This window comes from Rhodothermales bacterium (genome assembly GCA_017643395.1).
Lineage (GTDB): Bacteria > Bacteroidota > Rhodothermia > Rhodothermales > UBA10348 > JABDJZ01.
The window spans coordinates 1828286-1884210 of record JAEPNP010000001.1 but is presented as its reverse complement, the minus strand read 5'-3'; the positions used below and the strand labels follow the sequence as shown (position 1 = coordinate 1884210).

General features: G+C 63.0%; 60 protein-coding genes (2 of these 60 running past the window's edge). 28 read left to right on the top strand and 32 right to left on the bottom strand.

The features are described 5' to 3' along the window. The 5 genes from JJ896_07715 to JJ896_07695 all read left to right on the top strand — a co-directional run. A protein-coding gene (locus JJ896_07715) for a citrate synthase (protein MBO6779526.1) crosses the window boundary here: on the top strand, positions 1-153 show its end. The gene continues 975 nt to the left of window position 1, outside the view; only the last 153 of its 1128 coding nucleotides appear in the window; the start codon falls outside the window, past its left edge; its stop codon occupies positions 151-153. A gap of 556 nt (positions 154-709) precedes the next feature. Continuing rightward, a complete protein-coding gene (locus JJ896_07710) occupies positions 710-1408 on the top strand; it encodes a succinate dehydrogenase cytochrome b subunit (GenBank protein MBO6779525.1) in 699 nt (232 codons plus the stop codon). 7 nt (positions 1409-1415) lie between these two features. Further along, the gene (locus tag JJ896_07705) at positions 1416-3335 is read left to right on the top strand and encodes a fumarate reductase/succinate dehydrogenase flavoprotein subunit (protein MBO6779524.1); all 1920 of its coding nucleotides are present in this window, start codon (positions 1416-1418) and stop codon (positions 3333-3335) included. A gap of 19 nt (positions 3336-3354) precedes the next feature. Further along, positions 3355-4098 (top strand): succinate dehydrogenase/fumarate reductase iron-sulfur subunit, encoded by a 744-nt coding sequence (locus tag JJ896_07700; GenBank protein MBO6779523.1) that lies wholly within the window; start codon positions 3355-3357, stop codon positions 4096-4098. A gap of 4 nt (positions 4099-4102) precedes the next feature. Next, complete coding sequence (locus tag JJ896_07695; GenBank protein ID MBO6779522.1) at positions 4103-4525, top strand: hypothetical protein; 423 nt, start codon at positions 4103-4105, stop codon at positions 4523-4525. Between the two features lie 4 nt (positions 4526-4529). On the opposite strand, the gene purQ is transcribed toward JJ896_07695, so the two are convergent. Together purQ and JJ896_07685 are read right to left on the bottom strand one after the other, a co-directional pair. Further along, a complete protein-coding gene (gene purQ / locus JJ896_07690; GenBank protein MBO6779521.1) occupies positions 4530-5234 on the bottom strand; it encodes a phosphoribosylformylglycinamidine synthase subunit PurQ in 705 nt (234 codons plus the stop codon). 233 nt (positions 5235-5467) lie between these two features. Beyond that, the gene (locus tag JJ896_07685) at positions 5468-6043 is read right to left on the bottom strand and encodes a polyisoprenoid-binding protein (protein MBO6779520.1); all 576 of its coding nucleotides are present in this window, start codon (positions 6041-6043) and stop codon (positions 5468-5470) included. 225 nt (positions 6044-6268) lie between these two features. Between JJ896_07685 and JJ896_07680 the strand changes: the two genes are divergently transcribed. Genes JJ896_07680 through JJ896_07645 form a run of 8 tightly spaced genes read left to right on the top strand, consistent with a single transcriptional unit; the run spans position 6269 to position 14137 of the window. After that, positions 6269-7150 carry a DUF58 domain-containing protein gene (locus tag JJ896_07680; protein ID MBO6779519.1) on the top strand — a complete coding sequence of 294 codons (882 nt, stop codon included), beginning with the start codon at positions 6269-6271 and terminating at the stop codon, positions 7148-7150. Further along, a complete protein-coding gene (locus JJ896_07675; GenBank protein ID MBO6779518.1) occupies positions 7147-8103 on the top strand; it encodes a hypothetical protein in 957 nt (318 codons plus the stop codon). Before JJ896_07680 ends, JJ896_07675 begins: the two co-directional genes overlap by 4 nt. Then, on the top strand, positions 8100-9098 hold the full coding sequence (locus JJ896_07670; protein MBO6779517.1) for a VWA domain-containing protein: 999 nt from the start codon (positions 8100-8102) through the stop codon (positions 9096-9098). The genes JJ896_07675 and JJ896_07670 overlap by 4 nt, the downstream gene beginning before the upstream one ends. Continuing rightward, a complete protein-coding gene (locus tag JJ896_07665; GenBank protein MBO6779516.1) occupies positions 9095-10150 on the top strand; it encodes a VWA domain-containing protein in 1056 nt (351 codons plus the stop codon). Before JJ896_07670 ends, JJ896_07665 begins: the two co-directional genes overlap by 4 nt. Then, the gene (locus tag JJ896_07660; protein ID MBO6779515.1) at positions 10150-10878 is read left to right on the top strand and encodes a tetratricopeptide repeat protein; all 729 of its coding nucleotides are present in this window, start codon (positions 10150-10152) and stop codon (positions 10876-10878) included. The genes JJ896_07665 and JJ896_07660 overlap by 1 nt, the downstream gene beginning before the upstream one ends. Beyond that, positions 10859-12706: a protein BatD gene (locus JJ896_07655; GenBank protein ID MBO6779514.1), complete on the top strand. Its 1848-nt coding sequence runs from the start codon at positions 10859-10861 to the stop codon at positions 12704-12706. Before JJ896_07660 ends, JJ896_07655 begins: the two co-directional genes overlap by 20 nt. Then, on the top strand, positions 12703-13455 hold the full coding sequence (locus JJ896_07650) for a tetratricopeptide repeat protein (GenBank protein MBO6779513.1): 753 nt from the start codon (positions 12703-12705) through the stop codon (positions 13453-13455). Before JJ896_07655 ends, JJ896_07650 begins: the two co-directional genes overlap by 4 nt. Before the next feature lie 58 nt (positions 13456-13513). Continuing rightward, positions 13514-14137, top strand: a complete 624-nt coding sequence (locus JJ896_07645) for a thymidine kinase (GenBank protein ID MBO6779512.1) — start codon at positions 13514-13516, stop codon at positions 14135-14137. An 89-nt stretch (positions 14138-14226) separates the two neighbouring features. Here the strand turns inward: JJ896_07645 and JJ896_07640 are convergent, their stop codons facing one another. Genes JJ896_07640 through JJ896_07620 form a run of 5 tightly spaced genes read right to left on the bottom strand, consistent with a single transcriptional unit; the run spans position 14227 to position 18444 of the window. Beyond that, a complete protein-coding gene (locus tag JJ896_07640) occupies positions 14227-15426 on the bottom strand; it encodes a DUF445 family protein (GenBank protein ID MBO6779511.1) in 1200 nt (399 codons plus the stop codon). 1 nt (position 15427) lies between these two features. Further along, entirely contained in the window at positions 15428-15979 is a 552-nt protein-coding gene (locus tag JJ896_07635; GenBank protein ID MBO6779510.1) for an HDIG domain-containing protein, read from the bottom strand. 2 nt (positions 15980-15981) lie between these two features. Continuing rightward, a complete protein-coding gene (locus JJ896_07630) occupies positions 15982-16914 on the bottom strand; it encodes an MCE family protein (protein ID MBO6779509.1) in 933 nt (310 codons plus the stop codon). Positions 16915-16934: 20 nt separating this feature from the next. Further along, the gene (locus JJ896_07625; protein MBO6779508.1) at positions 16935-17681 is read right to left on the bottom strand and encodes an ABC transporter ATP-binding protein; all 747 of its coding nucleotides are present in this window, start codon (positions 17679-17681) and stop codon (positions 16935-16937) included. A gap of 1 nt (position 17682) precedes the next feature. Next, positions 17683-18444: an ABC transporter permease gene (locus JJ896_07620; GenBank protein MBO6779507.1), complete on the bottom strand. Its 762-nt coding sequence runs from the start codon at positions 18442-18444 to the stop codon at positions 17683-17685. A gap of 191 nt (positions 18445-18635) precedes the next feature. Between JJ896_07620 and radA the strand changes: the two genes are divergently transcribed. Continuing rightward, positions 18636-19970 carry a DNA repair protein RadA gene (gene radA / locus JJ896_07615; protein MBO6779506.1) on the top strand — a complete coding sequence of 445 codons (1335 nt, stop codon included), beginning with the start codon at positions 18636-18638 and terminating at the stop codon, positions 19968-19970. Between the two features lie 18 nt (positions 19971-19988). On the opposite strand, the gene JJ896_07610 is transcribed toward radA, so the two are convergent. From JJ896_07610 to JJ896_07595, 4 genes are all read right to left on the bottom strand, one after another. Next, positions 19989-20417, bottom strand: a complete 429-nt coding sequence (locus JJ896_07610) for a hypothetical protein (GenBank protein MBO6779505.1) — start codon at positions 20415-20417, stop codon at positions 19989-19991. A 3-nt stretch (positions 20418-20420) separates the two neighbouring features. Next, the gene (rpiA, locus tag JJ896_07605) at positions 20421-21113 is read right to left on the bottom strand and encodes a ribose-5-phosphate isomerase RpiA (GenBank protein ID MBO6779504.1); all 693 of its coding nucleotides are present in this window, start codon (positions 21111-21113) and stop codon (positions 20421-20423) included. A 65-nt stretch (positions 21114-21178) separates the two neighbouring features. Next, positions 21179-22405 (bottom strand): ABC transporter permease, encoded by a 1227-nt coding sequence (locus tag JJ896_07600; GenBank protein MBO6779503.1) that lies wholly within the window; start codon positions 22403-22405, stop codon positions 21179-21181. Between the two features lie 2 nt (positions 22406-22407). Then, positions 22408-23649: an ABC transporter permease gene (locus JJ896_07595; protein MBO6779502.1), complete on the bottom strand. Its 1242-nt coding sequence runs from the start codon at positions 23647-23649 to the stop codon at positions 22408-22410. Between the two features lie 154 nt (positions 23650-23803). Between JJ896_07595 and JJ896_07590 the strand changes: the two genes are divergently transcribed. Further along, on the top strand, positions 23804-23962 hold the full coding sequence (locus tag JJ896_07590) for a hypothetical protein (GenBank protein ID MBO6779501.1): 159 nt from the start codon (positions 23804-23806) through the stop codon (positions 23960-23962). A 35-nt stretch (positions 23963-23997) separates the two neighbouring features. Here JJ896_07590 and JJ896_07585 read toward each other — a convergent pair whose 3' ends face one another. Together JJ896_07585 and JJ896_07580 are read right to left on the bottom strand one after the other, a co-directional pair. Continuing rightward, positions 23998-24441, bottom strand: a complete 444-nt coding sequence (locus tag JJ896_07585) for a GNAT family N-acetyltransferase (GenBank protein MBO6779500.1) — start codon at positions 24439-24441, stop codon at positions 23998-24000. After that, on the bottom strand, positions 24438-26486 hold the full coding sequence (locus JJ896_07580) for an ATP-dependent helicase (GenBank protein ID MBO6779499.1): 2049 nt from the start codon (positions 26484-26486) through the stop codon (positions 24438-24440). The genes JJ896_07585 and JJ896_07580 overlap by 4 nt, the downstream gene beginning before the upstream one ends. A 128-nt stretch (positions 26487-26614) precedes the next feature. Between JJ896_07580 and JJ896_07575 the strand changes: the two genes are divergently transcribed. The 6 genes from JJ896_07575 (at position 26615) to JJ896_07550 (ending at position 32384) form a co-directional block, all read left to right on the top strand. Continuing rightward, complete coding sequence (locus JJ896_07575; GenBank protein ID MBO6779498.1) at positions 26615-27451, top strand: ParA family protein; 837 nt, start codon at positions 26615-26617, stop codon at positions 27449-27451. Between the two features lies 1 nt (position 27452). After that, positions 27453-28385: a ParB/RepB/Spo0J family partition protein gene (locus JJ896_07570; GenBank protein ID MBO6779497.1), complete on the top strand. Its 933-nt coding sequence runs from the start codon at positions 27453-27455 to the stop codon at positions 28383-28385. 1 nt (position 28386) lies between these two features. Then, positions 28387-28965 carry a hypothetical protein gene (locus JJ896_07565; GenBank protein ID MBO6779496.1) on the top strand — a complete coding sequence of 193 codons (579 nt, stop codon included), beginning with the start codon at positions 28387-28389 and terminating at the stop codon, positions 28963-28965. A gap of 215 nt (positions 28966-29180) precedes the next feature. Beyond that, a complete protein-coding gene (locus tag JJ896_07560; GenBank protein MBO6779495.1) occupies positions 29181-30455 on the top strand; it encodes an aminotransferase class I/II-fold pyridoxal phosphate-dependent enzyme in 1275 nt (424 codons plus the stop codon). Between the two features lie 76 nt (positions 30456-30531). After that, positions 30532-31674 carry a hypothetical protein gene (locus JJ896_07555; protein ID MBO6779494.1) on the top strand — a complete coding sequence of 381 codons (1143 nt, stop codon included), beginning with the start codon at positions 30532-30534 and terminating at the stop codon, positions 31672-31674. Continuing rightward, complete coding sequence (locus JJ896_07550) at positions 31671-32384, top strand: HAD-IA family hydrolase (GenBank protein ID MBO6779493.1); 714 nt, start codon at positions 31671-31673, stop codon at positions 32382-32384. Before JJ896_07555 ends, JJ896_07550 begins: the two co-directional genes overlap by 4 nt. A 16-nt stretch (positions 32385-32400) precedes the next feature. Here the strand turns inward: JJ896_07550 and JJ896_07545 are convergent, their stop codons facing one another. The 9 genes from JJ896_07545 to prfA form a co-directional block, all read right to left on the bottom strand. Next, positions 32401-33045 carry a glycosyltransferase gene (locus JJ896_07545; protein MBO6779492.1) on the bottom strand — a complete coding sequence of 215 codons (645 nt, stop codon included), beginning with the start codon at positions 33043-33045 and terminating at the stop codon, positions 32401-32403. A gap of 1224 nt (positions 33046-34269) precedes the next feature. After that, the gene (locus tag JJ896_07540; protein ID MBO6779491.1) at positions 34270-34881 is read right to left on the bottom strand and encodes a rhomboid family intramembrane serine protease; all 612 of its coding nucleotides are present in this window, start codon (positions 34879-34881) and stop codon (positions 34270-34272) included. 87 nt (positions 34882-34968) lie between these two features. After that, positions 34969-35241 (bottom strand): hypothetical protein, encoded by a 273-nt coding sequence (locus tag JJ896_07535; protein MBO6779490.1) that lies wholly within the window; start codon positions 35239-35241, stop codon positions 34969-34971. After that, positions 35238-35867 carry a hypothetical protein gene (locus JJ896_07530; GenBank protein MBO6779489.1) on the bottom strand — a complete coding sequence of 210 codons (630 nt, stop codon included), beginning with the start codon at positions 35865-35867 and terminating at the stop codon, positions 35238-35240. The genes JJ896_07535 and JJ896_07530 overlap by 4 nt, the downstream gene beginning before the upstream one ends. Before the next feature lie 63 nt (positions 35868-35930). After that, entirely contained in the window at positions 35931-37970 is a 2040-nt protein-coding gene (locus tag JJ896_07525; GenBank protein MBO6779488.1) for a thioredoxin family protein, read from the bottom strand. A 45-nt stretch (positions 37971-38015) separates the two neighbouring features. Next, on the bottom strand, positions 38016-38525 hold the full coding sequence (locus JJ896_07520) for a 50S ribosomal protein L9 (protein ID MBO6779487.1): 510 nt from the start codon (positions 38523-38525) through the stop codon (positions 38016-38018). A gap of 26 nt (positions 38526-38551) precedes the next feature. Next, entirely contained in the window at positions 38552-38809 is a 258-nt protein-coding gene (rpsR, locus tag JJ896_07515) for a 30S ribosomal protein S18 (GenBank protein ID MBO6779486.1), read from the bottom strand. Beyond that, a complete protein-coding gene (rpsF, locus tag JJ896_07510; protein ID MBO6779485.1) occupies positions 38802-39176 on the bottom strand; it encodes a 30S ribosomal protein S6 in 375 nt (124 codons plus the stop codon). Before rpsF ends, rpsR begins: the two co-directional genes overlap by 8 nt. Before the next feature lie 179 nt (positions 39177-39355). Continuing rightward, the gene (gene prfA, locus JJ896_07505; GenBank protein MBO6779484.1) at positions 39356-40435 is read right to left on the bottom strand and encodes a peptide chain release factor 1; all 1080 of its coding nucleotides are present in this window, start codon (positions 40433-40435) and stop codon (positions 39356-39358) included. A 171-nt stretch (positions 40436-40606) separates the two neighbouring features. On the opposite strand from prfA, the gene JJ896_07500 reads away from it, so the two are divergent. Further along, positions 40607-40981: a hypothetical protein gene (locus tag JJ896_07500; protein MBO6779483.1), complete on the top strand. Its 375-nt coding sequence runs from the start codon at positions 40607-40609 to the stop codon at positions 40979-40981. Between the two features lie 10 nt (positions 40982-40991). Here JJ896_07500 and JJ896_07495 read toward each other — a convergent pair whose 3' ends face one another. The 8 genes from JJ896_07495 to JJ896_07460 all read right to left on the bottom strand — a co-directional run bounded on the left by JJ896_07495 (position 40992) and on the right by JJ896_07460 (position 49838). Then, complete coding sequence (locus JJ896_07495; GenBank protein ID MBO6779482.1) at positions 40992-41588, bottom strand: hypothetical protein; 597 nt, start codon at positions 41586-41588, stop codon at positions 40992-40994. A gap of 55 nt (positions 41589-41643) precedes the next feature. After that, a complete protein-coding gene (glmS, locus tag JJ896_07490) occupies positions 41644-43476 on the bottom strand; it encodes a glutamine--fructose-6-phosphate transaminase (isomerizing) (GenBank protein MBO6779481.1) in 1833 nt (610 codons plus the stop codon). A 187-nt stretch (positions 43477-43663) separates the two neighbouring features. Further along, a complete protein-coding gene (gene aroF / locus JJ896_07485) occupies positions 43664-44683 on the bottom strand; it encodes a 3-deoxy-7-phosphoheptulonate synthase (protein ID MBO6779480.1) in 1020 nt (339 codons plus the stop codon). A gap of 2 nt (positions 44684-44685) precedes the next feature. Further along, a complete protein-coding gene (locus JJ896_07480) occupies positions 44686-45969 on the bottom strand; it encodes a tyrosine--tRNA ligase (GenBank protein ID MBO6779479.1) in 1284 nt (427 codons plus the stop codon). A gap of 76 nt (positions 45970-46045) precedes the next feature. Then, on the bottom strand, positions 46046-47284 hold the full coding sequence (gene lptB, locus JJ896_07475) for an LPS export ABC transporter ATP-binding protein (protein ID MBO6779478.1): 1239 nt from the start codon (positions 47282-47284) through the stop codon (positions 46046-46048). Beyond that, complete coding sequence (locus JJ896_07470; GenBank protein ID MBO6779477.1) at positions 47285-48667, bottom strand: hypothetical protein; 1383 nt, start codon at positions 48665-48667, stop codon at positions 47285-47287. Next, on the bottom strand, positions 48664-49236 hold the full coding sequence (gene lptC, locus JJ896_07465) for an LPS export ABC transporter periplasmic protein LptC (protein ID MBO6779476.1): 573 nt from the start codon (positions 49234-49236) through the stop codon (positions 48664-48666). The genes JJ896_07470 and lptC overlap by 4 nt, the downstream gene beginning before the upstream one ends. Further along, complete coding sequence (locus JJ896_07460; protein MBO6779475.1) at positions 49233-49838, bottom strand: hypothetical protein; 606 nt, start codon at positions 49836-49838, stop codon at positions 49233-49235. Before JJ896_07460 ends, lptC begins: the two co-directional genes overlap by 4 nt. Before the next feature lie 305 nt (positions 49839-50143). On the opposite strand from JJ896_07460, the gene JJ896_07455 reads away from it, so the two are divergent. From JJ896_07455 to JJ896_07445, 3 genes are all read left to right on the top strand, one after another. Beyond that, on the top strand, positions 50144-50497 hold the full coding sequence (locus JJ896_07455; GenBank protein MBO6779474.1) for an STAS domain-containing protein: 354 nt from the start codon (positions 50144-50146) through the stop codon (positions 50495-50497). A 158-nt stretch (positions 50498-50655) separates the two neighbouring features. Further along, a complete protein-coding gene (locus tag JJ896_07450; protein ID MBO6779473.1) occupies positions 50656-50982 on the top strand; it encodes an ATP-binding protein in 327 nt (108 codons plus the stop codon). Next, positions 50961-52136, top strand: a complete 1176-nt coding sequence (locus JJ896_07445) for a SpoIIE family protein phosphatase (protein ID MBO6779472.1) — start codon at positions 50961-50963, stop codon at positions 52134-52136. The genes JJ896_07450 and JJ896_07445 overlap by 22 nt, the downstream gene beginning before the upstream one ends. A gap of 42 nt (positions 52137-52178) precedes the next feature. On the opposite strand, the gene JJ896_07440 is transcribed toward JJ896_07445, so the two are convergent. Beyond that, the gene (locus JJ896_07440) at positions 52179-53306 is read right to left on the bottom strand and encodes an aminotransferase class V-fold PLP-dependent enzyme (GenBank protein MBO6779471.1); all 1128 of its coding nucleotides are present in this window, start codon (positions 53304-53306) and stop codon (positions 52179-52181) included. Between the two features lie 154 nt (positions 53307-53460). On the opposite strand from JJ896_07440, the gene JJ896_07435 reads away from it, so the two are divergent. From JJ896_07435 to JJ896_07425, 3 genes are all read left to right on the top strand, one after another. After that, positions 53461-53916, top strand: coding sequence for a hypothetical protein (locus JJ896_07435; GenBank protein ID MBO6779470.1), 456 nt, complete (start codon positions 53461-53463; stop codon positions 53914-53916). A 132-nt stretch (positions 53917-54048) separates the two neighbouring features. Next, a complete protein-coding gene (gene ndk / locus JJ896_07430; GenBank protein MBO6779469.1) occupies positions 54049-54477 on the top strand; it encodes a nucleoside-diphosphate kinase in 429 nt (142 codons plus the stop codon). Then, the gene (locus JJ896_07425; GenBank protein MBO6779468.1) at positions 54477-55724 is read left to right on the top strand and encodes a DUF1343 domain-containing protein; all 1248 of its coding nucleotides are present in this window, start codon (positions 54477-54479) and stop codon (positions 55722-55724) included. Before ndk ends, JJ896_07425 begins: the two co-directional genes overlap by 1 nt. Before the next feature lie 6 nt (positions 55725-55730). On the opposite strand, the gene JJ896_07420 is transcribed toward JJ896_07425, so the two are convergent. Beyond that, on the bottom strand, positions 55731-55925 hold the 3' portion of the coding sequence (locus JJ896_07420) for a DUF3098 domain-containing protein (protein ID MBO6779467.1). The gene runs 84 nt beyond the window's last position; 195 of the gene's 279 nt are visible here — the last part of the coding sequence; its start codon lies off the right edge, out of view; the stop codon is at positions 55731-55733.

Genomic DNA, 55925 nt, shown 5'->3' with positions numbered 1-55925 from the left:
CTCGGCATCCCGGGCGGCCTCTTCACGCCCATTTTCGCCATGAGTCGCATGGCCGGATGGACGGCCCACCTGCTGGAGCAGTGGGACGGCAACCGACTGATCCGGCCGCGGGCCGCTTACGTGGGCCCTTCGGCCCGCAGCGTTCCCAGATAGTCCGTCGGGTCCCGGCAGACGGTGCGGCCCGGTGCGGCGGCGGCCCGGTGCGGTGCGGCCCGGTGTGGCCCGGTGCGAGGGCGGCCCGGTGCGAGGGCGGCCCGGTGCGAGGGCGGCCCGGTGCGAGGGCTGCCCGGCGCGGCGGCGGCCCGGTGCGGCGGCGGCCCGGTGCGGCGGCGGCCCGGTGCAGCGCCCACCAAGGCGCGCGGTTGTGGAATACCAACCCCGCATTACACGTCGCTACGCGCCCCCCGCGGCACCGAGTGGAATACGGCCCCGAATTCCACGTTGGGACCCGCCAGCTGGGCGCCGATGCGGAATCCGGGGCCTCGATTCCACATCGCCACCCCTAAACCGCGCCTAAGTCTCAAAAGAACGGCCAAGTCCCGCTCACCGCGCCTCAGTCCCGGTCAGCCCGACGACCGATGAAATCCCTGTTTGAACCCGTCGGCCCGGGCGTTTGAGCGGACACAGGCGTATTCTCCGGCGTAGGTATTTCGCGCAGAGATAACGCGGCCTCCCCAGCGGGCCTCCGGCCGCAAACCGCACCATCCGCATGCTGAAAAAGCTGTTTCAATCCCCGGTCCTGAAAAAGGTGATCACCGGGGTCACGGGACTTGCGCTGACCGGCTTCGTGCTTGCCCACATGACGGGCAACCTGGCTCTTCTGGCCAGCGATCAGGCATACAACGAGTACGCCGAATTTCTGACCGGACTCGGCGCCCTGTTCTATCTGATTGAGGCCGTACTGCTGGCCTTCTTCCTGTTCCACATCGTTGCAGGCATCAATATCTGGCTCGGCAAGCGCAAGGCCCGCCCTGTCGGATACGATCGGTACCAGAGTGCAGGCAAGCCCAGTTACCAGAGCGCTTCCTCCCGTTCGATGATCGTCACCGGTCTGATTCTGCTCGGCTTCCTGGTCCTGCACCTGGCCAGCTTCAAGTTTGGCCCCGGCGGTCCCGGCAACGCCAGCGAAGCCTACCTGGTAGCCTACGATGGAGCCGAGCCCATCCGGGACCTGGCCAAGCTGGTGCGCGAGCGGTTTGCGTCTCCAGGCTATGCCTTCGGGTACACGGCCGTCATGCTGCTTCTGATGGTGCACCTGCGCCATGGCGTCTGGAGCGCGCTTCAGTCCATCGGCGCCATGCGGCCGTCGATCTCGGCACCGCTCTACGTGGCAGGCGGCGTTCTGGGCGCCGCCATCGGGCTTGGATTTCTGTTCGTGCCCCTGGGCGTCTATTTCAATCTTATCTGACCGGTCCATGGCTACCCTACCCGACTCACAGGTCCCTGCCGGCCGACTCCAGGAGAAGTGGGACAACTACAAGAACAGCATCAAGCTGGTCAACCCGGCCAACAAGCGAAAGCACGATGTGATCGTGGTCGGCACCGGTCTTGCCGGTGGTTCCGCGGCCGCCACTCTGGCCGAACTGGGGTATAACGTCAAGGCGTTCTGTATCCAGGATTCTGCCCGCCGTGCCCACTCCATTGCGGCCCAGGGCGGCATAAACGCCGCGAAGAACTACCCGAACGACGGCGACACGGTGTGGCGGCTCTTCTACGACACGATCAAGGGTGGTGACTATCGCTCACGGGAAGCGAACGTCTACCGTCTGGCGCAGATATCGAACAATATCATTGACCAGGCAGTCGCCCAGGGCGTGCCGTTTGCTCGCGAGTACGGCGGGCTACTGGCGAACCGGTCGTTTGGCGGCGCGCAGGTGTCCAGGACGTTTTATGCCAGGGGGCAGACCGGACAGCAGCTACTGCTTGGAGCCTACCAGGCCCTGGCGCGCCAGATGGAAACCGGCAAAGTCCAGATGCACACGCGCCAGGAGATGCTGGACCTCGTCGTCATCGACGGCCGGGCCCGCGGCATCATCACGCGGAACCTGGTCACAGGAGAACTGGAACGGCACCTGGGCGATGCGGTCCTGCTTTGCACGGGCGGATACGGCAACGTCTACTACCTGTCCACGAACGCCAAGAACTCCAACGTGACCGCGGCCTGGCGCTGTCATCGTCGAGGAGCGTTCTTCGCCAACCCCTGCTACACCCAGATTCACCCGACGTGCATTCCGGTGTCGGGAGACTACCAGTCCAAGCTCACGCTCATGAGCGAGAGTCTGCGCAACGACGGTCGCGTCTGGGTACCCAAAAAGCCTGGTGACCCCAGGCCGCCCAGACAGATTCCCGAGGACGAGCGGGACTATTACCTCGAGCGCCGCTATCCGAGCTTCGGCAACCTGGTACCACGAGACGTGGCATCCCGGAACGCCAAGTATGTCTGCGACGAAGGCCGCGGCGTGGGAGAAACCGGCCTGGCCGTTTATCTGGACTTTGCCGACGCCATCAATCGACTCGGCGAACAGGCCATTCGCGAGCGATATGGCAATCTGTTCGAGATGTACGAGCGCATCACCGGCGAGAATCCGTACAAGGTGCCGATGCGCATCTACCCGGCCGTGCACTACACCATGGGGGGCCTCTGGGTCGACTACGGGCTGCAGACCACGATCCCCGGACTCTTTGCGCTCGGAGAGGCCAACTTCAGTGACCACGGCGCCAACCGTCTGGGAGCCTCGGCGCTCATGCAGGGTCTGGCGGACGGCTACTTCGTGATCCCTTACACGCTGGGAGACTACATCGCCTCCAACCGGCTCGAAGCGGCCACCACCGACCACGACGCGTTCGCCGAAGCGGAGGACGCCGCGCGCACCCGCATCGACAGGTTGCTGAATGTGAACGGCACCAAGACCGTCACCGAGTTCCACCGCGAACTGGGCGCGCTCATCTGGGACTATGTCGGCATGTCGCGCACCGGCGATGCCCTCAAGGAGTCGCTAGGCAAGATTCAGAGTCTGCGTGCTGAGTTCTGGGAAAACGTGCGTGTGCCGGGCGAGCCCAACACGTTCAACAAGAACCTCGAGTTCGCCGGTCGCGTGGCCGACTTCATGGAACTGGGTGAGCAGATGGCCCTCGATGCCCTCAATCGAGAGGAATCGGCCGGTGGTCACTTCCGCGAGGAGTACCAGACCCCCGAAGGCGAAGCGCTGCGTAAGGACGACGAGTATGCCTACGTCGCCGCCTGGGAATTCACCGGCGACCCGTCCCAGCCCAAACTGCACAAGGAGCAGTTGGAATTCGAAAACGTCAAGCTGACCACTCGGAGCTACAAATAGCCTCAGATCCATGAACCCCATGCGAATCAAGCTGAAAGTCTGGCGTCAGGAAGGCCCCAATACCAAGGGTGGATTTGAGGAGTACACCGTGCCGGATGCCAATCCGCACATGTCGTTCCTCGAGCTCCTGGACGTGCTCAACGAGCAGCTCATTGGAGAAGGCAAGCGCCCTGTGGAGTTCGATCATGATTGCCGGGAGGGTATCTGCGGATCCTGCGGCGTCGTGGTGGACGGGGTGGCCCACGGCCCCCAGCAGCGCACGGCCTGCTGCCAGCTGCACATGCGGCACTACAAGGACGGCGACACCATCGTCGTAGAGCCGTGGCGAGCCACAGCGTTCCCCATCATCAAGGACCTGGTGGTGGACCGCAGCTCGTTCGACCGCATCATCGCGGCGGGCGGCTACGTGTCCGTGAGTACGGGATCGGCCCCTGATGCCAACGCCCTGCCCATCGCCAAGGAGGATGTGGATCTGGCGATGGACTACGCGACGTGCATCGGCTGCGGTGCCTGTGTTGCAGCGTGCCCCAACGCCTCCGCCTCACTCTTCACCTCCGCCAAGATTGCGCAGCTCTCCATGCTGCCACAGGGTCAGCCGGAGCGCGACGAGCGGGTGCTCAACATGGTGGACCAGATGGCCGAGGAGGGCTTCGGGGACTGCTCCAACCATGCGGAGTGCGAGGCGGTGTGCCCAAAGGGTATTTCGATCTCGTCGATCGCGCGCATGCGCCGCGACTACCTCAAAGCCAGCCTGAGTCGGTAGTCCCGTGCGCAGGGTTGCGCAGATCCTGCGCTGGGTGCTTGCTGCGGTTGTGGCCTTCTACCTGGTCGTGTTCGCCGGGGACCTTCTGGCATTCGAGACCGAGGTGCCTGCGCTGCGTGCTGCCGCCGTCGAGGCTGCGGGCTTCGACGGCGATCCGGACGTGCAGTACGCGGCGACGCGGGATTCCCTCGGCGTGCGACTGGCCGAGCGAGCCGCAGCCGGCACGACGGATGCCCGCCGTCTGGAACTCGAAGGGGAAATCGCCGACTGGCAACAACGCATGGGGACGGTGATGCGCCACGTGGACGTGCAGCGCGTTGCCTCCCGATATCGGCTTTATGGCTGGACGGCCGTGACGGTACTCGCCGCGCTATTGCTGGTGCTCATGGCCGGGCCGGCCGTAAAGCGGAGACTGAACAGCACCTAGCGGGTCAGACCGCCGCGCCGAGTTCCGACAGCGCGCTTTCGAAGAGTCGAAGTCCGTCTGCCGACCCCAGCAGGCTCTCGACATGACGCTCCGGATGCGGCATCATGCCAAGCACGTTGCCGGCAGCGTTACGGATTCCGGCGATGTTGTTCGCCGAGCCGTTGGGGTTCGCCTCCCGTGTCACCTGACCATCCGTCGTGACGTAGCGGAACACCACCTGCCCATCGTCCTCCAGTTTCTGCAGGACTTCGGCGGATGCGTAGTAGTTGCCTTCTCCATGGGCCACCGGAATTTCCAGCACGTCGCCCGGGGTGAGACCCTGTGTGAAGGGCGTGCCTGTCGATTCGACCCGGATGTGAACCGGCTTGCAGACGAAACGCAGGGATGCGTTGCGCATCAGCGCCCCCGGTAGCAGACCAGCCTCACACAGAATCTGAAAGCCGTTGCAGACCCCGAGCGTCAACCCTCCGGACCGGGCAAAACGCACCACGTCCTGCATGATGGGGCTGAATCGGGCGATGGCACCTGAGCGGAGGTAGTCGCCGTAGGAGAATCCCCCCGGCACAATCACAAGATCGAGTTCGCCGAGAGCAGCCTCCTTGTGCCAGATGAAGCGCACATCCTGCCCCATGACATGCTTGAGGGCGTGATAGGCATCGTGGTCGCAGTTCGATCCGGGAAAAACGATGACGCCGACGCGTGCGGACATGGCAGCAGGATTGGGTTGCGCTGAAAAATAACGCGCAGGCTCGGCGGCAGAGTTTTGTGCGCGTGAATTCGGGGCACCCGGGCCGGGTCGGAGACCGGGCGCGTCGAAACCTCAACATACTGCAGCGGCGTGCGACCAAGGCCGCACGCCGCGTACAGGGCACCTGATCCGCCCTCCCTCCTGGCGGACCCGGTGATGAGAGATTATCTCAGTCCACACACATGGTGCAGTGCCTACTGGGCCGTCGCTTCAAGTTCGAGGATGAGTCGTACATCTTCGGCGACGATCAGTCCGCCCGCCTCGGTGAGCGCATCCCACTTGAGACCATAGTCAAAGCGACTGATTGACCCGCGGGCCTCGAAACCCAGCACCTGATTGCCGCGCATGGTTGCTGAACCGAGATACTCCACGTCCAGCACAATCTCCTTGGTCACGTCGCGGATGGTCAGGTCACCGACCAGCTCGAACTCACCGCCGTCCAGGTTGCGTACTTCCTTTGACGTGAACGTCATGGTCGGAAACGCCTCGGCATTGAAGAAGTCATCGCTGCGCAGGTGATTGTCCCGGCGCTCGATTCCCGTGTCTACGGATCCGGTCTGGATCACGGCTTCTGCCTTCAGCGTGGACAGATCGGCCGGGTCTACGGTTGCCGTCGCCTCGTAGTCGGTGAATGAACCGTTCACATTGGTGATGCCCAGGTGCCGGACCTTGAATCCGATGTTGGAGTGTGCGGCGTCGATCTGGTACGTCTCGACCGCACCGGCGATGGCTACAGTCGCGGCGACCGCCATCAGGAGTGCTTTGCTCATTGCAAAAATTGCGTGTTTTGGTTGTCAGGCATTGGACAGAACGTCATGGAGGTCGGTATCTCCCGGCCGCCAAGCCTGTGTGGCGGATGCCGATTACATGTTACAACAACTAAATTTGTTTCCATCGCAAACGGGACAACAAGTCCTCGGCCATCGGCGTTATAGGTTTCTTCGGCCCGCCCATCCGGAACAGGCCGGGTCCGCGCAAGCGTTCCGCTGCCCCACATGATCCCCAAGGAACTCTTCAAGACCATCCGAAAACTGGAGATCCGCACACGCGGCCTGGTTTCGAACATCTTTGGAGGCGAGTACCACTCGGCTTTCAAGGGGCAGGGCATCGAGTTCGCAGAGGTGCGTCCCTATCAGTTCGGAGACGACATTCGCAGCATCGACTGGAACGTGTCGGCGCGGTATGAGGAGACGTTCGTCAAGGTGTTCGAAGAGGAGCGGGAGCAGACGGTCATGCTGCTCGTGGACGTCTCCGGCTCGGGCGACTACGGCTCCCAGGGCAAGTTCAAGCGCGAAATGGCCGCAGAAATCTGCGCCATCGTTGCATTCAGTGCGATTCAGAACAACGACAAGGTCGGGCTACTGCTCTTCTCCGATGAGGTCGAGCTCTTTGTGCCGCCCAAGAAGGGCCGACGCCATGTCCTTCGGCTTATCCGGGATTTGTTTGCGCACGAAAACCGGTCGCACGGGACAAACCTGTCCGTGGCCTTGAATCACGCGTTGCACGTGTTGCATCGCCGATCCATCGTGCTGCTGGTCAGCGATTATCTGGACGCCGACTATGAGCCCGCACTGCGTGCGGTGGCCCGGCGACACGACACGGTCGCCATCCACCTGATCGATCCTACGGAGGAGGCGCTTCCCAACGTGGGCATGCTCGAGGTGACCGATCCGGAGACTGGCCGCACCCACATCATCGATACAGCCGCACGCTCCCAGCGCAGTGACTACGCGGATGCCGCGGACGAGCGGCGACGCCTCACGGAGGCCATTCTCCGGCGCGTTCGCGTGGATCGTGTGCCCGTGCACACTGATCTCGGCTACCTCGACCCGCTGGTGCAGTACTTCCGCAGGCGAAACCGGCGCATGGCCCGGTGAGACTCGGCGCATTCATAGCGATGCTCTGTCTGGCGGTCCCGACGGCGCATGGTCAAACCGTGCGCACGATCATCGACACGGACTCGCTGTCGGTGGGTGCCCGGCAGCAGCTCACGGTCACGGTGCGACACGACGGCTCCCGCATGGCCGTATTTCCCGACCAGCAACTGGGCCCCGTGCCTCCTGGCGCAATCGGAATGGTGGGGGACCTTGAACTTCTGAGCCGGGTCTCGACCGGCAGCCGCCTGCTGGCCGATGAGAGCCGCGTCGACAGTGTCGTCTATGAAATCACCACGTTTGCGCTGGACACGGCACGCGTCGCGGCGTCTGTCGGGCTTGCGACTGAGCTGGACACAGCACGTTTTGCATCCGTCGAGGGTCTCTTGCCCGTCCGGTCCGTGGTGCCCGAGGATGCCGAGGACATTCGTGATCTGGCCCCGCTCGTGGAGTTCCCGCGCGCCGTCTGGCCGTGGATCCTCCTGTTCCTGGCCGCACTGGTGGTCATCTGGTACTTCTTCCTGCGCAAGCGCCCCGACGAAGCACCCGAGGAGGCCTATGTGCCTCCTGAACCCGAAGAGCCGGCCATCGAAGAAGCACTTCGGCGACTTCAGTCCCTGGCTGCGCATCCTCCGGCCGAGACCGGCGTGAAGCCATACTTCGTGGAACTGTCCGACATCGTGCGTACCTATCTGGCACGGCGAACCCATGTGCCGGCCAGGGAACTGACCACCCGCGAACTGCTCCTCGAACTCGACCAGCGCGCAGCCCTGAAGCGCGACCGCATCCGCGAAGTCAACCAGTTGCTCTCGGTCTCTGACATGGTCAAGTTTGCCGACCAGCGTCCGGGGCCCGAAACGGCTGCCCAAACGCTGGAAGCCGCCCGGGAATCGATCCAGCGCACAGAGTCTGACCTCAGGCCCGCGCCCGCTCCAGAAGAGGAGGTGGCTGCATGATGCTGTTCGGCTATGAGTTCGCGCAGCCCCTATGGCTGGCCGCGCTGCCCATCGTCCCTCTGCTCGTGGCCTTCCGGTACTGGAAATCACGCGCCGAACGTGGCATGCGGTTCTCCACGGCCGGGGTTGCGGACGGCTTCCGACCTACGCTGCGAGTCAGGTTGCGCCATGCGCCGATGGTGTTTCGAACGGCTGCGCTGTGCCTGGGCATCATTGCCATGGCGCGCCCCCAGGAACGCAACGTGTCTCGCGAGCGCTTTGCCGAGGGCGTCGACATCATGATGGTGCTTGACACCTCCACTTCGATGCGTGCCGAGGACTTTCGCCCCAATCGTTTCGAGGCCGCCCGGGAAGTCGGCGCCGAGTTCGTTTCCGGCCGCACCTCGGACCGGGTGGGACTGGTTGTTTTCGCCGCGAAGGCCTACACCCAGGCCCCGTTGACGCTGGACTATGACTTCCTGCGCAGCATGCTTGATGAGGTGGAAGTGGGCGTCATCGAGGACGGCACCGCAATCGGCACCGCACTGGCCATGGCCGTGAACCGGCTCAAGGATACCGAGGCCACGAGCAAGGTGATCATCCTCCTGACCGACGGCCAGAACAATCGGGGCGAGCTCAGCCCGGAGACCGCCGCCGAGGTCGCGCAGACGTTGGGCGTGCGGATCTATGCGATCGGCGTCGGTGCCCGCGGCGAGGCGCCGTTCGTCATCGACCACCCCTTTGCCGGCCGTCAACGGCGCATGGTTGCGGTGGAAATTGACGAAGAGATGCTGACTCAGGTGGCCGAGACCACGGGCGGCCGCTACTTCCGCGCCACCAACAATACAGCGCTGAGGGAGATCTACAGCGAAATCGGCGAACTGGAGAAGACCAAGATCGAGGAGCGGATTTACACCGACTACGAGGAGCGCTATCCGCGTTTTCTCGTCCCGGCCTTCCTCCTGCTGCTTCTGGAGATCCTGTTGTCCACAACCGTGCTGCGACGCTTCCCGTGAACTGGCTGAATCCGATATGGCTGTGGAGTCTGGCGGCGGTGCCCGTCGCGGTCGGGCTGATGCTTTTTGCCGCGATGCGGCGTCGGGCTGCCACGCGGCAGTTCGGGGATCAGAGCCTTGTGGCCCGCCTCACTCGCTCCGTCAGCGTGCGACGCAGACGTTGGAAGGGGGCCTGTATCACGGCGGCGGTGGGCCTGTTGGCACTCTCGCTCGCCGGCCCACGGTTCGGCACGAAGCTTCGCGAAGTCGAGCGGGAAGGCATCGATCTGGTCATCGCCCTTGACGTGTCCCTGTCGATGATGGCCGAGGACGTGGCGCCCAATCGCCTGGAGCGAGCGCGCAACGAAATCAAGAAACTCCTGGAAAGCCTGCGCGGAGACAGGGTGGGTCTTGTGCTGTTTGCCGGAGATGCGTTTATCCAAACGCCCCTGACTACAGACTACGGCGCCGTGCGCCTCTTCCTGGATGTGGCGGACCCGTCGCTGATTCCCACCCCGGGCACCGATTTTGGTGAGGCGCTCAAAATCGCGTTGAGGGCCTTCCAGGCGCCGCATGCCGGCGGTCCGGACGAGCCGCGCACACGCGCCTTGCTCTTTGTATCCGACGGCGAGAACCATGTCGCCGACATCGAACAGATCCTGGGCGAGGCCCGGGCGGAGAACGTGGTCATCTTTGCCGCCGGCGTCGGCGAGACGGACGGCGTTCCAATTCCTTTGTATCGGGGCTCGCGCCGCGTCGATTTCAAGAAGGACGGCGCCGGACGTGTGGTCACCACCCGTCTGGAGGAGGCCGCGCTTCAGGACCTGGCGGCTGACGGTACCTACTTCAGAATCGCGCGCACGTCCAGTTCGCTGTCAAGCCTGACTACAGCCCTGGAACGTCTGGATCGAACCACCTTTGGAGCCGAGGAGTTCGAGGAGTACGAAGAGCAGTATCAGTGGCCGCTGGCCCTTGCGCTGCTGCTCCTGATGGTGGAGTTGGCTGTCTCGGATCGGGTACGCACCCGCGAGGACGCCCTGGCTCTGTACACCGAATCTGCCGAAACGTCGTGATGCGCCTCATCATCATAGCGCTGATCCTGGGCCTGTTTGGTCCGGACGACAAGAAAGAGGGTCGCAAGGGCAACGCGCTCATGCGGCAGGACCTGTTCGAAGAGGCTGCTGCCGCCTACCGGCAGGGACTGGCCGGGTTCAATACGGCCGAGCCTGACGCCGTGCACAGCGGGCTGATCAACAACCTCGGCGCTGCTCTCTTTCGGCAGGGTGACTTCGAGGGCGCGCTGAACGCCTTCGATGGTGCCGTGGCGCTGGCCACGTCATCAGACGCGGCGGCCGCCTCCGTGTACAATTCGGGCGGTGCCGCCTTCCGCGCGGAGGCCCTGGAAGAGAGTCTCGCGCGCTATCGGCAGGCCCTGCTCCAGAATCCCGGTAACGAGGACGCGCGTTTCAACTACGAGTTCGTGAAGCGCCGCCTCGAGGAGCAACAGCAGAACCAGGATCAGCAGCAACAGAACCAGGATCAGAATCAGGACCAGCAGGACGAGAACCAGGACCAGCAGGACCAGAATCAGGATCAGCAGGACGAAAATCAGGACCAGCAGGATCAGCAGCAGGACCAGAATCAGCAGCAGGACCAGCAGCAGCAGCCCCAGAACCCGGAAGAACTGAGTCAGGAAGAAGCCCAGCGCATTCTGGAAGCGCTGGAAAATGAGGAGCAGCAGCTGCTTCGCCAGGTTCAGAAGATGAAGACCCGCCCGCGCCGTGTCGAAAAAGACTGGTAGGATCCTTCTTCTGCTCGCGTTGCTGACCCAGATCGGCAGCGCCCAGGCCCAGATCCGCGTGCTGGCCAGTGTGTCCGAGCCGACCATCGGCACGGAAGAGACCGTCGCATACACGCTGGAGGTGCGCGGCGTGCGCTCCCTGGACACACCCGCGCCTCCCGAAACCGACGGACTGGCACTGGCCCAGAGCTTCCCCAGCCGTCAGACCAGCATGTCCATCGTGAACGGCGCGGTTACCCAGAGCATCAGCTTCTCGTGGATCTACCGACCCATCCGGGAAGGGCAAGCCACGTTTCAGGGGGTGACGATCTCGGTAAACGGCTCGCAGTACACGACCGACCCCATCGCCATCACAGTCATTCCGCAGGCCCAGCGCCCCTCCCGCCGTGCGCCTGCGCGTCAGAATCCGTTCGCGCCGTTCCAGCGTGTGGACCCACAGCCCACACCTGAGCAGGTCGACCCGGATGCGAGAGATCTGTTCATCGATGTAGTGCCGAGCACCCGCAACGCGGTGCACAACGAGCAGATTACCATTGCCTACCAACTGTACTTCCGGGAAGGGATTCAGCTGCGTCAGAGCCGCCTCACGGATTCCTGGGATGCCGAGGGATTCTGGCGCGAGGAGATGGAGGTCGAGCAGCGGCCCATCCCCCAGGTAGTCGTGCGTGATGGCCTGCGCTACAACCGCATCACGCTGATGCGCGCGGCGGTCTTTCCAACGCGCAGCGGCGACCTCACGGTGGATCCTCTTCGCATCGAGTCGGAGGCCGTGTTGCCCTCTCGGTCCAGCGATCCGATGGAGCGCTTTTTCTCGCTGCAACGGCGATTCCAGCCCGTGGAGCTGTCCTCTGCCCCCCTGCGGCTCACCGTGAGCCCGCTCCCGGCCGGTGCGCCCGACGAATTCCAGGGTGCTGTGGGTGACCTCCGCTTCAGTGCCGAGTTTGACCGAACCGAGCTGGAGGTCGGCGAGTCCCTGCAGTTGACCGTGCGGATTTCCGGCGACGGCAACCTGGCCACCCTGGCACCGCCTGCATTTGAGGCGCCGGGTGCGTTCGAACGCTACGACCCGCAGGTAAGCTCGTCGCTCGATCGCACCGGGCAGGAGCTGCGTGGCTCCAAGACGTTTACGTGGGTACTGGTGCCCCGGTCGAACGGTACCTTTGAGATGCCCGCCGTGCGCTACGCCTGGTACGACCCCGGCAGCGGCCGGTATCAACGTGCCGGCACCGAGCCGGTCACGATTACGGTCACCGGCACCGGCACCCCGGCCGCGACCGTGCTGGCACTCTCCGGCGGTCTGCCGGTAGACGACATTGCCGGTCCGCTGACCAGCGCGTCCGAGTGGGTACCCACGAACCGCGCGCCGCTGCACACCCGGATGTGGCCATGGCTGGCGCTGCTGGTTCCGGGCCTCGTCGTTGGGGGTCTTGCGCTGGCAGGAAAACGATCCCGCCATCTGGCGGCCAACCCGGCGCTTGCGCGGCTGCGCCGAGCCGGACCGCTGGCCCGGAAACACCTCAAAGCTGCCGACGCCCGCCTGGATGCTCAGGATCCCCGCGGTTTCTACGAGGCACTGGAGCGGGCCCTGCTCGGGTTTGTCGGCAATCGCCTCAATGTCTCCGAGCATGGCCTCACGCACGAGAGTCTGGAACAGGTGCTGGCCCAGCATGCTGTGTCCGCCACCGTCAGCGCGGAGCTCATCGCCTTCCTGGACCGCTGTGATCAGGCGCGATTCTCCCCGGTTTTGCCGGACGCCGAAAGCCTGCAACAGGAGCGGGCAGCCGCCGCGGATCTGCTTGTCACACTGGACGACGAGCTGAAACGATGAGGTCGGTGCTGCTCCTCCTTCTCACCCTGTCGGCACCCGTCTCCGCGCAGTCACTGCAGGATGCGCTGGTGGCCTTCGACGCGGGCACGGCCTCCGTGCAGCAAGGCAACTATGTCGCAGCCCTCGAGCAACTGGACAGCGCGCTGGCCAACGGATTCGAAAGTGCCGAACTGCACTACAATCGCGGGGTCGCCCTGTACCGGCTGGACGAGCTGGGCCCGGCGATCGCCAGCTTCGAGCGCGCTCGCCGGCTCGCCCCGGAGGATCGCACGATTGCCCACAATCTGTCGTTCGCCCGCGCCAGGATTCGGGATCAGATGTCCCAGTTGCCGCTCACATTCAGCGAGTCCCTGCGAGCCGGACTCGACCGCTGGTTCGGCGCCCTCGGACTGGTGCTGATTGGACTCGCGGGATACCTGGCCTGGTGCATCGTGATGGGCCTGCGATTTACCGGAAGACCCTACACGGACTGGATGCGGCGCGCGGCCTGGGCTGGAGCAGGCGTGGCGGTACTCGGCTTCGGGCTGGGCATGGCCATCTCGTCCGCCCCGGTGGACGCCCCTGCGGCCGTAATCGTGGCAGAACAGGTCCCCGTCTACGCGGATGCCGCCGCGACATCGGAGGCCGAACTCCAGATCCACGAGGGACTCACCGTTTCGGTGCTCGGGCAATCCGGGCAACTCACGGCCGTCCGTCTTCCCAATGGAGTCACAGGATGGGTGCCGTCTGACGCCCTCCTTGATGTGTAGCGGGGCTATCTTCCCCCCCACCTGCCTGTCCGCGCCCGTGTCCATGGAACCCAGCATCCTGCATTCTTCCGGCAAGACCGGCTGGATCGAGGTGATATGTGGCTCCATGTTCAGCGGAAAAACGGAAGAACTGATCCGCCGCATGAAGCGGGCCCGCATCGCCCGCCAGCGGGTGGAGATCTTCAAGCCTGCCGTGGACACGCGGTATGACGAGGAGGCCGTCGTCTCGCATGACGAGTCTGCCATCACCTCCACGCCGGTTTCGTCCGCCACCCAGATTCTGCTGCTGACCAGCGACGCGGACGTGGTCGGCATCGACGAAGGCCAGTTTTTTGACGATGGACTGGTCAGCGTCTGTACCCAGCTCGCGCGCGATGGGCGCCGCGTCATCGTAGCCGGGCTGGACCAGGACTATCTGGGACGGCCGTTTGAGCCGATGCCGCAGCTCATGTCCGTGGCGGAGTACGTGACCAAACTGCATGCCATCTGCGTGGTGTGCGGCGCGCCGGCGAATCACTCACAGCGACTCACGGCAGCCTCAGGCCGCCTGGTGCTGGGCGCAACCGAATCCTACGAGCCGCGGTGTCGACGGTGCTTCCGGCCCCAGGAGGGCGGCGAAACACCACGCACGGAGGTCAAATCGAAGGCGGAGGCAGCGCCCACGCCGGACGCAGACGTCTAGGCTGCCGCGACCTCTCGGCGGCGGCGACGTCCGGGCTGCCGGCACGCTCGAGGCCAACGGCAAGGCTGCCCGCACCACAGCAGCAGCGACTAGGGAAGCGCCGGAGGCTGCGCACCCTCGATCTGCGCCGCTGTCGCCTTGCGCCTGCGGTAGATCGCCTCGTCCAGCCCCCAGAGCGTGAGGCCGATGGTGCCGAGCAGCGCCACCGACAGCAAGGGCTGCCAGATCACCAGGCCACCGATGGTACCCAGCACGCCGCCCAGGTACTTGATGTAGTTGAGCTGCTCATTGGTGGTCTTCTTGAGCAGGTCCTCCAGCTGACGCTCGTCATACCGCGAAATGTTGGTCATGATCATGGAGTACACATCCAGGTTCTCCACGAAGCCGAGCACGATGCGCGTAGCATACATCTCGATGTCCTCGGCGCGAGATTCGATGCGTTGCGGAATCTCGTCCAGCAGCTCATCCATGCCGTCCAGCACCACATCCAGGTTCGACGGAATGGCATGCACCGCCTTGTCCAGGCGCCGCTTGAAGTCGTCCTCGTTCAGGAAGCGGTAGGCTTTCAGAGCCAGGCCGCCGACCCCCTCGCCCAGATATTCTTCCAGCTTCTCGGCCGTGAACTCGACGATGCGCGTGCGGACTTCGTCCGACGTGAGCACCGTCTCCACGTAGTCTGCAGTGATCGACTTGAGGTCACGCCGGAAGTCCGGATCCTCGAGGATGCCCCGGGTGACCGCGAGAGCCATTTCGCGGTACTTCGGGATGATCTGGGCCTCCTCGATCTTCTGCTTGATGATCTCCTCATTGATGAGCTCATCAGAGACGGCCTTGGCCAGCCGGTAGACAACCCGTTCCCGCTGCGAGGGGATCAGACCCTGCCCGAAGATGGGCCGGCGCTCGCGCGGATTGAAGAGCATCGTGATGGCCAGCCAGTTGGTAAAGAACCCGATCAGGCCACTCACCGCGAGCACTCGGAGCAGGTTTTCCATCGGCAGGGCGTAGCCGAACGGCTGCAGCACCACGCCATCGAAGTCCCAGACAAAGGAGAAGCCGAACAGCGCGGCAAGCAGCCACGGGATGGCCCGCATGGCCATCAGGACCCTCCCCAGGTTGCCTTCAGCCCTGGGCGGCGCCTCCACCGCGGATTCCGAGCGCTGCGGCGCGGGCAGATGGCGCTTGATGTACTTCGCCAACAGGTCGCGAAAGTCACGCACGCGCGCAACCGTCAGCGCCTTCGCCTCCTCCACATCGTGGACCGGTTCGGGATGGACCTCGCGTTCTTCCACGTCAGAATCCCAGTCGTTCGGCGTCTGCCTGCATGCCGGCAATCACACGGGCGATGTGCTCGTCCATGTCCACGCCCAGTTCCTCGGCTCCCTGGCGGATGTCGTCCCGACTCACCGCTGCAGCGAACGCCTTGTCCTTCAGCTTCTTCCTGACCGAGCGCGGCTTCAGACCGTCCAGCTTGGCAGGCCGCACGTAGGCACAGGCGGTGATGAAGCCGGCCAGCTCATCGCACGCAAAAAGGGCTTTGGCCATCTGCGTCTCCCGCGGCGTGCCGCTGTACGTGGCGTGGCCGAGGATGGCGTCCGTGACCGCCTTCGGGTAACCCCGCTCCCTGAGAACCTCGACACCGACAAACGGGTGTTCCTCCGGCGTGGGGTGCTTCTCGTAGTCCATGTCGTGAAGCAGCCCAGTGATGCGCCAGAGTTCTTCATCCTCTCCCAGGTGGCGGGCATATTCCGCCATGGCAGCCTCGACCGCATAGGCGTGGCGGCGCAGACTGTCGGACTCCGTCCAGGTGTGGAAGAGCTCGAGGGATTCGGCGTAGGTGGGCATCACTAAAAGACGTCTACGAGGCGGAGCTCCTTCAGATACTTGCCCGGGTTGACCTGGAAATCAGCTACCAGAGCCTCCAGCGTCGTGAGCAGAGAATCCGTGCGCCGGTACATGCTGTCGTCGTTGATCAGCAGGCCCAGCGTGCCCTGACCGCTGTTCAGCTTTGCCAGCAACTCGTCCAGGCCGGCCGTGGTCTGGTCCAGCTGGGCCAGTGAAGCATCCACCTGTGCAAGCGTGCCGCTCAGGCCCGATACGGCCGCGCCGATCGAGTCCGCATTCTGCTCGAGAAAACTGTTCAGCTGACCGGTGGCGCCGTCTACGTTCTGCAGCGTCGAGGCGATGGTCTCGCGCTGTGTGCGCAACAGGTTGTCCAATGTGGTCATGGAGCGGCGCGCGGAAACCAGTGTCTGGCGAAGGTCCGAGTCGGGTTGCGCCAGCAGTTCGTTGGATTCCTGGAGAACCCCGTTGAGATTGGCGAGCACTCCATCGACCGAATCAAGCAGCTCCGGCGCCTTGTCCGAGAGCTCCCCGATCAGGTCGGCAGACTCCTTGCTGGGCACGAATCCGCCCTCCTCGATGCGCGGGTTGGTCGGGTTGCCCAGTTCGATATCCATGCGCACCACACCCAGGGCATCGAGACCGCTCACCAATGTGCGGGATCCCTCGGGAATCGGCAGGCCGGAGTCCACATGGAAGAGCACGCGCACGCCGTTGGTCTCCTGGTTGATGTAGACCTCATCCACCGACCCGACGGTAACCCCGTTCACACGCACCGTATTGCCGGCGATCAGGCCGGAAGCGTTGGTCAGCTCGGTCTCCAGGTCATAGGTGCCCCGGAAAAGCGGCAGGTCCTCGAAGTAGCGCACCCCGAGGATGAAAATGATGGTGGCCAGCACGATGGTCGTGCCCACCTTGAGTTCGTTGGAATACTTCACGTCAGTCGTCTCTTCTTCGGCTACGTACGCACGCCGATCTGGTATTCATTCGCCTTTACGAAATCGCGCAGTGTCTCGTCCTCGGAGGCGTGGAGTTCGTCGATGGTGCCCACCCAGTGCATGCGGCCCTCATGGATGAACGCCGCCCGATCTGCAATCGAAAGCACCGAATGCATGTCATGCGTGATGACGATGGACGTCACGCTCAACTGCTCGGCCAGGCTGCGAATGAGGTCGTCGATGGTATTTGATGTCTCCGGATCCAGGCCGGAGGTCGGCTCATCATACAGGATGTATCTGGGTCTGAGTGCCACAGCGCGGGCAAGCGCTACACGCTTCTGCATGCCGCCGGACAGCTCGGCCGGCATCTTCTCCCCCACGTCGGGCAACTCCACCATGGTCAGGCATCGCAGGACTTCCTCCTCGATCTCGGTATCCGACATGGTGGTGAATGTGCGCAGGGGAAACGCGACGTTCTCGAAACTGCTCATTGAGTCGAACAGTGCGCCGCCCTGGAAGAGCACGCCGAACTGGCGACGGACCTTGCGGAGTTCTGCATACGAGATGTGATCGATGTCGACCCCATCGACCATGACCCGCCCCTCATCCGGAATGAGCAGGCCGATGATGTGCTTCATGAGCACCGACTTGCCGGAGCCCGAACGGCCGATCACGGCGATCGTCTCACCCTCCCGGATCTCGAGGGAGACGTCCTTCAGCACGACCTTGTCGCCGAAGCTCTTCCAGATGTTCTGAACCTGAATCATGTCAGAGCAGGGCTACCGCAAGCAGGAGGTCTGCAACCAGGATGTAGACACAGCTGGTAACCGCGGCTTCCGTGGTTGCGCGCCCTACGCCCTCGGCCCCACCGCCGGTGAAGTACCCCTTGTAGCACGAAATGGATGTAATCACAAAGCCGAACACAACCGACTTGATGAGCCCGAAAATCGGATCGAAGGGCTGAAAGAATTCCCGGGCGCCGGACACGAACTCGCCCAGCGGCACGAACCCTCCAAGGGATCCGATCATCATGCCGCCGGTGACACCCACGAATGAGGCCGTGACGTACAGCACAGGAAACATCACGACGCCGGCCAGCACCCGCGGGACGATCAGATAGCCCACGGAGTTGAGCCCCATGGCCTCCAGCGCATCGATCTGCTCGGTAACGCGCATCGTGCCCAGCTCGGCCGCAATCCGGGCTCCGACCCTGCCGGCCAGAATGAAACCGGTCACGACCGCACCCAGCTCAAGAATCATGCTAGGCACCACAATGGAGCCGATGATTGATCGGGGTATGAACGGAGAGACCAGCTGGTAGGCGGCCTGCACGGTGGTCACCGCTCCGGAGAAGGCTGCGGCAAGCGCCACAATGGGGATGGAGTCGTACCCCACCCGAATCATCTGTAGCGCGATATTCTTCCGGTAGGACCGCAAGTCTCCCAGGGTCGCGAACGCCTTGCCCAGCAGCAGGGTATAGCGCCCTACAGCCGCAGCCGGGCTCAGCACAAGGGAGTTGACAAAGGCCATCTGGGAGGGTCCGGAGGAAGCAGTCCGAACCTACGCGGGCGGGCCAAAGTTGTTGTAGAAAGGCCCGAGAAGTCGATGGGCGGTTTCACGAGCGATGCGGTCCGTGCCGAATCCGAAGACCGCCTCCTGCGGGTGGTGACAAATCACTGTCACCGGGCCTCTATAGATTGCTGCCACACCACCCACATCTGATGCCGAAGATCAAGTCTGTATTCGTCTGCCAGGAATGTGGCAATGAGGCCCCTCGATGGACGGGCCAGTGCAGTTCATGCGGCACCTGGAACAGCATGGTGGAGGAACTCGGCGTACCTCGTACAGCCCGCCCCGTGGTGACAATAAAGGCTGTCCGACTGGGCGAGGTCAACGCAGAGGAAGGAGAGCGGCTGGACACCGGTGTGGCGGAGTTTGATCGCGTGCTTGGAGGCGGCATTGTGCCCGGATCGGTCACGCTTGTCGCGGGTGATCCGGGCATCGGCAAAAGCACGCTGCTGACAGAGGTCGCCGCGTTGCTGGCTGGCCGCGGCGTGCTGTACGTCTGCGGGGAGGAGTCGCCGGGCCAGGTCCGTCTGCGTGCCGACCGACTGAAGGTCTCCGCGGATGCCGTGCATCTGCTGCCGGAAACCAGTGTGGAAGGCGTTCTGCACGCGGCTGGTGAGATCGACCCCGCCGTTCTGATTGTGGACTCCATCCAGACCCTGTTTCTCCCCAGCCTGTCCAGCGCTCCCGGCTCGGTGGCGCAGGTGCGCGAGTGCACCGCGCGGCTGATTCGTTTGGCCAAGGACTCCGGCATGGCGGTGTTTCTTGTCGGGCACGTGACCAAGGAAGGCTCGATTGCAGGGCCTCGCGTACTGGAGCACATGGTCGACACCGTGCTGCACCTCGAGGGAGATCGGCATCACGCTTTCCGCATCCTGCGTGCCGTCAAGAACCGCTTCGGATCGACCAACGAGATCGGCGTGTTCGAAATGCACGGCAACGGCCTGCAGGCCGTGGACAACCCGAGCCGGCTCTTCCTGCCGGAGAACGGGCGGAGCGCGTCAGGCACCGCGGTGGTGAGCACGCTTGAGGGCACGCGGCCCGTGCTGGCCGAGCTGCAGGCTCTGGTGACGCCCACGTCCTACTCCACGCCCCAGCGATCCTCCACTGGATTTGAGGCGAGGAGGCTGCAGATGCTGCTGGCGGTACTGGAAAAGCGGGAGGGCATGAAACTGTCGAGCCATGACGTGTTCGTGAACGTCACAGGCGGCCTGCGCCTTGGCGAACCCTCGGTAGACCTTGGTGTGGCGATGGCCGTGGCCAGTTCGCTGTTTGACCGGCCGCTTCCGGATCGCACGCTGTTCGTTGGTGAAATTGGCCTCGGCGGCGAGATCCGCGGAGTATCCCAGCTGGGCAAGCGGCTCAGCGAGGCCGAGAAGCTGGGGTTTGCCGCTGCGGTGATTCCTGCGGGGAACGCGCCGGACCGGAGCGGATCGCTCGAGCTTATCCCGGTGAAACGGCTGAACGGGGCGATAGACCGGGTGCTGTAGCACTAGGCCTCAAGTCCCTTACTCCTGCGGACACCAGGCGTCGCGGTCCGGTTGAGAGCACCTAAACCGGTCGGGTGGGTAGGACTCGGGGCCACACGAGTGGGAGCCGCTGAGATCCCATCGTCCGTCTTCCAGGAGGCCCACCGAAACGGTTCCGCAGTCCGGGTTCACGAAGTGATACCGTGCTGTATACCCGGGGAATAGCGCGAATGCGCCCGTGTCCGCAGGAAGAACAACCCAGTCCGGATGGAGCAGGCCCGTTCGAAAGTCTTCGACTGTCAGACCGTTCTCCTGCGCCCGGTCCAGTCCGACCAGGGGTTCGACGGGTGGCGGTATTGGCTCAGAGATCGTTCTCTGGATCTGAATCTCCTGCTCAGGGCCACAGCCTGCCGCCACGCCCAGCACAACGAGAGCCAGGAGGCAGCCCCGATAGATCCCCGCCCACATGCCCTATCCCCGGCGCCTGAGGTGACGCACCTCCCCATCGCTTTGGCCGACCAGAACGTCTGTCGCGAGTCCGACGAATATGCCGTGCTCGACCACCCCGGGCATGCCCGATATGTCAGCCGACAGTCCTGCGGCATCGTCAATCCCCGGGAAGTGCGCATCGACGATCCACATGCCCTGGTCGGACACCACCGGGCCGTCCTTGGCCTCTCCCATACGCAGTTCGCAGCGTGCGCCGAGTCGCTCCAGGCGCCGAATGACGGGCGAGGCCGCCATCGGCACGACTTCCACCGGGACCGGCATGCGGGTGCCCAGCTTCTCGACCATCTTGCTGTCGTCTACCAATACGACCAGCCGGACAGCCTCGGCCGCGACCACCTTTTCGCGCGTGTGCGCTGCGCCCCGGCCCTTGATCAGCGTCAGGTTCGGATCTACTTCGTCGGCGCCATCGAACGCGAGGTCAATGTGCTCGACCTCGTCCAGGGTCGCGAGAGGAATGCCGCACTGACGGGCCAGACGCTCGGCGAAGAAGGACGTAGGCACGCCGACCACGTCGAGCATCTCGGACTCGAGGCGACGCCCAAGCGCCTCAATGGCCTTGGCGGCCGTGGATCCGGTACCGAGGCCGAGCACCATGCCCGACTCGACCCAACCGGCCACTTCTTTTCCGACGCGTGCTTTGGCTTCCGCTGACATAGGCCCGTCCTGATTCGGCGGCATGGTAACCCCTGGCGGGCGGCCATGCCACAGAGCCGGACTGGCTACTCGTAGCGCAGCGCATCGATGGGATTCAGGCGGGCGGCCTTCAGGGCCGGGTAGCCGCCAAACACCAGCGAGATGATGGTCACCATCACGACGGCGCCGATGGCCCAGTTGACCGGGAAGGCAGCGCTGATCTCGAAGTAGACCGCGGTCAGGTTGCCGACCAGCGCGCCCAGCAGGATGCCCAACAGGCCTCCGATCTGGCACAGGACGAACGCCTCGGTCAGGAACTGTCTCATCACGTCCTTGCGTCGGGCGCCAATGGATTTGCGAATCCCGATTTCTCGGGTCCTTTCGGTCACAGACACCAGCATGATGTTCATGATGCCGATCCCGGCTGCGAGCAGCGCGATCAAACCGATGCCCGCACCCGCGGTGGTGAGCGTGCCGGTGAACGCATCGAAAATGCGGCCGATGCTGTCGTTCGTGCCGATCTCGAAGTTGTTGTCCTCTCCAGGTCCCACGCCGCGAATCACCCGCATGCGCCCGGTCGCTTCTTCCATCGCCGACTCCATCTGCTGCGAGTTGGTTACGCGCACGCTGATGTTGGCGATGTTGCGATTCGGGTTACCGTAGAGTGTCATTCCGCGGGTGATGGGAATGAAGAGGCGGGTATTCTGGTTGAAGCCCAGGAAACTACCCTGATTCTCCAGAACACCGATCACCTCGAACCGGTGTCCCCGGAAGCGAATCTCTTTCCCGAGTGGCGACTCGTTCGGGAAGAGCACGTCTACCGCATCCTCAAGCAGCACGGCGACCGGACGTCCGAAGCGAACATCCTCTTCGGTGATGTATCGACCGCTCTGCAAATCGTAGGAATAGTTGGCGAGCAGGTTCTCGTCGGCACCGATCAGAACCATGTTGGGCTCGGTCTCCCGGTCCTGATAGCGCACGGCTCCGAAGCTGAAGTCCTCGATGACCCCCAGTGCAACGGGCGTGCGCATGGAGCGCTCCAGACGCTCTACTTGTTCGTAGGTAATCGGGGGGCGGTTTCTGGAACTGCGACCGCCTTCAATCCGGATTACCGGGTACTGGGAAATCGTGAAGGTGGAAGCTCCGAGGAAATCCAGCTTCTCGTTGAAGTAGACGTCGATCACCTTGACCGCGGTCACCGAGACGATGATGGCGAACACGCCGATCACCATGCCGAGCAATGTCAGGGCCGACCGGAGCCTGTTGCCCCTCAGCGCCTCGAGCGCCATGCGGACCGCTTCAAAAAATGCCATGGCTATTCGTAGCGAAGGGCTTCAATGGGTTCGGCCTTGGCAGCCGACCACGCCGGCGCAATGCCGAATACCGTGCCGACCGCCATACAGATGCCGAATGCGAGCATCACCACGCCAGGTCCCAGCTCGGCCGGCAGGATTGTTCGCACTCCAAGGAAAATGGGAACGGACAAAAGGACCCCGACAATTCCGCCCATCAGGCTCACTGCCACGGCCTCGATCAGGAATTGCAGCATGATCGTTCGCCTCTTGGCACCGACAGCCTTTCTGATGCCGATTTCCCGGGTGCGTTCTTTCACCGATACAAACATGATGTTCATGACGCCGATTCCCCCCACCAGGAGCGACAGGCTGGTCAATCCGATGCCGATGGCGAAAATGGCAAACTTCACGGGCTCAACCGCTGCGCGGATGGCCCCGCTCTCGTTGACCTCGAAGTTGTCGTCCTCCCTGGCGTCCAGGCCACGAGCCACGCGGACCACACCGGTCAACTCGTCCATCGCCTCCTCCACTGAGACCTCATCGCGCACCTTCACCTGCACGGACACGTCCCGGTATCGCGTGCCGTATTCCTGTTCGAAGGCACCGAACGGAATGCGCACCTGCCAATCGAATCCGCTGGCCTGATCCGCACCCTGGCCTTCTCGAACACCCACACCGATCACCCGGTAGCGCGTCCCGCCGATGCGAATGTCTTTGCCTACCGGATCTTCTACAGGAAAGAGCTGGAGTGCTATCTCCGATCCGATCACGGCCACCTTGCGCGCTGCGCGGTCATCCATCTCGGTAAAGAACGTGCCGTGTTCGATCAGGACTTCATGTACGTCGGGATAGGTGTGGGAAACCCCGTTAACCACCACCCCGCGAGACATGACCCGTTCCTTGTAGGTCACACCACGGAACGTCTGGGCCACGGTCGTTACGGCTTCCGCAGATCGAGCCCTGCGCTGGACTGCCTCGGCAACCTCGGCCTGCATGCGGGGGCGGTTGATGAACTCCCACCACTTGGTGCCGGGGCCCTGCACCCAGGGCATGCGTTCGATGTACAGCACATCGGTGCCAAGTTCGGCCATGTCCTCCTCGAACTGGCCTTCAATGCCCGACACCACCGTGGCCATTGCCGTCACGCTGACGATGCCGATGATGATGCCGAGAGTGGTCAGAAGGGAGCGCATCTTGTTCACGCGGATGGCGCGGAGAGCAATGCGCAGCCCCTCCAGGAGCTCAAACAGAAATCCGGACACAGGGAGGGTGGACTGGTTCGATGGGCCTTACGCAACCTGAGCCCCGCTGTTGCGCCCGTTCGTGGAACTTGGCCCCATCCGGGGCATGTCAATCCGACCTTCACACAATCTCGCGTTCGCCGGGCCCCTGCCGGCACCCGAAATCTGGTCTGAAATGGGCAAGCTTCGCATCCTGGGCGAGTTCTGGGAGTTTCTGAAAGTCCGCAAGAAGTACTGGCTGGCCCCTATCGTGATCGTGCTGGTCCTGCTGAGTGTGATTATCGTGGCGGCCCAGGGATCTGCCCTCGCGCCGTTCATCTACGCCCTGTTCTAGGGCAGGCCCGTGCCAAGTGAGCAAGGCCGGCAGTCCTACAGCGACGCCTCGAATCGAAGCCGGAAATCCTGATAGGTCCGGTTGAAATCGGCCTCCGTTAGCCGGAATCCGCGCTTCAACGCCATCATCGTCATGCCGGGATGCATGTTCGGGAAGGTGTCGAAGGCAAACTTGCGATAGCCGGCCCCGCGAGCCTCATCCATCAGCGCATCCAGCAGCGCCTCCGCCACACCCTGACGGCGCCAGGACTGACGCACACCGCCTTTTGCAGAGTAGAACGTCATTCGGTTCTGCCGATAGCCCAACTTGAATCCGACCGGCTCCGCATGCACGCGGGCCAGGAGCATGGTCAGGTCTTCCTTGTCGAAGCTGTTGATGATGCGCTTCTCCCCGAAGATCTCCCGGTTGAGGGCATCGATCTCGTCCAGTCGATCGCGACCAATGCCCTCGATTACCAGCCCATCGGGAGCCAAACTCATGATCCCGCCTCCGGCAGCAGCGGCGTCGGTGCCTCTTCAACCAGGCTCCACGGCTCCAGCAGCGCCTCAGGTACGCCCTGCACGAAGCGACTCGGACTGGTCAGGAATTGACCGTGGTAGCGCCGGTACTGAACGGACGGATAGGTCACGAACAGGTGATCCGCAGCCCGGGTGACGGCCACGTAGAACAGACGGAGCTCTTCGTCGATCTCTTCGTCGCTGCTGACCGAATAGCTGGACGGAAGCACCCCTTCCAGCGCGTGGATCACGAACACCGCCTTGAACTCGAGGCCCTTGGCGGAATGAATGGTCGACAGGACCAGAGGAGCCTCGTCTTCCTCCAGCGGCTCGACGTCCAGCGCCGACAGCTCAATCGGGTCGAGCGCGAGCGAACTGAGGAGCGTGGCCCGGTCGGTGTAGCTCTCGACCACGGAGACCAGGTGGTCCAGATCCTGCTCGCGCTTGGGATAGTCTTCGTAGTACACCCGCTTGAGGATCGGCGCATAGTAGTCCAGCACGGCATCCACCTGCCGACCCAGGGTCTGCTTGCCCGAGGTGAGTGAGCGAAGCAGCGCGAACAGCGCGGCCAGCGAATCTGCGTACTTGGGAGACCACGGACGATCGGGCAACTTCAGTGGATCATCGCCGGCCTCCAGAATCCACTGGATGATCTGACCGGCCGTCTTCGGACCGATGCCCTCCAGCAGCTGCAGCACCCGATTCCACGAAATGGCATCCTGCGGATTCTCCAGAATGCGCAGGTGTGCCACAACATCCTTGACGTGCGCCGCCTCGCTAAGCTTCAGCCCGCCGTACTTGACGAATGGAATGTTGCGCCGGTTCAGCTCGACCTCCAGATCGTAGGAGTTGAATCCGCTGCGGAAAAGCACAGCGACGTCCCGCAACGGAATGCCCTGCTCGCGCAGATCCAGAATCATCTGACACACAAACCGGCTCTCGAAACGGTCGTCCGGCGCCGTCACCAGCGCGGGCAGATCTCCGTCTCCGCGCTCTGTGAACAGCTCCTTGTCGAACTTGTGGCGGGCCTGCTTGATGATGTGGTTCGCCAGGTCCAGAATGCGCTGCGTAGAGCGGTAGTTGTGCTCCAGCTTCTGCAACCGGGTGCCGGGAAACTCTTCCGGGAAGGCGAGGATGTTGCGGAAATCCGCGCCACGGAATCGGTAGATGCTCTGGGCGTCGTCGCCGACCGCCATAACGTTGCCGTGCATGCTGGAAAACGCCTTCACCAGCCGCGCCTGCAGACGATTGGTGTCCTGGTACTCATCCACCAGCACGTGCTCACACTTGCCTGCGACGAGTTTCAACACATCCGGCTCTTTCTCGAACAGTTCCAGCGTGCGCCGCAGCAGGTCATCATAGTCCATGAGCCCGTGGCTGCGCTTGTACCCCTCAAAGCGCCGCATTAGCATCTCGAGATCGTGGGCATGGGGTACGAATTGCGGATACTCCTTTTCCAGCAGATCACCCAGAGGCAGGTCACGATTCACGACGGACGAGAACATGCCCTGGATGGTGCGCTTCTTCGGGAATCGATCCTTTTTTCCCAGCTCCATCTGGCCCCGGATCACGTCGATCACATCGGACGAATCCGAAGAATCCAGGATGGTGAAGTTGTTCGGGAAGCCAATGCGGGTTGCGTGCCGTCGCAGCACGCCCAGACAGAACGAATGAAACGTGCCGCCTCGAACCTGCTGGCATCGTCCGTCCAGCAGTCCTGATGCCCGGGCCAGCATTTCCCGGGAGGCCCGTCGGGTAAACGTCAGGAGGGCGATGCGCTCCGGAGCGACCCCGGACTCCACCAGATAGGCCAGCCGGTAGACCAGCGTTCGGGTCTTGCCGGTCCCTGCACCGGCCACGACCAGAATCGGTCCACCGGATGCCGTCGCGGCGGCGTACTGCTGGGGATTGAGCTCACCGGCGTAGTCGATCCGGTAGCTGACTGGAGCCTGGGCCTCCTCTCGTTTGAGTACGAACTGCCGCGCCATCGCCCGAATAACCCGGGTGGCGGGCAAGTGTTCGGACACATGTGTGCGCTAGCGCTCCCGAGGGCTTGTCAGTACCTTCTCAGTTCTTGGGTCGGTGCGGGAGAACCCTACGCTGCGCGGTTCATTGTAGACCCCACACCACGTTCAGGACCGGAAGCAGAGGATAGATGGGAAAGGTCATTGCGGTCGCAAACCAGAAGGGGGGAGTCGGCAAGACGACTACCGCGGTTAACCTGGCCACGTCGCTGGCGGCGGTGGAGCGCTCGACCCTGCTGGTAGATTTCGATCCGCAGGCCAACTGCTCCTCCGGCGTAGGCATCGATCCGCGCACGGTCACGGCCTCGAGCTACGAAATCCTGGTCGGATCCGTCCCGTTTGAGGACGCCATCCGCACCACGGAGATGCCGTTCCTGGATCTCGTTCCGAGCCACATCAATCTGGTCGGCGCCGAGATTGAAATGGTGGACGTGCCCGACCGCGAGCGCATCCTGCGCAATGCGATGCAGCGGGTTCGGGACCGGTACGACTTCATCGTCATTGACTGTCCGCCTTCCCTCGGTCTGCTTACGCTGAACGCGCTGACTGCCGCCAACTCGGTGCTCATCCCCGTGCAGGCGGAGTATTTCGCGCTTGAGGGGCTGGGACAGCTCCTGAACACCATCAAACTGGTTCGCCAGCATCTCAACGAGAACCTCGACATCGAAGGCGTGCTGGTCACCATGTTCGACGTGCGCCTTCGGCTTGCGAACCAGGTCGCCGGGGAGCTGCGCAAGTACTTTGGAGACAAGGTCTTCAACACGCTGATCCAGCGTAACGTGCGCGTCTCTGAGGCGCCCAGTTTCGGTCGCCCGGTCCTGTTGTACGATGCGACCAGCGTCGGCGCGCGGAACTACATCGCGCTGGCCAAGGAGGTGCTGAGCCGTCAGACGAATGACGCGAGTGCCATGGCCGCTGAAATGGGCTCCTACTCGTCGGGTGACGGACACGTGCGCGGCATCGAATAGCATGGCAAAAGGCAAAGCAGCTCTGGGGCGCGGTCTGGGCGCCCTCCTTCCAGACCGGGAAGAACAGGCCGCAGAAACCGCGGCCGCGGTAAGTCACACGCCCCTGTATGACTTCAGGGATCGCCAGCGGGCCGGTGCGATCAGCGATGTGGCGATCGGGCGGATCAAGGCCAATCCCTACCAGCCGCGGACCGAGTTCGACCAGGCGGCCCTGGAAGAGCTGGCCGCCTCCATTGAGCAGCTCGGCATCATCCAGCCCGTCACAGTCAGGGCCACGGATTCAGGCGATTTTGAGCTGATCTCGGGTGAGCGCCGCCTGCGTGCGGCTCGCATGGCCGGTCTCGAGCACATTCCGGCATTCGTTCGCGAAGCAGACACAGAGGCCATGCTGGAGATGGCCATCGTGGAAAACGTGCAGCGTGAGCAGCTGAACCCCATTGAGGTGGCGCTCGGTTATCTGCGCCTGGTTGAGGAATGCACACTGACACAGGAAGAGGTGGCCACGAAGGTGGGCAAGGGCCGCGCGACCGTCACCAACCTGCTACGGCTTCTGAAGCTGCCTCCGGCCGTTCAGGCCATGCTGCGGGACGGCAGACTCTCCACCGGACATGCGCGGGCACTGATTCCCCTTGAGGACCCCGATGTGCAGGCCACGCTGGCAGCACGCATCGTGGATCAGGAGCTCTCTGTGCGGGCAACCGAAAAAATGGTCAAGCAGTGGCTCAACGCCGGCGACGATGAACCCGAGCCTGCAGTTGCCGAGCCACCGTCCCGCGACGACCTGGAGCTGCGCCGGCTGACCGACCGGCTTCGGGGTGGCCTGGGCACCAAGGTGGCCATTCGCCCCAGCGTCTCCGGGGAAGGGGGAAAAATTGAGGTCGAATACTACTCGGCGGACGATCTGGAACGTCTGATCGAGCTGATGGGCCGTTGACGTGAAGCACGCGCTGACGGTTCTGGTCCTTGCAACCGTTCTGGTGCCCGCGGCCTCCGTCACCGCACAATCGACGGAAGCGCGGTCCCCTCAGTCCGCATTGCTGCGCGGGCTGGCGTTCCCCGGGCTCGGCCAGGTGTACAATCGCGACTATGTGAAATTGCCCGTGCTCTACGCAGGCATCGCGGTGTTCGCCTACAACGTCGCGAACAACCACTCCGAGTACGTGCTCTACAAGCGCGCCTTTCAGTACAAGGCCTGGCAAGAGCTGATCGGGGAAGACGATATCAATCCTGCTGCTGCATTTGAGGCGCAGTATGATGAGATAACGGCCCGCTTCGGCAGGGAGCTCAGCTCAGCACCGCTGGAGAATCAGCGCGACAACCTGCGCCGAAACAGGGACCTGTCCATCCTGGGCATCGGTGCCATGTGGGCGCTGGGCGTGCTGGACGCGTACGTAAGTGCGCATTTGAGCTCCTTCGACGTCGGTGAGAACCTCACGCTGAGGGTGCAGCCTGTTCACGAATTGCACGCTTCCGGGCAGTTTCGGACCGGATTCCAGGCGACCCTGCGCTGGTAGGAGAATTTTTTTGCCGGCCGTGTTACTTCTGCCGGTTTGACCGCGGCTAATGGACGATATCGCCGTCCTGTTTTCTCGAGGGAGACGTACGCCCACACGTGATCTTCGAAGAACCGGACAGCTTCCAGTCGATTCTGAAACGTTGACCTGTCTTGGAGCACTCAAGGCTTGGTCAACCGTAACGCGGCCTTCGGCCGGCTTCCCTCCTCTATCACATGGCACAGGGCACAGAGCGAACTGAGCAGCCCGAAACGCTGTCTGCCGAACCGTCGCTGTTCGACAAGACACACCGCTTCTTTGCCCCAAACGGCCTGTATGCCCAGGTAAAGAACGCGGACCTGTATCCGTATTTCCGCGCCATTGAGAAGAACGACGGGGCGAGGGCCATCATTCACGGCCGCGAAATCGTCATGGCCGGATCGAACAACTATCTCGGTCTGATGTCCGACCCGCGTGTGAAGGAAGCCGCGGCCTGGGCCATCGAGAACTACGGTACCGGGTGTACCGGAAGCCGCTTTCTGAACGGCACGCTCGATCTGCATATCGAACTGGAGGCCCGACTCGCTCGTTTTATGGGCAAGGAAGCCTGCGTGCTGTTCAGCACCGGCTACATGACCAACCAGGGCGTGCTCCAGTCGCTTGCCGGCAAAGGGGACATCATCTTCAGCGACAAGGACAACCACGCCTGTATAGTCGCTGGAACGCAGGTCAGCCTGGCCGACACGTGGCGATTTCGGCACAACGACATGGCCCACCTGCGCCGTCTGCTGGAGCGGGCGCGCACGGAGCGGCCTTCGGCAGGGCTCCTCATCGTCACGGATGGGGTGTTTTCGATGAGCGGCGTGCTCGCGAAGGTGCCCGAGCTTGTGGAGCTTTCCCAGGAGTTCGGAGCCGCACTCATGCTGGATGATGCGCATGCCGTCGGTGTGGTCGGGCCTGGTGGCAAGGGCTCCGCGGCACACTTCGGCCTCGGGGAGCATACCCACCTGACTACGGGCACCTTTTCCAAGAGCTTTGCTTCACTCGGCGGATTCTGCGTAGGCGATCACGACATCATCGAATACATCCGCCACACCAGTTCGACCCACATTTTCAGCGCTTCCATGCCGCCTGCCAATGTGGCCACGGCGCTGAAGTGCCTCGACATCCTGGAAGAGGAGCCGGAGCGTGTCGAACGACTGTGGGAAATCTCGGACTACATGCGAGAGGGCTTCCGCTCGCTGGGCTTCAACGTCTGGTCAAGCCAGTCTCCGATTATTCCGGTCGTGGTAGGAGACCTGCACACCTGTTTCCGGTTCTGGAAGGACCTGCTGGAAGAGGGTGTATTCGTGAATGCCGTGGTTCCGCCGGCTGTGCCACAGGGCCAGAGCCTCATGCGTACCTCCTACATGGCCACGCATTCCAATGAGGATCTGGACTTCATCCTGGACACGTTCAAGCGGGTCGGCAAGAAGCACGGAGTGATCCGTACCAACGGCACCGCGCACTGAACGCGGCCGTGTCGGGTCCGCATCACGCCGCTTCCAGAGTGATCTTCGCACGCCGGGCCAGACGACTGTGCACCCCATGAGCCGCGTCACGGTCACAGCCGTATCCGGTCGCCGCGACCTCAAGGCATTCATCGATTTCCCGTACCAGCTGTACCGGGACGATCCCTACTGGGTGGCCCCGCTGCGCATGGACGTGCGCAAACTGCTCAATCCGCGGAAGAACGCGTTCTTTGAGCATGGTGACATCCAGCCTTTTCTCGCGCGGGATGCAGACGGCCGCGTCGTCGGACGCATCGCCGGAATTGTGAACGGCATGTATCTGAAGAAGTATCGGGACGGTGCGGGCTTCTTCGGTTTCTTTGAATCGGTAGATCGTCAAGACGTTTTCGACGCGCTGCTGGCTGCCGTCGATATCTGGCTCACCGCACGTGATCTGACCACCGTCCTGGGCCCCGTGAACCCGTCACTCAACGATACGGCAGGCCTTCTGATGGACGGATTCGAGTCTTCCCCCTTCGTCCTGATGACGCATAACCCGCCCTACTACCCTTCACGCCTGGAGCAGGCCGGCTTTGAGAGGGCGATGACGCTGTGGGCGTACTACATCCATCGGAAATACGCTCGGGTCGAGAAGCTTCGTCGTGGAGTCGAACTTGTGAAACGGCGTAACCCGGGCCTGAAGCTGCGCACGCTCGACATGAAGCGGTTTCGGGAAGAGGCTGCCGTCATCCGGGACATCTACAACGAAGGCTGGTCCGACAACTGGGGTCACGTACCGATGACCGAAGGTGAGTTCGATCACCTTGCCTCCGAGATGAAGCAGGTGGTCGACCCGCGCATGGCCTACATCCTGGAGATGGACGGCCGCCCGGTCGCGTTTTCCATCGCCATCCCGAACATGAACCAGGCGCTGAAGCCGCTGAAGGACGGCAGACTGTTTCCGACGGGCATTCTCAAACTGTTGCCACGGGTGTTCTTCGGCGGCATTCAGGAGGTCCGGCTTCCCCTGATGGGCGTGCGGAAGGAATACCAGGGTCGCGGCTTCGATGCGCTGCTTATTCTGGAGACCGTGGACAAGGTGCCTCCGCTGGGTTTTCCAGCCTGTGAGATGAGCTGGATCCTGGACAACAACATGCCCATGCGGAACGCGCTCGAGTCCCTCGGGGGCACCGCGCACAAGGAGTACGCGATCATGAAGCGCCCCATAGCCACCGGATGAGCGGGCCGGAACCTGTCCTTGACCTTGATGCGGTTCGCTTCGTCTACTTCGATCTGGACGACACACTGCTGGATCATCGTGCAGCCCAGGATGCGGCCCTGGCCGACCTTCGGGACGACCTGCGTGCGCTCGGCGCCTTCTCGTTGGCACACGTGAGGTCGAGCTATGCCGCCGTGAACCGCGTGGTATGGCAGGAATACGCGGCCGGAACCCGCGACAAGGAAGGCACACGATCCGGACGCTTTGCGTTGCTTTTTGAGAACCTGGGGCTGGAAGAAGACCCCGTGTTGGCCGCCGATCGGTACCTCGAGGCGTATGCCGACCACTGGGTCCTCCTGGACGGAGCCTCTGAGGCCGTGTCGCTCATTGCCGGAAAATGGCCGGTGGGTGTGCTTACGAACGGCTTTGCAGAAGCCCAGCGAGCCAAGCTCGCCCGATTCCCCGACTTGACCGCACAGTTCGAGTCCGTCGTGATCTCCGAAGAGGAGGGTGTGCTCAAGCCCCACCCGAAGCTCTTCCGTATCGCGTCGCAGAAGGCCGGCACGGACCCAGGCGCCATACTCTATGTAGGCGACTCCATTTCGTCCGATGTCGAGGGGGGCCTGAATGCCGGGTGGCAGGTGGTCTGGTTCACAGCGGCAGATGCGCAGGGACCGGACGTGCCACGCTTGTGCGATTGGACGGCCGTGCACGCCCTGTTTGGCGTCTGAGCAGACGGGCCACCGCTCACAACCCGAGCTTGTGGAGCAGGAAACTCAAACGACTTCGCAGGCCGAGTCCGTATCCGAATCGCTCTGCCGTGCCCCGGCCGAGGTGATTGACGTGCTCGGCGACCGGCCATGACCGGATCCGTAGCCCCTGCTGCTGGGCCTCCTTGCAGGTTTGCAGCACCGGAAGGCCGTGGTGCACAAACGGAGGAAGCTCCAGGTACGCCGTGCGATTGATCATCATGTAGGCAGACACGGGCACCGGGATCCCGGTCCTGCTCGCAAAGCCCCGGCCGTCGACCGTGACCACTTCGCCCGCGGCCAGCGTCTCGGGCCGGAGGGCCTCGCTGCGCATGGGCGCGATGAATCCGCCCTTGAGGGTAACGGTGTCGCTGTCCAGGAAGAACACGGTATCGTGGATCGCCTCCTGGAGCACAAGGTCCATCGCGGGGCCGTGATAGATGTTCTCATCCAGATAGCGGGCTCCGACTCCCGGCAATTCCTCGGCAAGGCACCGAACCACGCTTCGCGAGCCGTCGGCGGACCCGTTGTCGAGAATGAGAAGCGGATCGTGCGGACAGCACTTCCTGAATGATCGTACCGCCTCTTCCAGAAGGTCTGGCGTCTGGAAGTGGATGATTGCCGTCAGGGTGCCCTTGTCCATGCTCCCAGAATAACCCTCAAACCAGAAAAGGCCCCCGGCGAACCGGTGGCCTTTCAAGGGAAGAAGATTACCTCCTCCAGATTTTCGTGCCTTGGCACTCCCCCAACGCGACTCCTCCCCCGAAATCCATCGTCGCAAGCGACGCCAGACCCCGGCCTGGGAGGGGAAAGTCTCGATTTCGACCCGACCTCGCGGTCGGACCGTCCGATCGGCCCCTTGCGGTGCCTCTCGGCGACCGAAGCCTCGCGGCTCCGGCCAATGACCGGCGCTTTGCAGCGTCGGTCTGGCGGGCATGTTGGAACTGCGCTTGCGCGTCAATTCCATACTCACGTCGTATGGGCACACTTCGTGAGTAACCCTCACTTCGGATCGGCATTGCTGCCGTTCCTCTCCAGGTGGTGCGGTCCCGCGTGACAGGCACGCTTGTGCTCACACCCCTCGCGCTCCTCCGCCTGGCAGACCTTGCGGCCTGCTCGGCGTGGGTGTGTCCGCTTTTCCGGGCTTCCCCGCTCACCGTTTTACGGGCAAACGTTTCTGCTCGGCGCGCTACACAACGACCACGGTGCGCTTCCTGGGATGCGCGTCCGCATGTCGCCGCCTGCCGAAGCTCGCACAGCCCTTCCGACTCTCGCCGGATTCGTTCGGGTTTGACCCCGACCCTGTGTTCACCGCTTTCGTTGCTGAGTGCCGTTTCAGTCATCTGCCGCAGTTGCCTGCGGATCAGTCTGTCGTTCACTCTGCCTCGTGAGCCGAAGTTCGTGGCGCCCGAGGGCGCTGTCCTTCGTCGGCCTTCCCGGGGATCCATACGTAGTAGTAGATCCGTTCGGGCTACCTCATGCAGCCTAGAGACTCAGTCGCGTCAAGGAACTGTGCCGTCAGGCACTGGGACTATTATAGGCCGACCCTTCACGGTGGTCAATCCGAATCTTCACCGCAGCTTCCACAAACAGTACACACAATATCCACACAGAGGGTGCATAACTGCGGACACCCCACCAAGCGCAAAAAGCCCGGCCCAGGAGCCGAGCTTTTTGGTGCCCATTCCGTGTGCGCGACTGAGTGTCGTACCGGATGTACGTAATCCAGGCGGCATGAGGTAACGGAAGCTACGCGCGCCGCTGCGGATTTCCAACTGCAATAACGGCTCCCCTCCAAAGCGCGGCTGCCTGTGCGTCCAGCCCGATGATTCAACGACCAGCAATAACGGGGCTTTCTCCGGGCGAGTCAGAAACCGAGCCGGCCGAAGAAAATCCCGAACACGGACGGGTTCATGGCAAAAGCAGCCAGTATGCCGCCGAGGGCACCCCCCAGGTGCGCTTCATGGGCAATGCCTCCCTGCCCACCCGGACGCTTCATCGCAGCAATGGATAGCACCACAAACAGGATCGCAAAGAGCCAGGCGGGTATCGGCAGAGCTGCAAACACATAGATGAGGTCCAGCGGGCGGTACAGCGCAAACGCGAACAGCACGCCGCTCACAGCTCCCGAGGCACCTACCGAGGCGTAGGACGGACTATCCCGCCTGAGCCAAAAGGTCATCCCGTTGGCTGCCAACTCCGAGACGAAGAAGATGACGAGGAACGCTGCCGTGCCAAGCATGGCCTCCAGCGCTCGCCCGAAGAAGTAGAGGGTGAACAGGTTCAGGGCCAAATGCCCAATGCCCACATGGACCAACCAGGCGGTGCCAAGTCTGTAGTACTCATTGTTGTCCCGGACCCGACGGGGACGAAACGCCAGCGTCTCCATGAGGTCCGGGCGTGAATGCAGGGCGTAGCCGCTGACCAGCACGGTCACCACCATCAACATGAAGGTGGCCGGTGAATCCAGGAAATACATGGGCGCTCCTAAAGTGAAGGCTGGCTAACGCCGCGCCTTGCGACTGTTCCTGGTTCGCGCCGGAGTCCGGGACCAGCCCGGGCAGGGTCAACCGGGTGTATCTACCTGTTGAGAGACTCCGCATCGGAAGACCATCTCCCCGCTCCGCACGTCCGCGGAAGGATTCATGAGGTGAAAGCCCTCCATCACGGTCATGCCGAGCAGAAAGGCTCCGACGTAGATGAGCCCCCGCAGAGAGCGCGGGCCTCGAGTGCTCTCGAGAGGAGCCTGAACTCCCGCATCCCGCAAGGCTCGGCCCACGAGCAGATCGATTTCCTCGTCCGTGAGGGGTGCCTCTCTTGTGATCTCGCTGGTTTTCATGAGTGTTGAGACAGGTTACTTCGTGATAGTGCCAGTGAATGGGCGCGGCGTACCGCGTCATAGAATCGCGTCATCCGCATCCGGAGAGATGCCTCGGAGGCGCCGACGCGCCCCGCGATTTCGCGGTACGAAAGTCCTGGTTCGGCGCAGCGGTATTGCACCAGCTCACGCGTGCGTTGGTCGCTTGAGGCCATGACCCGGCCGATGACCCGGTAGCGCAGCCAATCCCTGTCGGACCAGGCTTCTTCTGCGTAATAGCTGATTTCGATCGCCCTGGACTCAAATCGGCGGGCCAGCTCGGCCTGGGAGCAAAGCGTCTCCCTGTTTCTGCGCGTGCGACTCTTCTTGAGGTGACGATGCAGGTTGTTCTTCAGGCTGCGCCGGGTGTAGTGGTACACCGCATGGATGCGGGGCCACGCTCGGGCAAACTCGAAGTAGAAGGCCGTCGCCAGGTCCTCGGCCTCCATCGATGACAGGGCCGTTTCTGCTCCGGCCTTGTTTCTGTAGTAGGAATGGGCTGTGACGTAGGCCCATCCCAGCAAGCGATCCCGTGCCTGCCGGTCACCGGCCTGGGCTTGTTGAAGCAGGTCCACGGGGGTTCCCTGCTTCGGGGTGGAAGCAATCATGGTGGGGTGGTGGGTTGTTACCCCCCTGACACCCTCACCGGCATTCCATAACGTGCGGCGCGACTAGCGCGCGGCGATGTCCCGGTTTTCCCGCCACATCGCGACCCCATCGTCAAGGAATTCAGTGAACTCCTCGACGCTCATGATGCCGCTTTCTCCAGTGACCATGCGGCCGGTATCTGCGTCCACGATTGCGTAGGTGGGCAGAGCCACCGTGCCGGTCAATCCGAGCTGATAGCGCTGCAGATCCGGCCCGAGGTCCAATCCGTCCGTGTACAGTCTGAGCAGCACGAACTCGGACTCGAAGCGCTGTTGCACGGGCTGTCGGGGAAAGACGTTCGCCTCCATCTCTCGGCAATTGGTGCACGTGTAGCCGGTGAAATCCACCAGCACCGGGCGACCGACAGAGCGCCCCTCTGCCAATGCGCCATCCACATCGTCCACAAACCACGCCTCGTCGTCCAGACCGGCCGTGGCCATTGCCGACTGGGACAGCAGGCTGATGTCCGTGCCCTGCCGGGGCGGCAGAAACGCATCGAGCGCGTTCAGCGGGGCTCCGAGCAATCCCGGAATCATGTAGAGGCTGATTGCGAAGAAGCCCATGGCCCCCATCAATCGCCCGACACCAACCGTCTCGAGAACGGGCTCGTGGGGCAGCCGGAGTTTGCCCAGCAGGTAGGTCCCTGCGACCAGGAATATGACGATGGTCATGGCGATTGCCAGTGGCCGGGACAGCAGTCCCCATCCCCACACGAGATCTGCGTTGGAGATGAACTTGATGGCCGCGGCCAACTCCACAAAACCCAGGACCACCTTGAACGCATTCATCCAGCCGCCCGCAGACGGCAAGCGGTTCAAGGCATTCGGAAAAATGGCAAGCAGGACAAAGGGCGCTGCGAACGCCGTGCTGAACCCGATCATGCCGACAAGCGGAAACAGCCACGTTCCGCCCGCCGCAGCAGCCAGAAGGCCTCCGACGAACGGGGCCGTGCAGGAGAACGATACAAGCGTGAGCGTCAGGCCCATGAAGAGCACGCCCAGGTAGCCGGCACGTTCGTTGGACTGCCGATTGGCGTAGTTCAACAGGCTGTTCGGCAGACGCAACTCATACAGCCCGAGCAGGGACAGCGCGAACGCAATCAGCACGGCCGCAATGAACAGGTTCACCCACGGGTTGGCCGCGATGGTCTGTGCGCCGGCCGCGCCTACCAGTACGGCCATCAAGAGTCCCAAACCCGTAAACAGCGCCACAATGGACAGCCCGAATACAGACGCCATGCGCAGGGCCGTCGGCCGGTCATCCGCGTGCTTGGTGAAGTAGGACACCGTCAGCGGAATCATGGGGAATACGCAGGGTGTCAGGAGCGTGGCAAGCCCGGCGCCTATCGCCAGCAGGAAGAAGCCGAACAGTCCGCCGGATGCCGCTCCACGCCGCGGACGATCGCTGGAGCTTGACGGCTGCTCCTCATCGGGCTGCGACACGGCTCCCAGCAGGGCATCGAGCTCGGCCTCATCGCCCGTGCATTCCACCGAGACATCTCCCTCCTGCACCAGGCAATCGGGATCCACGACGACGGAGGCCTCGAACGGTATGGCCGCCAGCGGCAGGCAAATCCCGCGATCATCGTTGCAGATCTGGAATCGTACCTCTCCCGGAAGCCCGTACGTCCCTGCCGCGAGATCCGACGCTACCGCAACGGTATACACGAACCGCGCCCGCTCGTAGAACCAGAGCAGGGTCAGGTCGAAATTGGTGTCCAGACCCTCCTTGGGCGTGGACTGCTCGACGCCAACAACGGAGAGTCCTTCCGGAAGCGCCCACTCCGTGGTGACGCCAAAGGGCCTCGGGCCATTGGTCTCCGGCAGCGTCTCATCCAGGGCGTACATCTTCCAGGGTGCATCGATATACGCATCGAGCACAACCTTCAGATCGTAGCCCGGCCGGACCGAATCCGGCACCGCCGTCGCCTCGAAGCGGACGTAGTCCGTGGCGGGACCGATGGGCTCTATCTGACCGTGGGCCGCGCCTGCCGTGATTACACACAGCAGGGCGGCCCACGTCAGGCCTAATCGGGATGCTTTGATGGTACCGACCCGGATCATCTCAGGGGATCGGTGGCAATTACCGCGCCAGCGTTACGGGGATCCCTACCCTTCGGCGGTCTCCTCGGCGGCCGGCTCGGCCTCGGCAGTCTCAGGAGCGGCCACGGCACCACCTTCAGGTTCGACCCTGAACTTGACCTTGGCGACGACCTCCGGATGGATGCGAACGCTTGCGGTGTACACACCCAGCATGCGCACATCCTCGTCCAGTTCTACGCGACGGCGATCCACGGTCACGCCCTCCGATGCGAGTGCATCGACGATCTGGGCGGACGTGATGGATCCGAAGATGCGATTCTCCTCGCCGGCCTTGGCCTGGAGAACGAGCTCCATGCCGGCCAACTCGGCGGCCAGTGCTTCCGCGTCGCCTTTCTTCTGGGCAATCTTCCGGGAGGCCTGCTTGCGCTCTTCCTGCCAGGCCTTGATGGAGCCGGCGGTTGCAAGCCGCGCAAGCCCGCGCGGAATGAGGTAGTTACGGCCGTAGCCGTTCTTGACGCTGACGATTTCGCCCTCGCCGCCCAGATTTTCCACCTCCTGCAGCAGAATGACTTTCATTGCTCTGTATTCGGGTTGGGTGGATGCTAGCGGACGGCGTCCGCAACGAACGGAATAAGCGACAGATGCCGGGCGCGCTTGACGGCGCGGGTCAGCTGGCGCTGGAACTTGGCAGAAGCGCCGGTCACACGACGGGGCAGCAGTTTGCCCTGCTCGTTGAGGTAGCGCTTGATCAGGTCCACATCCTTGTAGTCGACGTATGCCGGCTCCTGGATGTCAACCTTCTTGGGGGGTTCGCTGGACCGGCGTGCCGGGCGACGATTGTTATTTCTTCTCTTAGGCATCGGCGGTTGCTTCGGCCTCCTCCGTTTTCGCTGCTTCCTTCTGCGCTGCCTCCATGTGACGGATCATCTTGGCGTCCATCTTCAGGGTGAGGTAGCGAAGGATGTTGTCGTCGATCTCCAGGGCGCGCTCCAGCCGTGCGATGAACGCACCGGGGGCCCGGAAATACATGTTCACATAGAAGCCATTACGCTTCTTCTGGATCGGATACGAAAGCCGACGGCTTCCCCAGACATCCACATTGATGATGTCCGAGCCACCCTCCTTGATATACTGGGTGACGCGATCGACCAGATCCTTGATCTGCTCTTCGGCGAGCACCGAGTTCACGATATATGTGAGCTCGTACGTGTTCTTTGTTATCGCCATCTGTTTCCTCTGGTTTGGAAATCTCCAAGCCCCTCAAGATGGTATCGAGGAGCAGGATTTATGGTTCAGCCTGTCAATATAGCGGCTCCATACGCGATCTGATCCCCCTGACAGACGGATTCGCGTGATCTGCACGGGCTCCGTACGGCGATGCGGTCCGCGCCGGGATCCGGGCTGGCTCAGCTGCGGGCCGACAGCCGCTCGGCGTTCTCCGCCATGCGCAGCGCCTTGATCACCGGCTCCAGATCCCCATCGATGACACGCTCCAGCGGGTGGTTCTTGTCGTCCCCTTCCAGCCGATGGTCGGTGACGCGTCCCTGCGGCCAGTTGTAGGTGCGGATTTTGGCAGACCGGTCACCTGAGGCAACCATTGAACGTCGTGCCTCGCTGCGCTCGGCCTCGGCCTTGGCCAGCTCCATTTCGTAGAGTCGCGAGCGCAGCACCCGCATGGCCTTGTCCTTGTTCTTGTGCTGGGACTTCTCGTCCTGGCAGGTCACCACAAGCCCGGTCGGGATGTGTGTGATGCGCACCGCCGAGTCGGTGGTGTTCACACTCTGGCCACCTGGACCACTGGATCGGTAGACGTCGATCTTGAGGTCATTGGCGTGGATCTCCACGTCTACCTCCTCTGCTTCCGGAAGCACTGCCACCGTCGCCGCCGACGTATGGATGCGCCCTGAGGATTCCGTAGCCGGGACCCGCTGCACGCGATGCACCCCGCTTTCGTATTTCATGGTGCCAAAGGCTTCTTCGCCGGACACCGAGAAGACGATCTCCTTGAACCCGCCCTGCGTGCCGTGGCTGGTGTTCATCACATCGATCCGCCAGCCGTTCCGGTCAGCAAACCGGCTGTAGAGGCGGAACAGGTCGCCGGCGAAAAGGCTCGCCTCATCACCACCGGTGCCCGCACGGATCTCCACGATGGCATTCTTGCTGTCGGCCGGGTCGCGGGGCAACAGTTTGAACCGCAACTCCTCTTCCACACCCGGCAGCTTCGTCTCGATCTCCTCGAGCTCCAGCCGCGCCAGGGCGGCAATCTCCGGGTCGTCTTCGATCTCCACCATGTCACGCAAATCGTCGCGTTCCTGGAGCAGATTGCGATACACGTGAATGGATTCCACGACCGTGCGTAGCCCGGTATGCTCCCGGCCCAACTCCGCCATCTGCTTCGGGTCGGTAGCCACTTCCGGCTGTGACATGAGGCGGTTGACCTCTGCGTGGCGGTCCAGAATGCCGCGGATGACATCGTCTGCAATCATGCGCTCCGAACGCCGCTGAGGCCCAATCGGTTCGACACTGCCAACTGGAGATTTTCGCAGATTGAGACTCAGAATTCGGCCTGCAGGCCCCTGAAATGGCCAATAACGCGGGTCGGACGGCGTGGCACAGTTTTCGAAGTCCTGCAGGAGCACTCAGGCTTCACCTCTGCTATGCTGGCTTCGACCAACTACCACATCAAGAGCACCTCCGCAACCCGGGCAGTCTTTATCTGGCTGCTGACCTGTTGCTCCGTCTTCTACGTCATGGACGGCGTCGCGACGCGGGACGTGCCCATCCATGTGGAGGACTTCCGGACCCCCGGCATGTCGGACGAGCAAGCACTCTCGCTGGCCGTTCAGGCCGCCCACGCAAGTGAGCCCAACTACTGGTGGATCCATGACAAGCGTCCGTACCTGGTCTTCGACCCGGCGCGGGACTACTCGGTGACGCCACAGCTGTTCGAGGTGTTCGACCTCGAGATGGTATCGAGTTCACAGACCGGCCCGATCGGACTCCTCCGCCCCCGCATGGCCTCGATGAAGTAGGTCTCCACGGTCAGTCTGACCCCAGATCCGCGTAGCCGCTGAAGAGTATCCACAAGACGACGCTGAGCACGTTGGCCTTCTGGATCACGGGCATGAACTCGTAGGTGGAGCCTGTCAGATAAAGCGTCGCGCTGAGCACCGAAAGTCCGAGACTGAGTACGCCCCAGGCAGCCAGCTTCCAGGCCCTCGCAGTGTACTGGAAGTGCACGGTGGTCAGCAGTGCGGTCAGGCTGAACACAAGTCCGATTCTGACCATCAGGTCGTGCATCGGGGTAGCCACCAGCGCTGCGTAGACGGCTGCTCCGATTCCCGCGATCTCGATCAATTTGCGATGGCCACGAGAGCGGGGCTGATCCGAGATCCGCTTGAACGAAACGCCGAGCGAGAGGCACCACAGCAGCAGGGCGGCCACGGCAAAGGGCCGTCCCGGGTTTGCCTCTCCGTTCAGGGCCTCCGGCGCGAAAAGCGCCGAGATGAAATTGTGCGACCAGCTATACCCAACGGAGTCCGGGTCCAGCCCGGTGCCGCCTGGATACAGGGAGGACGCAACGGCAAACAGCCCAAACCCGGCGGCAATGCCGTAGATCGGAAGGAGGCGCAGGTTCAACGAGGCGGCGGTTGTTCGCAGTAGGTTTCAGCACCGGAAGAACCGCGGCGCCGAGCTACTCTACCGTAACACTCTTGGCCAGGTTGCGCGGCTGATCCACATCGCATCCGCGCATGACCGCGATGTGATAGGCCAGCAGCTGCAACGGAATCGAAGTCAGGATCGGCGACAGCTCTTCGACGGTCTTCGGAATCCTGATCACGTGCTCGCAGAGCGCATCGAGCTCCCCGTTCCCTTCGTCGGTGATGGCGATCACGCAGCCCTTGCGCGCCACGACTTCCTCGATGTTGGAAATGACCTTTTCATAGGTCGAGTCCTTCATGGCGAGGAACACCACCGGCATGAACTGATCGATCAGGGCGATGGGCCCGTGCTTCATCTCGGCCGCGGGGTAACCCTCAGCGTGGATGTAGGAGATCTCCTTCAGTTTGAGCGCGCCTTCCAGGGCGACAGGGAAGTTGTAGCCCCGACCCAGGTAGAGGAAGTTGGATGCGTACCGATAGACACTGGCAATCGCCCGGATCTCGCCGTTGAGGTCCAGCACCTGCTGCACCTTGTCGGGCATCGCTTCCATGGCGTCGAGCAGCCGCTTCGCCTCCCCCCGGGGCAGTCCGCGTGCCAGTGCCAGCTTGGCGGCAATCATGGTCAGCACGGTCACCTGGGCCGTGAACGCCTTGGTGGATGCCACGCCGATTTCCGGACCCGCGTGCAGGTAGACGCCGGCGTCGGTCTCACGGGCAATGGTCGACCCAACCGTGTTCACCACTCCAAAGACGGGCACATTGGCCGCCTGCGCCTGACGCACGGCCGCCAGCGTGTCCGCCGTTTCACCGGACTGCGAAATCACCAGAACCACGTCTCCCTGCCGAAGCACGGGATTGCGATAGCGGAACTCGGAGGCGTACTCCACCTCCACCGGAATGCGGGCCAGGGCCTCGATGGCGTATTCGCCCACGAGGGCGGCGTGCCACGAAGTGCCGCAGGCGCAGATGATGATGCGATCGGCCTTGACCAGCTTCTCCATGTGGTCGACCAGTCCGCCCAGCACGACCTGGCTGGTTTCCGTGCGCACCCGGCCGCGCATGCAATTCGAGAGCGACTTGGGCTGCTCGAAGATCTCCTTGATCATGAAGTGCTCGTAGCCACCCTTCTCGATCTGCTCCAGATCCCACTCGAGCTCGTGGATTTCCTTGTTCAGCACCTCGCTGTCGATGGTGCTGACTTCGAACTCACCCCGCCTCACGACGACCATCTCGCCGTCGTTCAGGTACACCACCTGCCGGGTGTATTCGATGAGGGGGGCCGCATCGGAGCCCAGGAAATACTCCCCATCCCCGACCCCCAGAATCAGCGGACTGCCCTTGCGAGCCGCAATCAGCAGGTCCTCTTCGCCTTCGGCCACGATGGCGATACCGTAGGTACCTACCACCTGCGTCAGGGCCTGGCGCACGGCCTCCTGCAGGCTCAGACCCGTGGAGTTGCGCACGTCCTCAATGAGCTTGGTCAGAACCTCGGTATCGGTCTGGCTCTGGAACTCAAATCCCTTGCGGGTGAGGCGCTCGCGGATGGCGTTGTAGTTCTCGATGATGCCGTTGTGCACCAGCGCAAACGACCCATCGGCCGCCATGTGCGGGTGGGCGTTGACGTCGTTGGGTTCGCCGTGCGTGGCCCAACGGGTATGCCCGATTCCGAGCGTACCCTGGAGATCATTCTTCGAGATCGATCGAGCAAGGTCGCCCACCTTGCCGTTCTTCTTGGCTACCCGGAGTTGTCCGTTGACGATGGCCACTCCGGCCGAATCGTAGCCACGATATTCCAGTCGCTTGAGTCCCTTGATCAGAACATCGACGGCTTGGCGCTCGCCGATATAGCCGACTATTCCGCACATATCAGATCTGTATGATGCGCGAAGGCAAACCTTCGCAGTCCGGTTCTATGTATCGAACAACGCGACAAATCCTGAATCTCTGGGTCGCTGTCCGATTACAACGGCTGATTTACACGTTTGAGCGCCGCTGTGTCCGACTAACATCGGAACGGGCAGCGCCCCTTGCAACGGTTGTTGCACCAAGCTTTCAGGTCGGCACGGTGCGTTCGATGGCGTCTGCGATGGCCCTGACCTGGGCCATCAGATGTTCGAACTGATCGAAATAGAGGGACTGCGGGCCGTCGGAGACCGCGTGTTCCGGATCGGGATGCACTTCGATCATGAGCCCGTCCGCTCCCGCTGCCACGGCAGCGCGCGCCATGGGCGTCACCTTGTTGCGGATGCCGGTGCCGTGACTGGGGTCCACGATGACCGGAAGGTGGCTCTTGGCTTTGATCACGGGCACCGCCGACAGGTCCAGCGTATTCCGGGTGTAGGTCTCAAACGTGCGGATGCCGCGCTCGCAAAGCACGATGTCGGGATTGCCCTCGGCCATCAGGTACTCGGCGCTCATGAGCCACTCCTTGATCGTGGCACTCAGGCCACGTTTGAGCAGAATGGGCTTCCGAGTCTTGCCGAGCTCCTTCAGCAGGGAGAAGTTCTGCATGTTGCGGGCACCGATCTGGAACATGTCCGCATGCGCATCGACTACTTCAATCTGCGCCGGCTCCATCACCTCCGTCACGACCGCAAGCCCATGGGCGTCCGCAGCCTGTCGCAGAAGCTTGAGTCCGTCGAGGCCCATGCCCTGGAAACTGTATGGTGACGAGCGGGGCTTGAAGGCACCGCCGCGCAGGAAGGTCGCACCGTGACGCGCCACCACCTCCGCACAAGCGAAGATCTGCTCCTCGGATTCCACTGAGCAGGGACCGGCCATCACGGCCAGCTCCCTGCCACCGATGCGCCTGCCGCCCACATCCACCACCGTGTCTTCCCGGCGCCAGGCACGGCTCGCAAACTTGTACGGCTCGGTGACGCGGTGCACGGCGGCCACACCCGGAAGGACGGAAATGTGGCGTGTGTCGAACTCAGGTTTGACGCCCACGGCACCCAGCACAGTCTGCTGTTCGCCGCTCGACCGGTGCACATCAAATCCAAATCGGTTGAGGCGCTCTATGACGGCCTGCACATCCGTCTCTTCCGCGGCGACTTCCATGACCACGACCATGACTACCTCACCTGGATCAGACGATAGTTTTTCTTGCCCTTGCGCAGGACCAGCAGGCGACCCTCGATACAGTCACCGGCCGTCACACTGCGACTCTCCTCACTGATCCGGTTGTTGTTCAGGTAGATGCCGCCGGAGCGTACCAGCCTGCGGGCTTCGCCATTGGACTTTGCCAGGCCGGCCGTCGTCAACAGATCCAGGAAGCCGATGCCCTCGCCGGCGAAACGCTCGCGTTCCATTTCGGTGGACGGCGCCTCCTCGAATACATCCAGAAGCTGCGACACGGACAATTCCTCCATCGCGCCTCCGAACAGCACGCTGGAAGCTCGTTCGGCTCCGGCCAGAGCGTCCGGACCATGCACCATTTCCGTGACCTCGCGGGCCAGTCTGCGCTGGGCTTCCCGACGACCCGGATTGGCCGAAACCTCCGCTGCCAACTCCTCTACCTCGGCCTGTGTCAGCCACGTGAAGTACTTGAGGTACGGCACCACGTCTCGATCATCCGTGTTCAGCCAGAACTGGTAAAACCGGTACGGACTCGTGCGGTCGGCCGAAAGCCAAACCGTGCCGCTCTCCGTCTTGCCGAACTTGGTGCCGGCAGAATTCGTGACGAGCGGGAAGACCAAACCATGGGCCTTGGCTCCGTTGACCCGGCGGATCAGATCTGTACCCGCCAGAATATTGCCCCACTGATCACTGCCGCCCAGCTGCAGTGTGCAGTCGTACTCCTCGTTCAGCTTCAGGAAATCGTAGGCCTGCAGCATCATGTACGTGAACTCCGTGTAGGAGATGCCGTCCTCCGACTCCAGGCGTCGCTTGACCGACTCCTTGGACATCATGTAGTTCACCGTGAAGTGCTTGCCCGTATCCCGCAGGAACTCGATCAGGCCGAGGCTGCCCAACCAGTCCAGGTTGTTGACGATGCGAGCCGGGTTGGAGGCCGCCTTGAAGTCCAGAAACGGCTCCAACTGGGACCGGATGCCCGCCAGGTTTTCCTCCACCTGCGCTGCATTCAGAAGCTGACGCTCCTTTGTCTTGCCACTGGGGTCGCCGATCATGCCCGTGCCGCCACCGACGATCGCAATGGGATGATGCCCGAAGCGCTGCAACCTCGCGAGGCACATGATGGGCAGGAGCGATCCGATGTGCAGACTCGACGCCGTAGGGTCGAACCCGATGTACGCCGTCAGCGACTCCCTTTGCAGAAGGTCGGACAGGCCGGGCGTGGCATCGAAGACCATGCCCCGCCAGGCGTACTCTTGAAACAGGTTGCCGGAGGGTGGCATATCGGATCCGTGTGTGGCTCGGAAAAAGGGCCGATCAGACCCTCGCAATCAACCCCTGTTCCACCGAAAGCGCTTCTCAGCGTTCCTGGTAGCGCTCCAGGGTGAACTTCTCGCCCAGGTAGCGTTGGCGCACCTCCTCATCGGACACCAGGGCTTCTGCCGAGCCCTGCTTCAGAATCTTGCCCTCGTATAGCAGGTACGCGCGATCCACAATGGCCAGGGTCTCGTGCACGTTGTGATCCGTGATCAGGACACCGATTCCCCGCGCTTTCAGTCCAGCCACGACGGCCTGAATATCCTCCACGGCGATGGGATCCACGCCGGCGAAGGGCTCGTCAAGCAGGAAGAACTTCGGGCGCGTGGCGAGCGCCCGGGCGATCTCGGTGCGACGCCTCTCGCCACCGGACAGCATGTACCCCTTGGACTTACGAACCCGGTGTAGGCCAAACTCATCGATAAGCTCGGCCACGCGCTCCTTGCGGGCTGAGCGCGAGAGCTTCTGGTATTCCAGCACGGCCTCCAGATTCTTCTCGACGGTCAGCTGGGAGAAGATCGAAGCCTCCTGCGCCAGATATCCGATGCCCTTGCGAGCCCGCTCGTACATCGGCTGCCGGGTCAGGTCATGCTCGTCCAGCATCACAGACCCGCCGTTGGGCTGCACCAGGCCCACGATCATGTAGAACGTGGTTGTCTTGCCTGCACCGTTCGGCCCGAGCAGGCCAACAATCTCGCCCTGATTCACCTCGAGCGAGACCGACTTCACCACACTGCGCTTGCGATACCGTTTGATCAGGTTCTCGGCCCGAAGGACTGCGCCGTTCACCAGTCGAGGCACAGCGACAGCCTCGGGAGGTGCTACGGGTGCGGGTTCTGGCTGGTCGCCGTACATGGTGCGCACCGCGTAGGAACGTGGCACCTGAGCGGGCCGGACGATGTCCGTGACACGCTCCCGGGCCGGCTCCGGTGGGAGGGGTGGCGGAGCCGGGGCAGGCTGCCAGTCGGCCGGTGCATCCGCGGCTGGAAGCTCCCCCTGGTCGATTTTGTTGAGGTGGTCCAGAAATGCTGCGAAGTCCGGATCCTCCACCTCCATGGCCTGGCCCCGAACGGGCGAGTTCGGGATCAGACTGTGCGCCTTCTTCCAGGAGGCTACCGCCTGCTCCTCCTGCTGGGTCGCCTCATAGGCCTGCGCCAGCATCACGTGCGCGAGGATGTACGAGGGGATCATGCGCACGGCCTCCTCCAGCACAGGTATCGCCTTCTCGGGATCCCCGTCCTTGAAATGCTCGATCGCTATTTCAATCTCGGCGATGGGCATTCACGAGTCCGATGAGGGTTGTGCCTGAAAGCGGGCGAGCGCTTCCTGCAAGCGCTGTCTGAACGGGAGCGGGTCCGGGCGAGCGTCCGGCCTCCAGTTGAGTCCGTCCAGACGAAGTTCGGAGGGGATGAGTTCAAGCGGAAAGTACGTACCGTTGACATCCTGATAGACGCGCAGGTCCGAAATCTCCTCACCCTCGAACAGGAACCGGATCCGGTCGGCAGTCACCTGCATGGCACCGTTGAGCGAGTCCGCCTCGTCCCGATTGAAATACACCGCCTCCGCATTCGGTGTCACTTCCAGCGCCTGCAGATCTCCGTCTGCGAATCGGCCCTGCAGCGTGCGACCTTTCAGCTGCTGAATGCGATTCACCATGGTGTCGCGCTGCGCCACGAAGGCGTTGCCCCGCACCCGCAGTGAATCCACCGATCCCGACACGCCGGCCACCGCCACCGTATCGCCAGAAACCTGCGACTCTCCGACCCAGATGAACGGTGCGCCAAACAGACGACTCCAATTGCGCCGCGACTCCAGATCCTGCATCTGGTATACCGAATCGGAAAGAGCCGCATATTCGGTATCCCAGACTTGCACGCTGCCCGTGGCGGCCGTCCACTCCTCGATGTCGTCACGAAACGAGCGCACGATCTCCGCGGCTATGTACAGGGTGTCTGAGGCCGTGGAGTCGGCGGAAACCCTCACGACCAGCACATTGCCGTACGCCTCGCCCGTGCCCAGGCTGTCGTCGTTGACGGCGCGGTCCCCGAGGATCAGCGTCTCGGTATCTTCACCCCGCCGGGCGATGAGCACATTGCCACGGGCATCGCTCCGTCTCCCGCCACGCAGGTAGGTGAGGCTGTCCGCCAAGACGTCCGTGTCGTCGGAGTCCAGGCGCACCAGGCCGGCAAACTCGGCCCGCTTCTCCTCCGTCCAGTAGGAGCCGTTTTCGCTGGTCAGCACACTGACAGAATCCACCATGCGCACGCCGGCGCGGAAGTCCGCACGATGGGCACGAAGGTCGAAATCACCCTCAGGAGCATTGACCACCACCTCTCCATCGCCAAGGCGCACATTGCCGGTGGCCCGGCCGAGTTTTGTGAACCGGTTGTACCGCACCTCGTCGGCCGTGAGCGTATCGCCCTGGTCGATCATGCGCACGTTGCGGTAGAAATGGATATCCCCGGTGCCGTAGTCGATGCCACGCTCCGCTCTCAGGCGGGCGGTGTCTTCGCTGAGGCGCACGTTAAAGAGTTCAGTCACGCGCCGTCCGTCGATGACGCGTGTCTCGGACGAGTCAGCGGCCAACTCTACCCGGCGCACCTGACCCCACAGGTCCCCGGCGGGCAGCAGCACGACCACAGCAAGAATCAGCAGTCGACTCACTGTTCATCCTCGTCAATCAGGACAATGCCAGTCACGTTGCGCAGCCGCACGTTGGTAATGTCCTCGTCGGCCACCAGGCCGTAGCCTTCCAGCTGCTGATCCGGCATGTCGATCCGTGCAAAGCCGGGTGTCGTGATGACACGCTCGAACTCGGACCAACGAAGCTGCTCGCTCTCGATGCGCCGCCCTTCACGCGCAATCGCAATCACGTTGCCGCGTGCTTCCATGCGTCGCTCACGATCGAAAAAGGTGACCTCGTCAGCATGCACGACCGCTGCGGAGTCGCCGGCCGCATCGAAAATGTCCACACGCACGCGGGCCGCATCGTCCAGCCCGGACAGGACCATGTAGGTAGAGTCGCCTCGATCGTAGTAGGCCATGTAGGAAGCACGCAGATGCACGCGGGGGAGCCCCTCCTCACTCAGGAAGAGTGTCGGATCCCAGGTCTCCTGATCGGGGCCGTCTTCGGTCTGCACCACGCTTTCGACCGTCGGTGCCGGCACCTGACGCTCACAGGCGCCGACCAGCGTAGCGGCCAGCAGGAAGCAGAACGCACGCAGCACCTTCATGGCCGCCCCTCGACGAGCAGGTACCCTGCCTCGACCGCGTCTCCACACCCCGCCAACAACGCGACAAACCGGCTGAGCACATACTCTGTATCCAGATTGGCCGCGCGGGGCATATACACGACCGCACCCACCCGGGTCGAGTCCACAGTCGTCTTCGTCGCGTGGCTGTCCTTGACCGGATTGACCATGGGCTGGTCGGAGTCGGCCCTGCACACCACCAGCAGATCCTGAAGACCGATTTCCTGGCCGCCAGCATTGAAGACGTAGGACTCGCCTTCCCGGCCGCGACGGCCCAGGAAGGCCGTGCCTGAAAGATCGAGATCCCAGACGGACGCAGGCACCAGATAGTGCAGGCTGATGAGGTTGCAAATGTCTACGGGAGCCGAGATGCGCGGGAAACTACCCTCGCGGGCCGCTCTCATCAGATACTCGCTCGCCGGCTTGCCGCGGCCGGTGGGCTTGTACCTTCCATGGCGAAGCATGTCGCGAGATGCCCTTCGCACGGCATCTTCTTCCGCGCCCAGTTCCCCACTCCGCTGAGCCACCAGCCGCGCAATCTCCTCATCCAGCTCCTGTGGAAACTGGCCCGGAACCAGCCCCATCGCCCAAACCAGGCCAAACTGGACGGATTCGGTCTCGGGTCCGGCGGTGAGTGCTATGGGAGGCTTCGAACGAATGGCTGTCTGCTAACGTATACTGGCGCGATTCCTGCACGGGCCATCATCGCTCGGCCCGTGTATGCGGGTGCCCGGACCGGTTGTTCCTCGATCAGACAGATAGTCTGAAAAGGGACGGCTTCCGGAGCGAGGGGATCGGTTTTCAACGGCCGTTTTCGCTTTAGCTCCGCGGATCGGCGCCGATACTACGGGCCAGTGAATGCGTACACAATCAAGACCGCTTTCCGGCCATGCAAGTCACCTCGATGAACTTCACGGTTGAATCCTGGAACCAGCAGACTGTCGTCGTCCACGTCGGCAAAGCCCTGGACTTCAGGAACGCGTCCGATTTCAAAGCTGCCTGCCAGGAGCAGGTTCGCGCGGGCGTCCGCAACTTCGTGCTCGATTTTTCTGAGACCGGCATCCTCGACTCGACGGGTCTCGGCTCCATCTTCTCGCTTTACCGCCAGGTATCTCCGCTCGACGGACAGGTAGTGTTTGCTGCTGTCTCTCGCCCGGTTCAGGTGGTGGTGCAGCTGACGCGGACCTACAAGGTCTTCCGCCAGTTCCCCTCCCTCGACGCCGCTCGCGAAGCCGTCAAGTAAGGTAGAGTCCGAGAACCCGTTTGCCCCCAAGCAGCGTGCAGCCAACCGGCAAATTCGGAGACCTGGAGCGCATCATTGACGAGGTGCATTCCCTGTTCGAACACTGAGAGAACAGTGGAATCTTCTCGCCGGCTTTTGATCGCGACAAGGTCCTCCTCATGAAACTCGCAGTGCACGAGTGGTTAGCCAACCTCGTGCAGCATGCGCACTTCGGTGATCGCACACCGGAGATCCGGTTGGATATCACGCCCAACGGCAAACGAGTCCGATGCGTGATCGTAGACAACTCCGATGGTTTCGACCTCGGATCGTACCTCGATCAGAAGCGCGGCGCACTGCCCGTGCTGCCTGAACGGGGGATGGGGCTGCTCATGCTTGATGCAGCTACCGAATACATGCATTACCACCGGGACGACCAGGGCTGTCATCGCCTTGAATTCTCCGTCTCGGCTGACCAGGATCCATGGCTCAACATTCCATTCTAGTCGTCGAAGACGAGCATACGCTGCGCAGGCTGCTTGAGTACCGCCTGAGCAAGCTGTATCGCGTCCGCACCGCGGCGAATGGTGAGGAAGCGTTGGAGCGTGTTCGGGAGGAACTGCCCGACCTGGTCGTATCGGACATCATGATGCCCCGCATGGACGGGTTCGCGCTGCAGGCCGAGCTCCAGAAGGAGCGCGAAACGCGCGCCATCCCGTTCATTTTCCTGACGGCCAAGGCAGACGAGCAGAGCCGTCTGAAAGGCCGCAGGACGGGTGTTGACGACTACATCACCAAGCCGTTCGACATCGACGCGCTACTGACGCGCATCGAACGGCTGCTGGAGCGCACCGCGTTGTTCCAGACACAGCTGGACGCTCGCATCGGGCAGGACTTCTCCCAGAAGCTCATGCCCAAGAAGCTGCCCAGCGTGGAAGGCTACGCATCGCACTTCTTCAACAGCCCGAAGGAGCACGGAGGCGGCGACCTGTTCGACTGGACGGAGCCCGAACCCGGCACCTACTACATCACGATTGGTGACGTGATGGGCAAAGGCCTGCAGGCCAAGTTCTACGCATTCAGCTTCCTGGGCTACGTGCGGTCCACCTTGCACGGAATGCTCCGGGAGACCCGTTCCCCTGCCCTGCTCATGCAGCGGGTGAATCAGGTACTCATGGACGATCCCACCATGGAAGAGACGTTCGCGTCCCTCCTGTTGGTTCGCTGGGAGCCGGCCAAACACGCGCTCACCTATGCGAACGCGGGCCACTGCCGCCCGCTGATCGTGACGCCGACGCAGGCTGAAGTGGTTCCGTACTCGGACATCATTCTCGGACTGGACCCGACGGCGGAGTTCACGGATACGACCATCGAACTGAAGCCCAACAGTGCGTTTGTGGCCTACACCGATGGACTTGCCGAGCAGGAGATGTCCTCCGGTACACAGCTCGGAGAGGGCGGTCTGATGGACGTCATTCCGACGGTGTTCAACGAACAGGCCCCGATCGACACCCTGCTTGAGCGCATTCTCGCCGGCAGCGCATCGAACGAGTTTGCCGACGACATCCTGGTCTTCTGGCTGCAGCGTCAGGCTGCCGCCCAGCGCCAGACCCCGCGGTGGTTCTCCCCTTTTTCGGACCAGGCGGACCGTAAGCTCTGACCTGAGCCGGTCCGTGCACGCGTCCGCAGGGTGAACGCCCCGCTACACCAGACGCAGTCCCGGAGCCCCGTCACGCCCGAGAATGCCCGCGAGCGCATCGCACAGCACATCGACTTCCTCGGGAAGATTGTAGGCGTGCACGGAAATCCGCAGGCCTCCGCGCCGTGCTGAAACCACAATGCCCCGCTCTGCCAGCGCCGCCGCTACGTGTGCCGGTTCCGAAACCGCCGCAATCACGATGCCCGACAGGCGATGCGGATCTCGGGTCGATCGAATCGGAATACCCAGAGCGTCCAGGCGGCCCAGCAGTTGATGCACCAGGCCTGTGATGTGCGCGGCTGCCTGGTCCGGGCCGTACCGGTTCCAGAGTGCCGCACTGGCGCCCATGGCAAACGTGCCGGGAAAGGGCGGATGCCCGGCCTCCGCTCCCACACCGGACCGGGTGGCCTGAATGCGGTCCGAGACCAGCGCATACGGCTCCTCCTGGCTGCGCCATCCGGCGAAAGGTGAACCCTCCTCTGCAAATCCGTGTGGGGTGATAACCCCGGCTACGCCGTAGCCGGACGTGATCCACTTGTACCCGCTGAAGACCAGCGCGTCCACGGGCGTGGTCTCAAGGTCCAGCGGGAATGCCGCTATCCCCTGAGTGGCGTCCACAACCAGCCGCACCCCCATGTCCGCGCACATGGCCGCAATTTCCGGCAGGTCTGCCCGGAAGCCGCTGGCAAACTGCACCCAGCTGAGCACCACCGTGCGGGCGCCGCTTCGCAGTGCCCATCGCACGTCCGCCCCATCGAAGGATCCATCTTCGCGCACGCGCCAGGGCACCGGCTCAAAACCACGTCTCAGCCAGGGCAGCGTGCAGGAGGGAAACTCGCCTTCCGCAAAGGCCACCTTGCCGGGCGTGTCCAGTGCGGCGGCCAGGTTCAGGCCTATGGACGCGTTGCCTGTAAACGCCACGTGCTCCGGCGCACAGCCGACCAGGCCGCCAACCTCCGCGCGCGCCCCGTCCACCCGGGCCATCCAGTCATTCCACAGCACGTCCCCCTGCTGGTAGGCCTCCCTGTAGTATTCCGCCGCGGCCGCGTGGGCCGCGTCCGGGATCGGCGCCCCACCCGCCGTATTCAGGTAGGTGCACCGTGCAAGGGCCGGGAAACGCTCTCGGAGCATGCCGTCAAATCTACACGCCGGGCACGATTGTTGTCTCCCTGTGAATGTGCCGCAAGACGGCTGGCAGGGTTCGGAACACCGATGGGCGACCAGCCCGCGCCGAACGCGTGGCCGGGCTTGTCCTTGGCGTCACGACATCGCACATTACGCTCCGATGCGCTTTCTGCCACTCGTCATACTGTTGCTCTGCGCCGGGTGCCGCGACTTTGCGGTAGACCTGGGTGAGGACCTCCCGGGAAAGGCGTTCCGCTCGTTTGATGTACGAGCTCACGTGCCGTTCGAGATCAGCGTCGGGGACGAGGCGTATCTGCAGATCGCAGATATGACCCTGTCGTTCAATATGGTATTGGCCGACACCCGCTGTCCGGACGGCGTGGGTTGCGAGCACCCGGGCAAAGCGGACATCCTGATGGACATCAGCCGTACCGGCGGCGACGATCACCAGATTGTGCTTCAGATTCCCGGACAGGTGCGCACCCCGTATGAACTGAACGATTTCGTGCAGCATCGCCAGGAGCGGTTCCAGCTGCTGTCGCTGGTCCCCTATCCCGTCGAGGGCACGGAGACCGCGGAGGCCGACTACATCGCGACGATCTACATCGATCGCTGAGACGGCCCGTTTCACCGCATCTTCCCTCCTGAGGGGATCCCAAACCGTATTTTTTGGGCGTCGGGATCGGCCTGGAGAGTGACGGCCGCACGTCTTCCCGACGGCCATCTGTACACCCCAGCATTCGATTCCATGGCTGTAGAACGCACGCTCGCCATCTGCAAACCCGACAGCGTCGAGAAGAACCTCGTCGGCGAAATCCTCCGTCGTATCCAGGAAGCCGGCTTCACGCTGCGCGCCATCAAGATGGTCCGGCTGACCAAGGCAGAGGCCGAAGGGTTCTACGCGGTGCACCAGGGCCGCCCGTTCTTCGACGAGCTCACGGACTTCATGTCGAGCGGCCCGTGCGTACCCATGGTTCTTGAGAAAGAGAACGCCATCGCGGATTACCGCGCGCTGATCGGCGCCACCGACCCGGCGGAAGCGGACGCCGGCACCATCCGCGCGGACTTTGCCGACAACAAGGGACGCAACGCCGTGCACGGCAGCGACTCGGTGGAAAACGGCAAGCTTGAGGCTAACTTCTTCTTCCCCGAGCACGTCATCGTCGCCAACTCGTAATGCGCATCCTGCCCGTCCTGGTCGTTCTGCTTCTTGCAGCGTGTTCCGGTACGGGCGATGGGCAATCGGCGCCGACCCAGGACCGGGAAGCCGTTCGCACCGGCGCGGAAGTGCTTGCAGCTCAAAGTTTTGAGCTTCTTGCCGGCAAGCGGGTGGGTCTGATTGCAAATCAGACCTCGCGCGCGGGCCGGGAGCACCTGGCCGATCTGCTCGCCGCGGCTCCCGACGTGGAGTTGGCAGCCCTCTTCGGCCCCGAACACGGTCTGCGCGGAGATGCCGACGCGGGCCTGGCTGTTGCAGACGGCATAGATGACGCCACCGGCACGCCGGTCTTCAGCCTGTACGGCGAGCGGCGCGCTCCGGACCCGGAGGTGCTGCGTTCGCTGGATGTGTTGGTGTTCGACATCCAGGACATCGGTGCGCGTTTCTACACGTACATCGCCACGATGGGCCTGGCCATGGAAGCCGCCGCCCGGGAGGGCGTGCCGTTTGTGGTGCTGGACCGCCCGAATCCCCTGGGCGGCGCGCTGGTGGACGGATTCGTGCTCGAGCCCGAGCACGAGTCTTTCGTGGGGCCGTTCCCGATACCCGTGCAGCATGGAATGACGGTCGGCGAACTCGCCCGCATGGCTGCCGGCGAAGGCTGGATAGAAGGCGCCGACGTCCTGGACCTCACCGTGGTAGGCGTCGAGGGCTGGTCCCGGGAGATGCTCTGGCCGGAAACAGGTCTGGAATGGATTCCGACCAGCCCGAACATCCCGGACTTCGAAACGGCACTCGTCTATCCGGGCATGTGCTTCTTTGAGGCGACGTCGCTGAATGAGGGGCGCGGCACGGAGGCCCCCTTCCTGCTGTTCGGCGCGCCGGGACTCTCTGGCGATGCGGTCATCGCAGGCCTCGAGCCGAGTGGCGTGTCCCTGAACCCCGCGGTGTACGTACCCGTGAGCATGCCTGGCCGGGCCGCCTCACCCCGCCACCAGGACGAGGAGGTTTCCGGCGTACAGGTTGAGGTTCTGGATCCCTCCGCGGTGCGGCCGCTCGCCCTTGGGATGCAGACGCTTGCCGCGGCTGTTGCGGTGACCGGCCTCGAGGTACTGAACAGCCGCTGGATGACGCGCCTGGCAGGAACCGAGCGTTTGGAGTCCATGCTCAGGGAGGGCCTGTCCGGCGACGCAATTGTGGCATCGTGGGACAGCGAGGTCGCCTCGTTTCGGCAGCAGCGCGCTCCCTACCTGCTCTACGACTGAGACCGCCTACCAGCCGCGGGTATTGCCATCGGCAGCGGCTTCTTCCCCGGCTTTCGGCCGCCACAGGATCGCGTAGATGATCTCGAGGTAGCCACCCAGAATCATGAGAGGCGCCACGTAGAGTGAGATGAACCCGTCCACCTCGTTCTCCATGCGCATCATCACATAGCCGGCCACCACAACTGCCAGACCGGCCAGGAG

Excerpts from the sequence above, each read along its gene's own strand:
- JJ896_07710 (MBO6779525.1), top strand. The coding sequence starts at position 710 with ATGCTGAAAAAGCTGTTTCAATCCCCGGTCCTGAAAAAGGTGATCACC.
- JJ896_07705 (MBO6779524.1), top strand. The coding sequence starts at position 1,416 with ATGGCTACCCTACCCGACTCACAGGTCCCTGCCGGCCGACTCCAGGAG.
- JJ896_07700 (MBO6779523.1), top strand. The coding sequence starts at position 3,355 with ATGCGAATCAAGCTGAAAGTCTGGCGTCAGGAAGGCCCCAATACCAAG.
- purQ (MBO6779521.1), bottom strand. The coding sequence starts at position 5,234 with ATGTCCGCACGCGTCGGCGTCATCGTTTTTCCCGGATCGAACTGCGAC.
- JJ896_07685 (MBO6779520.1), bottom strand. The coding sequence starts at position 6,043 with ATGAGCAAAGCACTCCTGATGGCGGTCGCCGCGACTGTAGCCATCGCC.
- JJ896_07680 (MBO6779519.1), top strand. The coding sequence starts at position 6,269 with ATGATCCCCAAGGAACTCTTCAAGACCATCCGAAAACTGGAGATCCGC.
- JJ896_07670 (MBO6779517.1), top strand. The coding sequence starts at position 8,100 with ATGATGCTGTTCGGCTATGAGTTCGCGCAGCCCCTATGGCTGGCCGCG.
- JJ896_07660 (MBO6779515.1), top strand. The coding sequence starts at position 10,150 with ATGCGCCTCATCATCATAGCGCTGATCCTGGGCCTGTTTGGTCCGGAC.
- JJ896_07650 (MBO6779513.1), top strand. The coding sequence starts at position 12,703 with ATGAGGTCGGTGCTGCTCCTCCTTCTCACCCTGTCGGCACCCGTCTCC.
- JJ896_07635 (MBO6779510.1), bottom strand. The coding sequence starts at position 15,979 with ATGCCCACCTACGCCGAATCCCTCGAGCTCTTCCACACCTGGACGGAG.
- JJ896_07625 (MBO6779508.1), bottom strand. The coding sequence starts at position 17,681 with ATGATTCAGGTTCAGAACATCTGGAAGAGCTTCGGCGACAAGGTCGTG.
- JJ896_07620 (MBO6779507.1), bottom strand. The coding sequence starts at position 18,444 with ATGGCCTTTGTCAACTCCCTTGTGCTGAGCCCGGCTGCGGCTGTAGGG.
- radA (MBO6779506.1), top strand. The coding sequence starts at position 18,636 with ATGCCGAAGATCAAGTCTGTATTCGTCTGCCAGGAATGTGGCAATGAG.
- JJ896_07610 (MBO6779505.1), bottom strand. The coding sequence starts at position 20,417 with ATGTGGGCGGGGATCTATCGGGGCTGCCTCCTGGCTCTCGTTGTGCTG.
- rpiA (MBO6779504.1), bottom strand. The coding sequence starts at position 21,113 with ATGTCAGCGGAAGCCAAAGCACGCGTCGGAAAAGAAGTGGCCGGTTGG.
- JJ896_07600 (MBO6779503.1), bottom strand. The coding sequence starts at position 22,405 with ATGGCATTTTTTGAAGCGGTCCGCATGGCGCTCGAGGCGCTGAGGGGC.
- JJ896_07590 (MBO6779501.1), top strand. The coding sequence starts at position 23,804 with ATGGGCAAGCTTCGCATCCTGGGCGAGTTCTGGGAGTTTCTGAAAGTC.
- JJ896_07585 (MBO6779500.1), bottom strand. The coding sequence starts at position 24,441 with ATGAGTTTGGCTCCCGATGGGCTGGTAATCGAGGGCATTGGTCGCGAT.
- JJ896_07575 (MBO6779498.1), top strand. The coding sequence starts at position 26,615 with ATGGGAAAGGTCATTGCGGTCGCAAACCAGAAGGGGGGAGTCGGCAAG.
- JJ896_07570 (MBO6779497.1), top strand. The coding sequence starts at position 27,453 with ATGGCAAAAGGCAAAGCAGCTCTGGGGCGCGGTCTGGGCGCCCTCCTT.
- JJ896_07560 (MBO6779495.1), top strand. The coding sequence starts at position 29,181 with ATGGCACAGGGCACAGAGCGAACTGAGCAGCCCGAAACGCTGTCTGCC.
- JJ896_07555 (MBO6779494.1), top strand. The coding sequence starts at position 30,532 with ATGAGCCGCGTCACGGTCACAGCCGTATCCGGTCGCCGCGACCTCAAG.
- JJ896_07550 (MBO6779493.1), top strand. The coding sequence starts at position 31,671 with ATGAGCGGGCCGGAACCTGTCCTTGACCTTGATGCGGTTCGCTTCGTC.
- JJ896_07545 (MBO6779492.1), bottom strand. The coding sequence starts at position 33,045 with ATGGACAAGGGCACCCTGACGGCAATCATCCACTTCCAGACGCCAGAC.
- JJ896_07540 (MBO6779491.1), bottom strand. The coding sequence starts at position 34,881 with ATGTATTTCCTGGATTCACCGGCCACCTTCATGTTGATGGTGGTGACC.
- JJ896_07535 (MBO6779490.1), bottom strand. The coding sequence starts at position 35,241 with ATGAAAACCAGCGAGATCACAAGAGAGGCACCCCTCACGGACGAGGAA.
- JJ896_07530 (MBO6779489.1), bottom strand. The coding sequence starts at position 35,867 with ATGATTGCTTCCACCCCGAAGCAGGGAACCCCCGTGGACCTGCTTCAA.
- JJ896_07525 (MBO6779488.1), bottom strand. The coding sequence starts at position 37,970 with ATGATCCGGGTCGGTACCATCAAAGCATCCCGATTAGGCCTGACGTGG.
- JJ896_07520 (MBO6779487.1), bottom strand. The coding sequence starts at position 38,525 with ATGAAAGTCATTCTGCTGCAGGAGGTGGAAAATCTGGGCGGCGAGGGC.
- rpsR (MBO6779486.1), bottom strand. The coding sequence starts at position 38,809 with ATGCCTAAGAGAAGAAATAACAATCGTCGCCCGGCACGCCGGTCCAGC.
- rpsF (MBO6779485.1), bottom strand. The coding sequence starts at position 39,176 with ATGGCGATAACAAAGAACACGTACGAGCTCACATATATCGTGAACTCG.
- prfA (MBO6779484.1), bottom strand. The coding sequence starts at position 40,435 with ATGATTGCAGACGATGTCATCCGCGGCATTCTGGACCGCCACGCAGAG.
- JJ896_07500 (MBO6779483.1), top strand. The coding sequence starts at position 40,607 with ATGCTGGCTTCGACCAACTACCACATCAAGAGCACCTCCGCAACCCGG.
- glmS (MBO6779481.1), bottom strand. The coding sequence starts at position 43,476 with ATGTGCGGAATAGTCGGCTATATCGGCGAGCGCCAAGCCGTCGATGTT.
- aroF (MBO6779480.1), bottom strand. The coding sequence starts at position 44,683 with ATGGTCGTGGTCATGGAAGTCGCCGCGGAAGAGACGGATGTGCAGGCC.
- JJ896_07480 (MBO6779479.1), bottom strand. The coding sequence starts at position 45,969 with ATGCCACCCTCCGGCAACCTGTTTCAAGAGTACGCCTGGCGGGGCATG.
- lptB (MBO6779478.1), bottom strand. The coding sequence starts at position 47,284 with ATGCCCATCGCCGAGATTGAAATAGCGATCGAGCATTTCAAGGACGGG.
- lptC (MBO6779476.1), bottom strand. The coding sequence starts at position 49,236 with ATGAAGGTGCTGCGTGCGTTCTGCTTCCTGCTGGCCGCTACGCTGGTC.
- JJ896_07460 (MBO6779475.1), bottom strand. The coding sequence starts at position 49,838 with ATGGGGCTGGTTCCGGGCCAGTTTCCACAGGAGCTGGATGAGGAGATT.
- JJ896_07455 (MBO6779474.1), top strand. The coding sequence starts at position 50,144 with ATGCAAGTCACCTCGATGAACTTCACGGTTGAATCCTGGAACCAGCAG.
- JJ896_07450 (MBO6779473.1), top strand. The coding sequence starts at position 50,656 with ATGAAACTCGCAGTGCACGAGTGGTTAGCCAACCTCGTGCAGCATGCG.
- JJ896_07445 (MBO6779472.1), top strand. The coding sequence starts at position 50,961 with ATGGCTCAACATTCCATTCTAGTCGTCGAAGACGAGCATACGCTGCGC.
- JJ896_07440 (MBO6779471.1), bottom strand. The coding sequence starts at position 53,306 with ATGCTCCGAGAGCGTTTCCCGGCCCTTGCACGGTGCACCTACCTGAAT.
- JJ896_07435 (MBO6779470.1), top strand. The coding sequence starts at position 53,461 with ATGCGCTTTCTGCCACTCGTCATACTGTTGCTCTGCGCCGGGTGCCGC.
- ndk (MBO6779469.1), top strand. The coding sequence starts at position 54,049 with ATGGCTGTAGAACGCACGCTCGCCATCTGCAAACCCGACAGCGTCGAG.
- JJ896_07425 (MBO6779468.1), top strand. The coding sequence starts at position 54,477 with ATGCGCATCCTGCCCGTCCTGGTCGTTCTGCTTCTTGCAGCGTGTTCC.